At 36.3% G+C, this 57,671-nt stretch carries 51 protein-coding genes and 3 pseudogenes (1 of these 54 running past the window's edge); 13 read left to right on the top strand and 41 right to left on the bottom strand.

Annotated features, from left to right (window positions below; genetic code table 11):
• On the bottom strand, positions 1-709 hold the 5' portion of the coding sequence (rarD, locus tag ACYUCW_RS10140; RefSeq protein WP_004248658.1) for an EamA family transporter RarD. Its footprint begins 203 nt before the window's first position; 709 of the gene's 912 nt are visible here — the first part of the coding sequence; it begins with the start codon at positions 707-709; its stop codon lies beyond the left edge, outside the window.
• A 240-nt stretch (positions 710-949) separates the two neighbouring features.
• Positions 950-1,897: an aminoimidazole riboside kinase gene (locus ACYUCW_RS10135; protein WP_460408526.1), complete on the bottom strand. Its 948-nt coding sequence runs from the start codon at positions 1,895-1,897 to the stop codon at positions 950-952.
• A 229-nt stretch (positions 1,898-2,126) separates the two neighbouring features.
• Here ACYUCW_RS10135 and ACYUCW_RS10130 point away from each other — a divergent pair, with 229 nt between their 5' ends.
• Positions 2,127-3,593: a glycoside hydrolase family 32 protein gene (locus tag ACYUCW_RS10130; protein ID WP_460408525.1), complete on the top strand. Its 1,467-nt coding sequence runs from the start codon at positions 2,127-2,129 to the stop codon at positions 3,591-3,593.
• A 43-nt stretch (positions 3,594-3,636) separates the two neighbouring features.
• Here the strand turns inward: ACYUCW_RS10130 and ACYUCW_RS10125 are convergent, their stop codons facing one another.
• A complete protein-coding gene (locus tag ACYUCW_RS10125) occupies positions 3,637-4,632 on the bottom strand; it encodes a LacI family DNA-binding transcriptional regulator (protein ID WP_004244288.1) in 996 nt (331 codons plus the stop codon).
• 474 nt (positions 4,633-5,106) lie between these two features.
• On the opposite strand from ACYUCW_RS10125, the gene ACYUCW_RS10120 reads away from it, so the two are divergent.
• The 6 genes from ACYUCW_RS10120 to allS all read left to right on the top strand — a co-directional run bounded on the left by ACYUCW_RS10120 (position 5,107) and on the right by allS (position 11,333).
• Positions 5,107-5,742, top strand: a complete 636-nt coding sequence (locus ACYUCW_RS10120; RefSeq protein ID WP_004244289.1) for a response regulator transcription factor — start codon at positions 5,107-5,109, stop codon at positions 5,740-5,742.
• A 950-nt stretch (positions 5,743-6,692) separates the two neighbouring features.
• Entirely contained in the window at positions 6,693-7,361 is a 669-nt protein-coding gene (locus tag ACYUCW_RS10115; RefSeq protein ID WP_460408523.1) for a CDP-alcohol phosphatidyltransferase family protein, read from the top strand.
• The gene (locus tag ACYUCW_RS10110; RefSeq protein WP_004250285.1) at positions 7,358-8,038 is read left to right on the top strand and encodes a lysophospholipid acyltransferase family protein; all 681 of its coding nucleotides are present in this window, start codon (positions 7,358-7,360) and stop codon (positions 8,036-8,038) included. The genes ACYUCW_RS10115 and ACYUCW_RS10110 overlap by 4 nt, the downstream gene beginning before the upstream one ends.
• Entirely contained in the window at positions 8,031-8,966 is a 936-nt protein-coding gene (locus ACYUCW_RS10105) for a phosphatidate cytidylyltransferase (RefSeq protein ID WP_004244293.1), read from the top strand. The genes ACYUCW_RS10110 and ACYUCW_RS10105 overlap by 8 nt, the downstream gene beginning before the upstream one ends.
• A gap of 272 nt (positions 8,967-9,238) precedes the next feature.
• Positions 9,239-10,060: a CPBP family intramembrane glutamic endopeptidase gene (locus tag ACYUCW_RS10100; protein ID WP_049198921.1), complete on the top strand. Its 822-nt coding sequence runs from the start codon at positions 9,239-9,241 to the stop codon at positions 10,058-10,060.
• 358 nt (positions 10,061-10,418) lie between these two features.
• On the top strand, positions 10,419-11,333 hold the full coding sequence (allS, locus tag ACYUCW_RS10095; protein WP_004244295.1) for an HTH-type transcriptional activator AllS: 915 nt from the start codon (positions 10,419-10,421) through the stop codon (positions 11,331-11,333).
• A gap of 49 nt (positions 11,334-11,382) precedes the next feature.
• On the opposite strand, the gene ACYUCW_RS10090 is transcribed toward allS, so the two are convergent.
• The 6 genes from ACYUCW_RS10090 to ACYUCW_RS10065 all read right to left on the bottom strand — a co-directional run bounded on the left by ACYUCW_RS10090 (position 11,383) and on the right by ACYUCW_RS10065 (position 18,686).
• Complete coding sequence (locus ACYUCW_RS10090; protein WP_004250283.1) at positions 11,383-12,627, bottom strand: MFS transporter; 1,245 nt, start codon at positions 12,625-12,627, stop codon at positions 11,383-11,385.
• Positions 12,628-12,651: 24 nt separating this feature from the next.
• Positions 12,652-13,557: a carbamate kinase gene (locus tag ACYUCW_RS10085; protein ID WP_049207776.1), complete on the bottom strand. Its 906-nt coding sequence runs from the start codon at positions 13,555-13,557 to the stop codon at positions 12,652-12,654.
• Between the two features lie 46 nt (positions 13,558-13,603).
• A complete protein-coding gene (locus ACYUCW_RS10080; RefSeq protein ID WP_460408520.1) occupies positions 13,604-14,428 on the bottom strand; it encodes an oxamate carbamoyltransferase subunit AllH family protein in 825 nt (274 codons plus the stop codon).
• Positions 14,429-14,464: 36 nt separating this feature from the next.
• Positions 14,465-15,730: a YlbE family protein gene (locus tag ACYUCW_RS10075; RefSeq protein ID WP_004244300.1), complete on the bottom strand. Its 1,266-nt coding sequence runs from the start codon at positions 15,728-15,730 to the stop codon at positions 14,465-14,467.
• A gap of 12 nt (positions 15,731-15,742) precedes the next feature.
• Positions 15,743-17,410 carry an acyl-CoA synthetase FdrA gene (locus ACYUCW_RS10070; RefSeq protein ID WP_460408519.1) on the bottom strand — a complete coding sequence of 556 codons (1,668 nt, stop codon included), beginning with the start codon at positions 17,408-17,410 and terminating at the stop codon, positions 15,743-15,745.
• 598 nt (positions 17,411-18,008) lie between these two features.
• Complete coding sequence (locus ACYUCW_RS10065) at positions 18,009-18,686, bottom strand: hydrolase (RefSeq protein WP_004244302.1); 678 nt, start codon at positions 18,684-18,686, stop codon at positions 18,009-18,011.
• Positions 18,687-18,965: 279 nt separating this feature from the next.
• Here ACYUCW_RS10065 and ACYUCW_RS10060 point away from each other — a divergent pair, with 279 nt between their 5' ends.
• A complete protein-coding gene (locus ACYUCW_RS10060; protein ID WP_460408517.1) occupies positions 18,966-19,841 on the top strand; it encodes a pirin family protein in 876 nt (291 codons plus the stop codon).
• Positions 19,842-19,914: 73 nt separating this feature from the next.
• On the opposite strand, the gene ACYUCW_RS10055 is transcribed toward ACYUCW_RS10060, so the two are convergent.
• Positions 19,915-20,820, bottom strand: a complete 906-nt coding sequence (locus ACYUCW_RS10055; protein WP_049200693.1) for a LysR substrate-binding domain-containing protein — start codon at positions 20,818-20,820, stop codon at positions 19,915-19,917.
• Between the two features lie 526 nt (positions 20,821-21,346).
• Here ACYUCW_RS10055 and ACYUCW_RS10050 point away from each other — a divergent pair.
• Positions 21,347-22,819, top strand: a complete 1,473-nt coding sequence (locus ACYUCW_RS10050; protein ID WP_004244306.1) for an anion permease — start codon at positions 21,347-21,349, stop codon at positions 22,817-22,819.
• Positions 22,820-22,872: 53 nt separating this feature from the next.
• Here ACYUCW_RS10050 and ACYUCW_RS10045 read toward each other — a convergent pair whose 3' ends face one another.
• From ACYUCW_RS10045 to ACYUCW_RS10010, 8 genes and pseudogenes are all read right to left on the bottom strand, one after another.
• Complete coding sequence (locus tag ACYUCW_RS10045; protein WP_004244307.1) at positions 22,873-23,226, bottom strand: helix-turn-helix domain-containing protein; 354 nt, start codon at positions 23,224-23,226, stop codon at positions 22,873-22,875.
• A pseudogene (locus tag ACYUCW_RS10040) lies at positions 23,219-24,201 on the bottom strand (fimbrial protein). Before ACYUCW_RS10040 ends, ACYUCW_RS10045 begins: the two are co-directional and overlap by 8 nt.
• Positions 24,182-24,475 (bottom strand): helix-turn-helix domain-containing protein, encoded by a 294-nt coding sequence (locus ACYUCW_RS10035; RefSeq protein ID WP_004248670.1) that lies wholly within the window; start codon positions 24,473-24,475, stop codon positions 24,182-24,184. The pseudogene ACYUCW_RS10040 and the gene ACYUCW_RS10035 overlap by 20 nt, the downstream one beginning before the upstream one ends.
• A 22-nt stretch (positions 24,476-24,497) precedes the next feature.
• Positions 24,498-24,995, bottom strand: coding sequence for a fimbrial protein (locus tag ACYUCW_RS10030; protein ID WP_004244312.1), 498 nt, complete (start codon positions 24,993-24,995; stop codon positions 24,498-24,500).
• 12 nt (positions 24,996-25,007) lie between these two features.
• Positions 25,008-25,529: a fimbrial protein gene (locus ACYUCW_RS10025; protein ID WP_460408515.1), complete on the bottom strand. Its 522-nt coding sequence runs from the start codon at positions 25,527-25,529 to the stop codon at positions 25,008-25,010.
• 66 nt (positions 25,530-25,595) lie between these two features.
• Positions 25,596-28,103, bottom strand: coding sequence for a fimbria/pilus outer membrane usher protein (locus ACYUCW_RS10020; protein WP_004244315.1), 2,508 nt, complete (start codon positions 28,101-28,103; stop codon positions 25,596-25,598).
• A 16-nt stretch (positions 28,104-28,119) separates the two neighbouring features.
• Positions 28,120-28,784: pseudogene (locus ACYUCW_RS10015) on the bottom strand (fimbrial biogenesis chaperone).
• Positions 28,785-28,854: 70 nt separating this feature from the next.
• The gene (locus ACYUCW_RS10010) at positions 28,855-29,379 is read right to left on the bottom strand and encodes a fimbrial protein (RefSeq protein ID WP_163748871.1); all 525 of its coding nucleotides are present in this window, start codon (positions 29,377-29,379) and stop codon (positions 28,855-28,857) included.
• Between the two features lie 694 nt (positions 29,380-30,073).
• Here ACYUCW_RS10010 and ACYUCW_RS10005 point away from each other — a divergent pair.
• Complete coding sequence (locus ACYUCW_RS10005) at positions 30,074-31,003, top strand: Dyp-type peroxidase (protein ID WP_163748858.1); 930 nt, start codon at positions 30,074-30,076, stop codon at positions 31,001-31,003.
• Positions 31,004-31,134: 131 nt separating this feature from the next.
• Here the strand turns inward: ACYUCW_RS10005 and ACYUCW_RS10000 are convergent, their stop codons facing one another.
• The 12 genes and pseudogenes from ACYUCW_RS10000 to licT all read right to left on the bottom strand — a co-directional run bounded on the left by ACYUCW_RS10000 (position 31,135) and on the right by licT (position 43,390).
• Complete coding sequence (locus tag ACYUCW_RS10000; protein ID WP_004244321.1) at positions 31,135-32,154, bottom strand: hypothetical protein; 1,020 nt, start codon at positions 32,152-32,154, stop codon at positions 31,135-31,137.
• Between the two features lie 71 nt (positions 32,155-32,225).
• Entirely contained in the window at positions 32,226-32,771 is a 546-nt protein-coding gene (locus ACYUCW_RS09995) for a fimbrial protein (protein ID WP_004244322.1), read from the bottom strand.
• The gene (locus ACYUCW_RS09990) at positions 32,764-33,330 is read right to left on the bottom strand and encodes a fimbrial protein (RefSeq protein ID WP_004244323.1); all 567 of its coding nucleotides are present in this window, start codon (positions 33,328-33,330) and stop codon (positions 32,764-32,766) included. The genes ACYUCW_RS09995 and ACYUCW_RS09990 overlap by 8 nt, the downstream gene beginning before the upstream one ends.
• 15 nt (positions 33,331-33,345) lie before the next feature.
• Complete coding sequence (locus ACYUCW_RS09985) at positions 33,346-33,849, bottom strand: hypothetical protein (protein ID WP_004248673.1); 504 nt, start codon at positions 33,847-33,849, stop codon at positions 33,346-33,348.
• A gap of 23 nt (positions 33,850-33,872) precedes the next feature.
• Positions 33,873-34,584 (bottom strand): annotated as a pseudogene (locus ACYUCW_RS09980) (fimbrial biogenesis chaperone).
• Between the two features lie 34 nt (positions 34,585-34,618).
• The gene (locus ACYUCW_RS09975; protein WP_004248675.1) at positions 34,619-37,117 is read right to left on the bottom strand and encodes a PapC/FimD family outer membrane usher protein; all 2,499 of its coding nucleotides are present in this window, start codon (positions 37,115-37,117) and stop codon (positions 34,619-34,621) included.
• A 77-nt stretch (positions 37,118-37,194) separates the two neighbouring features.
• Positions 37,195-37,761 carry a fimbrial protein gene (locus ACYUCW_RS09970; protein ID WP_004248677.1) on the bottom strand — a complete coding sequence of 189 codons (567 nt, stop codon included), beginning with the start codon at positions 37,759-37,761 and terminating at the stop codon, positions 37,195-37,197.
• A 59-nt stretch (positions 37,762-37,820) separates the two neighbouring features.
• Entirely contained in the window at positions 37,821-38,372 is a 552-nt protein-coding gene (locus ACYUCW_RS09965; RefSeq protein ID WP_004244332.1) for a fimbrial protein, read from the bottom strand.
• Positions 38,373-38,557: 185 nt separating this feature from the next.
• Positions 38,558-38,866: a helix-turn-helix domain-containing protein gene (locus tag ACYUCW_RS09960; protein WP_004244333.1), complete on the bottom strand. Its 309-nt coding sequence runs from the start codon at positions 38,864-38,866 to the stop codon at positions 38,558-38,560.
• A 758-nt stretch (positions 38,867-39,624) separates the two neighbouring features.
• Positions 39,625-40,449 carry a PHP domain-containing protein gene (locus ACYUCW_RS09955; protein ID WP_004244334.1) on the bottom strand — a complete coding sequence of 275 codons (825 nt, stop codon included), beginning with the start codon at positions 40,447-40,449 and terminating at the stop codon, positions 39,625-39,627.
• An 83-nt stretch (positions 40,450-40,532) separates the two neighbouring features.
• Positions 40,533-42,422, bottom strand: coding sequence for a beta-glucoside-specific PTS transporter subunit IIABC (locus ACYUCW_RS09950; RefSeq protein WP_049213556.1), 1,890 nt, complete (start codon positions 42,420-42,422; stop codon positions 40,533-40,535).
• A 107-nt stretch (positions 42,423-42,529) separates the two neighbouring features.
• Positions 42,530-43,390: a BglG family transcription antiterminator LicT gene (gene licT / locus ACYUCW_RS09945; protein WP_004244338.1), complete on the bottom strand. Its 861-nt coding sequence runs from the start codon at positions 43,388-43,390 to the stop codon at positions 42,530-42,532.
• A 416-nt stretch (positions 43,391-43,806) separates the two neighbouring features.
• Here licT and ACYUCW_RS09940 point away from each other — a divergent pair, with 416 nt between their 5' ends.
• A complete protein-coding gene (locus ACYUCW_RS09940; RefSeq protein WP_163748599.1) occupies positions 43,807-44,256 on the top strand; it encodes an acetyltransferase in 450 nt (149 codons plus the stop codon).
• Positions 44,257-44,462: 206 nt separating this feature from the next.
• Here the strand turns inward: ACYUCW_RS09940 and ACYUCW_RS09935 are convergent, their stop codons facing one another.
• Positions 44,463-44,627 carry a hypothetical protein gene (locus tag ACYUCW_RS09935; RefSeq protein WP_004250271.1) on the bottom strand — a complete coding sequence of 55 codons (165 nt, stop codon included), beginning with the start codon at positions 44,625-44,627 and terminating at the stop codon, positions 44,463-44,465.
• 477 nt (positions 44,628-45,104) lie between these two features.
• Between ACYUCW_RS09935 and ACYUCW_RS09930 the strand changes: the two genes are divergently transcribed.
• Together ACYUCW_RS09930 and mutS are read left to right on the top strand one after the other, a co-directional pair.
• On the top strand, positions 45,105-45,887 hold the full coding sequence (locus tag ACYUCW_RS09930) for an OB-fold protein (protein ID WP_460408511.1): 783 nt from the start codon (positions 45,105-45,107) through the stop codon (positions 45,885-45,887).
• 332 nt (positions 45,888-46,219) lie between these two features.
• Entirely contained in the window at positions 46,220-48,784 is a 2,565-nt protein-coding gene (mutS, locus tag ACYUCW_RS09925; protein ID WP_017627877.1) for a DNA mismatch repair protein MutS, read from the top strand.
• Between the two features lie 65 nt (positions 48,785-48,849).
• Here mutS and rpoS read toward each other — a convergent pair whose 3' ends face one another.
• The 10 genes from rpoS to ACYUCW_RS09875 form a co-directional block, all read right to left on the bottom strand.
• A complete protein-coding gene (rpoS, locus tag ACYUCW_RS09920) occupies positions 48,850-49,839 on the bottom strand; it encodes an RNA polymerase sigma factor RpoS (RefSeq protein WP_004244343.1) in 990 nt (329 codons plus the stop codon).
• A gap of 674 nt (positions 49,840-50,513) precedes the next feature.
• A complete protein-coding gene (gene nlpD, locus ACYUCW_RS09915) occupies positions 50,514-51,638 on the bottom strand; it encodes a murein hydrolase activator NlpD (RefSeq protein ID WP_004244344.1) in 1,125 nt (374 codons plus the stop codon).
• 153 nt (positions 51,639-51,791) lie between these two features.
• A complete protein-coding gene (locus ACYUCW_RS09910; RefSeq protein WP_004244345.1) occupies positions 51,792-52,418 on the bottom strand; it encodes a protein-L-isoaspartate(D-aspartate) O-methyltransferase in 627 nt (208 codons plus the stop codon).
• The gene (gene surE / locus ACYUCW_RS09905) at positions 52,412-53,176 is read right to left on the bottom strand and encodes a 5'/3'-nucleotidase SurE (protein ID WP_004244347.1); all 765 of its coding nucleotides are present in this window, start codon (positions 53,174-53,176) and stop codon (positions 52,412-52,414) included. The genes ACYUCW_RS09910 and surE overlap by 7 nt, the downstream gene beginning before the upstream one ends.
• Positions 53,154-54,206 carry a tRNA pseudouridine(13) synthase TruD gene (gene truD, locus ACYUCW_RS09900; RefSeq protein ID WP_004250266.1) on the bottom strand — a complete coding sequence of 351 codons (1,053 nt, stop codon included), beginning with the start codon at positions 54,204-54,206 and terminating at the stop codon, positions 53,154-53,156. The genes surE and truD overlap by 23 nt, the downstream gene beginning before the upstream one ends.
• Positions 54,206-54,688 carry a 2-C-methyl-D-erythritol 2,4-cyclodiphosphate synthase gene (gene ispF, locus ACYUCW_RS09895; protein ID WP_004248690.1) on the bottom strand — a complete coding sequence of 161 codons (483 nt, stop codon included), beginning with the start codon at positions 54,686-54,688 and terminating at the stop codon, positions 54,206-54,208. Before ispF ends, truD begins: the two co-directional genes overlap by 1 nt.
• Position 54,689: 1 nt before the next feature.
• Positions 54,690-55,436 carry a 2-C-methyl-D-erythritol 4-phosphate cytidylyltransferase gene (gene ispD / locus ACYUCW_RS09890; RefSeq protein WP_004244352.1) on the bottom strand — a complete coding sequence of 249 codons (747 nt, stop codon included), beginning with the start codon at positions 55,434-55,436 and terminating at the stop codon, positions 54,690-54,692.
• 39 nt (positions 55,437-55,475) lie between these two features.
• Entirely contained in the window at positions 55,476-55,766 is a 291-nt protein-coding gene (gene ftsB / locus ACYUCW_RS09885) for a cell division protein FtsB (protein WP_026090399.1), read from the bottom strand.
• 291 nt (positions 55,767-56,057) lie between these two features.
• Positions 56,058-56,672 carry an adenylyl-sulfate kinase gene (cysC, locus tag ACYUCW_RS09880; RefSeq protein ID WP_004244354.1) on the bottom strand — a complete coding sequence of 205 codons (615 nt, stop codon included), beginning with the start codon at positions 56,670-56,672 and terminating at the stop codon, positions 56,058-56,060.
• The coding region (locus ACYUCW_RS09875; protein ID WP_460408508.1) for an elongation factor 1-alpha C-terminal domain-related protein at positions 56,672-57,671 on the bottom strand (1,000 nt) is incomplete at its 5' end. The genes cysC and ACYUCW_RS09875, both read right to left, overlap by 1 nt.

Raw genomic sequence — 57,671 nt, 5'->3', positions numbered from 1 at the left:
TTAAGGTGGTTCTTTTGATTGCTGCGGTAAAAAACAGTAAAGGGAGAATAGTCACTGGGGCGGTTAAAATATAATAGAAACGAGTTAAATTGTCTGCAGAAGAAAACGCACTTTCATCTCGCATAATCAGCCAAATCATCGCCCCTATAGCGACCGGAATTAGCCACAAAGTTTCAATAAATAATGAAGTTATGACATCAAAACGAATAAATTTACGAATGAGTCCATAAATCGCAAATGCTCCTCCCATCACGAGTGCCAGTATGGGTAATTGACCATACATCCATAATTGATATCCCACTCCTGCACAAATTAATATTACCGCCCATTTTTCAGCAGGATTTAATTTCTCTTTAAGAAAGATAACGCCCAATACAATAGAAAAAAGTGGATTAATAAAATACCCCAGACTGGCGGCTAAGACTTGTTGATGCGTAAGTGCATAAGTAAAGGTGCACCAAGAGACTGCCATTGCTAATGAACTAAATAAACACATAAAAATAGAGCGTCTATCTTGGAGAACAGCACGCCAGCGAGTTCTATTTTTAATAAATAATCGAACCAGTAATAACAGGGGAATAGACCAAATAAGACGTTGTGCAAGTAACTCTAATGGTTGAGCACCGGGTAATAGCCGATAAAAAAGAGGGGTTATTCCCCATAAAATATAGGAGCAAATGGCTAATAACACACCTGACTGAGCCCACATATGACTTTCCACCAATAGCGTTAAAGAGACCTTACTATCATACGCCGAAAACGAATCAAACAATATGATCATATCCGCTACTTATCAGCGTCAAAGTAAGCGATTATCAAAATAAACCACTGAGTAAAACATAAAAAAAATCTCTATAAATAAAGTTGTATAAACCTTATTTATAGAGATCACAAAAAGACCAGAGCAAAGGGGAAAATAGGACTTACAAGCAAATAAACAAATAATCCATTAAAAAATATCTCGTACATGTAACGGCGGTTGTTTACTGACAAATTCACGCAATACTTTTCGGCTCGGTGCTGCAGCAATAGTGCCCTTTTTAGTGGTTGCTAATGCGCCACAGGCCGCGGCTTGCGTAATAATTTTTAATAAATATTGTTCATCATCAGCAAAACCATATTCTGCAACTGCGGCTAATAATCCTGACATAAAGGCATCACCTGCCCCTGTGGTATCAACACAATTGACGGTAAAGGCACTCAAGGCAACTTGTGTTGTAGGCGTCAACACTAAACATCCTTTAGAGCCTTGGGTGATCACTTTTAAACGAGCAGGATAATCAGCTAATTTTTTTAATGCATTTTCTAAGGTAATTTCCTGAGTCATCCAAGTCAGTTCATCTTCAGATAATTTCAAAATATCTGCTTTATGAGCATATTCATCGATGATCGCACGCATTTCTTCATGATCACGCCACATTTGGGGGCGTAAATTAATATCGAAACTCAGTAAAGAGTCGCTATTTTTTACTTTACTAATAGCACTATCTAGCGTCGAGCGACAAATTGGGTTAACTAAAGCAAGTGAACAAAAATGTAAAATGTCTTTTTCAAATACAGGCAGTGATTTATTGGTAAGAAATTGATCAGCAGAGTCCGCAACTAAAAAAGTAAAATCTCGTTCGCCATTTTCTTGCAACGAAACTAAGACTGTACTGGTACGATGTAACTCATCAAATTCCATTGTGCTGGTATCTACACCGAGATCAAATAACGTTTTTTGCATAAAGTGACCAAATGCATCTTCACCGACCCGACCAATAAAGCCACTTTGCTGTCCTAATTTTGCAACACCTGCAGCGACATTCACTGGTGCTCCACCAGCACATGCTTCATATTGCATATTTTGCAGTGGAATTAGGTCAACAACCGCATCACCTAAAGACCAGACTTTCATAATCTCTCCTGAAGATAAGCCACTATTTTTATTCACTATATTGTATTTTTATCAGTATTAATAACTAAAAAAATAAAGATATTGCTCGAAAAAACATCCTGATAACGTTAACATAATGGTGTACAATAATAAAGATAAATTCAAACAACACGCTTTTTAACCCTAAATGTTATCGCTAATAAGGGTGACATATAGCTTACAGAATAACTGATAAAATCAGGATAATGAGATGAAGCAACGTTTAGAACAATCGACAACTGCCCTAAATGCCTTACAAAAAAAACGTGGAGAGCAATTTTATCCTCAATTCCATTTAGCCGCTCCTGCGGGATGGCTTAATGATCCTAATGGCCTTGTTTATCATAACGGCTTATATCATGCATTTTATCAACATCATCCTTTTTCTGAACTTTGGGGGCCGATGCATTGGGGACATGCTACCAGCAAAGATATGATCCACTGGCAACATCAGCCAATCGCCCTTGCTCCGGGCAATGAGTATGATAAAAGTGGTTGTTTTTCCGGATCAGCGGTAAGTCATGAAGGTAAATTATACCTCTTTTATACCGGCCATAACTGGTTAGCAGAAGAAGGCGATGACAGCCAAATTTACCAAGCACAATGTGTGGCAGTCAGTGAAGATGGGATCCATTTTGAAAAGAAAGGCATTATCTTACCGCCACCACAAGGATATATGCACTTTCGTGATCCAAAGGTTTGGTTTCAAGAAGGGAAATGGTGGATGGTAGTCGGTGCCCGCGATGAAAAAGACCAAGGCCAAGTGTTACTTTTCTCCAATGACACCCTATTTGAAGAAGGGAAACAATGGCGTTCGGAGTACAAGGTATTAGGCAAAACCGATGATAAAAACGTCTACATGTGGGAATGCCCTGACTTTTTTCCTATCAGTGATGATAACGAATTTGCTCTTATTTTTTCACCACAAGGAAAACGCGCTGAAGGTTATCAATACCGTAATCTGTTTCAAACCGGTGCACTGATCGGTCAGTGGTCACCAAAACAACCTTTTATCATACATGGTCATTTTACTGAGCTTGATAATGGTCATGACTATTATGCTCCACAATCTTTTGTTACTGCTGATGGTCGCCGTGTTTCTATGGGATGGATGGATATGTGGAACTCCCCTATGCCTTCGCAACAGGAGTTTTGGGCTGGTTGTTTCACGCTTCCTCGTGAAATTAACTTTGATAAAAGGGCAAACCGTTTACGTATGACCCCGATAAAAGAAGTTGAAAGTCTCAGACAAACAAGAAATACGATAGAGATGACCACACTCAATAACCAAGCGCTTAAATTACTCGATAAGACACCGGCTATTGAGTTAAATTTAACCTGGTCATTAGATAGCCAAGCGGAAAAATTTGGATTATGGCTAGGAAAAGGTTTAGAGGTATTTGTCGATAATCAATCAAATCGCTTTGTGATCCGTCGCCATTATCCACAATATAATATCAGTGGATCACGTAGCACACCGTTGCCAGTAGGAAGCGAAATTAACTTACGTATATTTATTGATCGCTCATCAATAGAGGTTTTTATCAATCACGGAGAGCTGACCTTTAGTAGCCGTTATTATGCAGATGAAAATGATCGCGATTTATCGCTATTTGCCACAGATGGCAGTGCCACATTAATCGCCGGTGAATATTGGACACTATCAACGATAAGTTGAGCGTTGTAATGTTTCTATACTCTCTAACGGAAAGAGAGTCTCGTTACAGAGACTCTCGTTCAATTAACTGACAGGGGACTTGTACTGTTTTATTATGATTACGCTCTTGAATAATATGTAATGTTGCTTCTTTACCTAAGTCATAATGTGGCAACTGTACTGTGGTGAGTGGCGGATAGAATAACTCCCCCGTTCCTATCATATTGTCATAGCCTAATACAGCCACTTGCTCAGGAATACGTAATCCCATCGACAGTAAAACTTGATAAGCCAAAAATGCGATACGATCATTACCACAGATTAAAATATCAAAATCTGCTTTTTGCTGACGACAGTGTTGTTGTAACAATCCAATCACATCACGGTAATGTTCATCGCCAAATAACATTGTGTATTGACGCAATGATGACAAAGGTAAGCCGGCATCTTGCCAAGCATCTTCGACCGCTTTACGGCGAATAGGGCCTGCAACGGTATCTTCGGGTAGATAAAAACATAACGGATGCCGATAACCTTTTTCAATCACGTGTTTTATCGCAAAATATTGTCCGTGATAATCATCAGGAATATAGGTTGGAAAAGTTTGATCTTTAGCTAGGCAGTTGGCAAGTACCACATTTTTATCACGTAGCTTTTCATGTACCGTGATTTCTCGCAATCCCATTGTGGTATAGATGATACCATCTGGACGTTGAGCTAACAGTTGCCAAATGGCTTGATCATACCCCTCTTGTTCAGTGAGGTTTACAACAAATGAACTCCAGCCAAACTGACGAGCGGTACGCTCGATGGATAAAATCATTTCCACGGAAAAAGGAGTCGTTGCGGTATCAATACCAAGCACACCGATCGATGAGACCTTAGTCCCTTGACCTCGAATTTTTCGCGCTGAAAAATCGGGCACATAATTCAGTTCTTCGATTGCACGTTGGACTTGTTTCAACGTATCTGGTTTTAATAACTCAGGGTTATTAATCGCTCTTGAGACTGTCATCAAAGAAACAGATGCAAGTCGAGCAACATCTTTCAGTGACGCCATAATATTGGCTCGATTGGGTTGTTAAGTAAGGTAATTATAAATAATGCTCTATTTTACAATAAGTAAAGAGAGAAATCCACATTCTCAAGACCATACAAATATAAGTATGACAAATTATTTTAGTTAATAAACTAATCAAAAAACAATTATCAATATTAATTATACTCACACTAGATGTTTAATATAGTTAAAAACACTTACGATAAAAAACTTAGTTACAATTAATAACAGTTATATGAACTTCGTTTATAGAAGAAAAATATCTTTAACGATAAAATAGAAATATTGAAACAAAACAAAGTTCTGATATTTTATCTATAATATAATGAAAAAGTATTAATACTTTTTTATTTAATATATCCTTATTATGGCTCCGTTACGTGAATACTACTCTACATAGAAAATTTATAAATTAGTCAAATTTCGTTACTCATTTACTCTTGATTAAGAGAGGAATAAAATTGGGAGCAACATATGGAATCGATAATCCATCTGATCACTTTCGAAGATGACAGCACAAAAGTTCAACTTAAAGCAGTGCTTTCTTCTTTAGCGGCAAATGTGAAAACCTATTCAAATGAACAGGCATTTTTAAAGTACTATTTTTCATCAACTAAAGGGGCTCATAAAGAGTGCATCATAATTAACACTAAAAGTAGTGCATCGCCATCAATTGCGTTGGTAAAAGAGTTAAACAAATTAAAGAATATCATTCCTGTTATAATTATTTCGGGAGATGCATCGATAGAAAGTTGCCGTAACGCATTTAAAGCGGGGGCTTTCGAATATTTAACTCGCCCTTTAAACGTCAATGAGCTTCTTAATATTGTGTCAGAATCTTTTTTACACTATGAAAGTGAGGTTGAGCAATTCAGAACCTATATTTCTTTAAAAGATAAGTTTAGTAAACTATCAAATAGAGAAAAAGAGGTAATGGAGATGATCCTTGACGGTAACACCAGTAAAGAAGCAGCCGAAAAGCTCTCTTTATCACCAAGAACAGTGGAAGTTCATCGTTCGAATATGTATACAAAACTAAAAATAAGATCACTACCACAACTAGTACAAGAATATGATTTCTTTAAAAAATATGACTTAAGAGCCAATTAAATTTAGCCCGTATATCTTCTTTATCATTAGATGATATCCAGCGCTTGTATAACAGCTTAATCGACTTTCGTTTCATTATTATTTATTAATGAGAGTAAACTGTATTGTAAAAATATTCTATTTTTGATGAATAAGTATTGAATATGGAAATAATAAATATACTAAGCTCCATTCTGCAACAGAAGGGAAGGCTATCCTATTTTGACGCCTCCCTTTCATAAGTCATACAAATACTCCAACCTCTAACCTGAACAATTAGTATATTTTATTTTTATAATCGCCATTATTAATAACGCCCTCCCTATTCATTGTTAATAATGGCGAAACGATAAAATAAATACTATTTAATTTGACATAAATCATTTTTCACCTCTTACAGACATAACTACTATTGACAATCAATTTCTGATTTACTGTCTTATTTTTTAACTAAAAATATTACTGATTAAAAAAGAACAAAAAAGGAATCGCTGTCTCTTTTTTATGTCTAGATAAAGTACAGTAATTGTCTAGTGACTTTAAATTAATCTATATTTACCTTATAGAAAAAATAATTAAAATAACAAAAAAATCATAAACAACCTCATAAAATAGCTGATGGATGTCATAACTCTGGTTCTTTTTAGTCTATTATTTAGAAATTAATTCTCTTTATTGTTGAGCTATTTTAATATATAACAAATTTTTTCTACTCACCCACATCATAATAGGAATATCATTTTAGGAAAAAATGATTACGTAAAAACAACTAAACAAAAATAAGTATTAACACCTAAAGAATAAGTATTTTTTGTCGATTGAATATTTATCCTAGCTTAATCAATGAGCCTACTTTTTTATTCACTTATAAAATTTATTAGATAATCTTATAATTTGATCTTCATTTTCTTTTTACTTAAACGTATTATGCTAATACCTTGTGTACTCACTAATATTTTTTTGTAAAAAAAATGAATAATGAAGAAAAAAATCGTCGTCCTATAAAAGCAAGACAAACCAACTGGGCAACTCGCTGTAGTCGCTGGCTGCAAAGCAAAGGCGCTACCCCCAATGGGATCTCTTTATTTAGTATCCTATTCGCTGCTATCTCCGGTTTGTTTCTCTACTTTGCTCTCGCTCACTCCCAAGGCCTACTTCAATCAATCCTTCTTATTTTAGGTGCATTAGCTATCCAGGGTAGACTTATCTGTAACCTACTCGATGGTATGGTCGCAGTTGAAGGCGGATTAAAAAGTCCTGCTGGTGCCGTTTATAACGAACTACCAGACCGAATAGCTGATACATTGATTATTATTGGTGTAGGTTATGGTTTATCCATCACTTTTCCTATCGCTATTACCTTAGGCTGGGTAGCTACTTTCTTTGCGGTAATGACAGCTTATATCCGTGTATTAGGTGGTAGTTGTGGGTTAGAGCAGCGTTTTACGGGGCCAATGGCCAAGCAACATAGAATGGCATTATTAACCGGTATTGCCATTATCTCTGCATTTATTCCCGCTGAATGGGGAGCATGGCTCTGTTTAGTCTCCCTGTGGATCATTATCTTCGGCTCTGTACTTACTACCATTTTGAGAACTCGCCAAATTTTACGCGATTTAACACAAGGAGTTGATGAATGAAAAATGGCAAACTCTCTTTCGATGCAAAAATCATATCATCAGTCTTAGTCTCTATCTGCCGTTTTTTAACCGGGATCAGAGCCAAACAAATATCTCCGATTGAGAAAGATAAACCTTGTATTTATTATGCAAATCACTCAAGTCATCTAGATGGTTTAGTTATTTGGTCTTCACTTGCCCCCCATATTCGCCCATTTGTGCACCCTGTTGCTGCAGAAGATTATTGGAATAAAAACCGTTTACGTCGTTATCTTTCTCGTCGTATCTTTCGTGCAGTTTTGATCCCACGCCACGCGAATAAAACAAATGTTACTGAAGGAAATGGTGAAACAACAACTGCACCTCAGAAAGTAAATGCTCTTACACTGATGCAGGCTGTTTTAGATAAAGGTGAATCGCTAATTATTTTTCCTGAAGGGACTAGAGGTAACGGTGAGTCTATTCAGGATTTTAAAGCCGGTCTTTGGCATTTGTCCCGTAACAATCCACAGGCTCAATTAGTCCCTATCTATCTTGAAAACTTAAACCGCGTACTTCCTAAAGGCTCTCGGCTTGTTGTTCCTATCATTTGTAGTGCCACATTTGGCCCGCCTATTGAACCGACACATGAAAATGAAGATAAGACTGAATTTCTATTAAGAGCCAAAAGTGCGTTAGAGGAGTTACATCATGGATAGTATCAACAATGAAATTCTCTGGATCTTTATCGGGCTATTCTCCTTTTTAATTATTGCCAGTATTATTGGTGCGATCCTTGCGGCACTCAAAGGTCCTACCTCAACCATTACCAATCTTAATTCTCGAATTAAAGCTTGGTGGATCATGTGTATCATTTCTGCCGTCGCTATTAGTATTGGAACAATAGGCTCAGTTATCCTCTTCGCCTTAATTTCATGGCTTGCATTACGTGAATTGGTTACATTAACCCCGACTCATCGAGGTGATCACGAAGCACTTTTTTGGTGTTTCTTTGTCGTGCTGCCTATCCAATATATTCTCGTCGGTGTGCAATGGTATAATTTGCTAGCCATCTTTATTCCGGTTTATGCCTTCTTATTAATTCCAACACGTATGGCGCTTTCCGGAGATACTCATCACTTTCTCGAGCGCATGGCAAAAGTGCAATGGAGTGTCATGATAGCTATCTATTGCCTTAGCTACGCTCCAGCATTATTAATGTTACCGATAGAAGGCTTTGAAGGACGTAATATTAACTTATTACTGTTTTTGATGATCGTGGTACAGACTTCTGATGTTTTACAATATGTGTTTGGTAAACTATTTGGCAAACATCCTATCGTACCGAAATTAAGTCCTAATAAAACCATCGAAGGTTTCTTTGGCGGCATTATTTCAGCAAGCCTTATAGGGATGATGTTATGGTGGGCAACACCTTTCACATGGTGGGCTGCTTTTTTACTCTCTTTAGTCATCACACTCGCAGGCTTTGCTGGCGGTTTATGTATGTCAGCCATAAAAAGAGACAGTGGCGTAAAAGATTTCGGTACTATGATTGAAGGCCACGGCGGTATGATGGATAGAATGGATTCCCTGTGCTTTGCCGCCCCTATTTTCTTCCACGTTATTCGCTATTTCTACGTGTAATTCCCTTTTGAATAAATGCTGGTAATCTGCAAAATTATTACCAGCATTTCTATAAATAAATCATCGAGTTATTATCGTCAATGTAATTAATCGCTTGTTTTAACTCAATTAAAAATACCTATATTTAAGCTTTATTTTTATAAATCAACATATTAAATAAGAATAATCCCATACTCGAAATCCGACCACTTCTTTTTTTAACTTATTGTCATAGATCACATTATTACTATCTTTTAATCTAGCGTTTCCTTTTTATTTTTTTGTAGATAATTATGATCACTTGGTTACTTCTTGCTTTATCTTTATTGTTATTAGGGTTCCATCGCAAACTTGCACTTACTACTTTAGCTATAACCACCATTAGCGCATTTATAACAGGTGTTATCACTTGGTATGTACTTCCGGTTATATTGAGCTTAATTTTACTCTCTTATGCATATCGCCATTACAAAACCAATCGTCTTATTGCCACTATTGTTATTCTTGCATTTATCGCCATTATTGTTGGGTTAACTTTTCATTTTATTCCTGGTTTTAATAACTTACGCTACATTAAACATGTTCCATTAGGGCAATATAGCCCCCCTTTCTCTTTTTATTTCAATGCCGATAAAGCATTAATCCCTTTTATTTTAATGATTTTTATTCCTACATTATTTAAAACGGAACCAGTAAAAAAAGCCAATAAATATCAATGGGTTTTACTGGCTATGGCGATCCCCGCACTGTTATTATTCGCAATGGCATTGGGTGGACTCACTATTGAATTACATTTGCCACAATGGCTACCCGCCTTTATGTTAGCAAATATTTTCTTTGTCTCTCTTGCTGAAGAAGCACTATTTAGAGGAGCCATACAGCAAAGTCTATCTCGCTATTTATCTCCCTATCTTGCGCTATTTATTACCGCTATTTTATTTGGGTTAGTCCATTTTGCCGGAGGAATATTACTCATTATCTTCGCCTCATTGGCAGGTATTATTTATGGCTTAGCGTGGATGTGGAGCGGTAGGCTTTGGGTTGCTACACTCTTTCATTTTGCACTGAATCTCACTCACCTGCTCTTTTTCACTTACCCTTTTAAAATCGCGTAAGTGCTATATTATTCTGCTGTATTTTAAGTTTTAGTCTTTCCGTCTCTTTACTCGTTTAATACTAATACGAGTAAAGAGGATGGGTGAAACGTGAAAGCAGTCACACTATTAACTTATCGATCATCTTAATTTTCCCATCATTAGCTGAAATTTTTTGTTAGTATGCCCTTTATCGCTTATCTATAAATAACAAAAATTTTATACAACATATAATAACAAATAAGCCAAAATAACAGCGATTGACAGCATAAAAAATACCCACTATTGCATTGTGATAGGTATCCATCACACAAAAATAGATTATTTTTACCATGCACATTATGTGACTTTTACCTCTTTCACCATCAGGAAAAAGAATATGTTAGATCAAGAGATGATCCGTACTTTTATTCAAGTAGCAGATTGCCAAAGCTTTACTAAAGCGGCGGAGATGTTACACAAAACATCTGCGGCCATCAGCTATCGGATCAAAACCCTAGAAGAGAATATTGGTACACAGTTGTTTAATCGTACGACAAGAACCGTCACATTAACGCCGGCAGGAGAATATTTATTAGAGAAATGTCGCCAGTGGATTGTTTGGCTTGAATCAATGCCTATCGAGCTACAGCAGATGAATGCGGGAGTTGAGCACCAAGTTAATATTGTTATTAATAACTTACTCTATGATCGTACCGCCGTGGCCAGTATGTTAGCCTGCCTGCACCAGCGTTTTCCTTCTACCCAATTTCATATTACTCGACAAGTTTATATGGGAGTATGGGACGCGTTAATTAATGAAGATTACCATTTTGCCATTGGTGTCACAGGTAATGAATCACTGAAAAATAATATTAATATTTGTGCTATGGGGGAAATTCAATGGCAATTTGTCGTGGCACCAAATCATCCATTAGCCAATGTTAGTGGGGTATTAAGTGATGATCAAATGCGGATATACTCTGCCGTCAATGTTGAAGATACTTCACGCCACCTTTCCAAACGCACCGCTTGGCGTCTATCTGGACAACATGAAATTAAAGTGCCTGATTTACATACTAAACTAGCATGTCATTTAAAAGGTGTCGGGATCGGTTTTTTACCATTAAGTCTATGTAAGCCACTGATTGATAGTGGACAACTTATTGCAAAGGAAGTGAAAAATCGTCGCCATAATTCTCCCCTATCACTAGCTTGGTGCGAAGATAAAAAAGGTGCCGTTGTCAGCTATCTGGTTGATTTATTCCGACAAGGGCATCCCAGTGTGCAATCTTTTTACGATCCCCTTAACTAAAAAAGGCAAACCGAAGTTTGCCCTTGTTGATAACATTAAACTTAATGCGTTAGTTGGTCGCTGTGGCGTCAGGATTTTCTTTAATAAATAAGCTTGCCACAATACCTATGCAAATCAGGATAGCAGCAAAATAGAAGCCGGAATCCATACTTCCTGTTTTATCTGATAAAAAACCCGTTAATGTAGGGGCAAATACTGAACCTAGCATACCAATACAGTTATACACACCAAAAGATGTCCCTAATGCATGGCGTGGTGAATTATCTGCCACTACCGCCACTAATACTGGATTAGTACTAATTTTCCCTACGATCCCGTATAAGATCAGTGCACCAATCAGTACCGGCATAGAATCTGACATAGGTACAGCAAGAATAGCCACTAAAGATAACGGTAACATAATTAATAGCACAGGCTTACGACGGCCTAATTTATCAGAGAACCAGCTAAATAAGAGTGAGCCAGGAATAGCAAACCAAGGCATGAGTGATGCAATGGTAGAGATCTGTGTTCCTGTAATACCACGCTCGGTTTCAAGATAATAGGGTAACCAAGTGACTAAAACAAAGAACCCATAGATTGAACAGAAGATAGTAATATAAGCAAGGTTAATATTACGGTTACCAAATAAATCTTTAAACGTCAGTTTTGTTTTCTGTTTTGGTGCATCAGGAGCCGTATCCGTAGCTTTCGTTTTAGGTTTATCTTTTATTATCCATAACATCATCAAACCAATGATAATAATAGGCACCCCAATAATATAGAATGGTGCACGCCAGCTCATCCCCATCTCACCGACAGAAATACTAGAGATGTAGTAACCGATGGATAAACCAAACGCCATACCACTATTGATAATGGCACTACCTAGCGTAATACGATGTTTTGGAATAGCTTCTGAAGATAAACCATATTGTGGACCATAATAGAATCCTTGGAATACCCCGACCATCACCCATGCAAACATAAAGGTGACATAAGTTGGCATCATCCCTGCGATAATGGTAAATCCACCAAAGAGCACAACCCCCGTGACTAAGACTTTTTTCTTACCTAAATAGTCACCAATTATGCCTGATGGAATGTTCAGTGCTGTATAACCAATAAAGAAAATACTCATAATTGAGCCAAGTTGCGCTTTGGTAAGATCAAACTCAGCACCAATATTCACCATTAAAGGACCGACAATGGCACGGCTACCATACAGTGCAATCCAACCAAAAAAGAAAATAATCGTCAGCTTGACCCAATAAGGGACTTTGCCTTTACTCTCATTCACTTGTGCATCGTTCATAATGACGCTCCTGACAGAATGTTATTAAGACTTATAAATTAAAGTGCCAGACTGACCTTCAATAACCTGTTGAATGTTTTGTAATGCGCCAATATGAGCTTGTTGTCCTGTGGCATTTACAAAATCACTGACAGCCATGATTTTTGGTCCCATTGCGCCATCAGCGACTGCCATTGGTGCAAGTTCTTCTGGTGTTGCTTCACGAATAGCAGCTTGTTCTGGTGTTCCCCAATTTTTATAAATGGCATCAGCCTCTGTTAAAATAACAAAGTGCTCTGCATTTAACTCACGAGAAATTAAAGCTGCTGTTAAATCTTTATCTATAACGGCTTCACTACCAATAAATTCATTATTTATATTATTAACTGGAATACCTCCTCCACCGCCACAAATAACAATATGACCTTTATCTAATAAAAGCTTTACTGCCTCTATATCAATTATTTTTTGAGGTGCTGGTGAAGGAACGACACGGCGATAATATTGCCCATCTTTTTTAAATGTCCATTGATATTTATTTATTAATTCTTCTTTTTCTGCTTCCTCATAAATAGGACCAATAAATTTACTCGGCTCTCTAAAAGCCTCATCATTAATATCAACAGAAACACGAGTCATTACTGTAGTAATTGCTTGCGTAGGATTATTTTGATTGATTTTCTGCATCATCATATAACCAATCATCCCCTGGCTTTCCGCGACCAAGATATCCAACGGATAGGCTGTAACCGCTTGATAAGCAAGATTTTGTAATGCTAACAACCCAACCTGAGGCCCATTACCATGTACTAAAACAACACGGTACTCTTGCGCTAATTTATTAATTGTCTCTGACATTAATTCAATATTTTTATATTGATTTTCAGCAGATAAAATTTCGCCACGCTGTAATAATGCATTTCCGCCTAAAGCAATAACAATTGTTTTCATAATTATCCGTTTCCGAACGTTTATAATTTCTTTTTAATAAAAAAGATTAATCTATACGCTGTTGTTGTTTAATTTGATAACCAATCCATAATCCCAGTAAAGTATCTGCACCGGAATGATGACCGATAGAGAGTATTTCCAACATATCTTTAAAAATAATCTCTTTATTTTTTATTTTTTTACCTAGTTGAATAAGATAGGTAGAAAATATTCCCCGTGTGGCGTATTCCAAATAATGTTGACTCACTATCGTAGTTAATGACGATAATGGTGGTGTTTCATTAAAAAAATGTTCAATCGATTTTTCTGGCTGTGCTAAATAATGCGCAAATAACATTCCCACCAGCATATCATCTGAACTCGGTGTTAACCCTGGACCTTTACCAATAAACATCGCCCAATTAACCGCTTTTCCAGACAATTGATGATAAAATAACTTTGTTAATAACTTAATTTCATCAAGTCGGGCGATTTGACGATAGTTTTTTAATGACCCATAGAGTCCTGTCGCTATCACCGGAGATAATAGAGAAAAAAAACTCTCTAACCATCGTAAATCTAATGTCGCTTTATCTTGTAAACGCAAATTTTCACTATCACCGGCAATCAATGTCATATTATCTGCGATTGCGATTTGATTGTTTTTCATCCGCATTTTCAAAGCGGGATGACACTGCTTAGCCAAAGAATCAAAATCGGCTTGTTTCAGTAGCCACCCCATCGGGCTTAATCCTCTTCCTTGCCGATGAAAAGTGATTAAGCGTTGCTGAGGGCAAATAAAATTCAAAGCATGTTCATAAATGCCGACACATTTAAACTCACCTTCAAAAGCAAAGATATGCTGACTGGTTTGAAGTGCTTGAATTTGCATATTGCCCCCTGACGACCGTGTTATTACAAAACGTGATTAAGCTTCAATGCCTAATTCTTCTGCCAGTGCCACTATCGCTTTTTCAAAACAGCCTAAAGGTGCACGTACCGTTCCTGCGCCAATTTGCCCAACCCCCGGCTCTTTATGAGCAATACCCGTATTAATTAGCGGTGTAATACCCGTTTCAACAACTCGACGAGCATCTAAACCTAAACACGCACCTTGGAAATCCCAAGTCGGTATTTGTAGCATCATATTACGAGCAAGGTAGATTTCAGCCATCTCTTCTGTCACTTCACGTGCTGCATCCATACCACCCGATGCCCCGACAAAGCGGGTTACTCCCGGAGCTGCAACCATTGCTGCACCACCAATACCGAAAGTTTCAGTAATAGCACTATCACCAATATCAGGGTTGGCATCTGCTTGGCTAAACCCAGAGAAGAATAATCCCTGTGGCGTATTAACAGGTGCTGTAAACCATTGATCACCCATACCACTTATTTTGATGCCAAAATTACTACCATTACGCGTCATTACCGTCACAATCGTACCTTGCTTAATTTGTGCTCCTGCGTCCATCGCCGCTTTACAATAAGCCATGGCTAAATTAAGGAAGAATTGGTCAGTAATACTGAGGAATTTGGTCACTTTAGTTATCTCAGCCGCATCTAAATCCAATGTGCTAAGAATTGGCGCCAGCTCTCGTAACAATAGTGCAGAAGCTGCAATATTACGTTGGTGGAATTCATCCCCCATCGTAATGGCTTGACCCATAATTGCCGTAAGGTCTATCCCATTCTCAATGGTGGCTAAAGCTGCTTTTAATACCGGAGCTAAGCTATTACGCATCCAATGCAAACGTTCTTGTACATCAGGACCATAAGCACCAAAACGCATCACTTTACCAATACCTTCGTTCATATTGCAGTAAGCATAGTTACCGTGAACATGGTTTTTAATCACTAGCATTGGCATATGAGCAGAAGTAATACCGCCCATCGGCCCTACTGCATTGACATTATGGCAAGGAATAAACTCAATCTCCCCCGCCTCTAACATAGCCAAGGCTTGCGCTTCATTTTCAGCCCAACCTTCAAATAAGCTAGCACCAATACAGGCGCCACGGACAGGGCCACTCATTTCTTGCCAAGTTACAGGAGGTCCCGCATGCAGTAATTTTTTTCCTGTTGCTAACGTTGGCACTACTTCTTTTGCTAAACTCACATCACACCAGTGAGGACGGGCTTCACGGATACGTTCGATAACTGCTTCATTCGCTTGTTCGATAGTTGAGTACATATCTGCAATTCCTTATTTCAATTTCTTTAATATTTCAGCCAGTTTTTTATTACCACCTGCGACAGGTGCCCATTGATAATGAACAACAGGCGTACCACTGGATTGCAGATCGTCAGCAAAACTGCGTAATCCGGCGTTGATCACGGAGATCCCATTTAAAAGTGGTGAAATTTCAGCAGCGGCTTCTACTGGATGTGGCTGGATTAATTCTTTGGCTAACAGTACGACTTCTGGCAAGGTATCCATCACAATAATACCTGCATCTTGTAGCTGTTTTTGTTGCTCACTACGGTTTTGAGGATCTTCCTGCGTACCGGTAATAGTGGCGATAGTGATCAGTGGATTAGCTTCACCACGTTTTTCATTTAGTTTTTTAATTTCTTGAATTAATGCGCCTGCTGGATCTGACGTTGCACCATAACCAATCACAAAGTCGACCAGTAATACGCCAATATCATGCTTATTACTTAATTCACTAATAAATTTATTGCGAGTAGAAGGATCTATCATTGGATGGGGTTTGCCTTGGGTATAAAAATCATCGCCCATATCAATAATTTTATGCCCTTGTGCATCGAGCATCGTACCTTGCTTATGTTCGTTATCTACCGCCACATTGAGTTGCTCAGATAACAACATCGCGCATTCTGCCGCTAATGTTCCACCCGCATATAATCCAATAATCTTTTTACCTGTCACTTTAGGTAACTGAGCAGCACTATCTTCAACACGTGCTAACGTAGCCGCAATACGCGCCGTTTCGTCTAAGGTGCGAGTAAAATAGATATTATCGTCTTGATATTTCTCTGGTGTTGTTCCTAAGAATTGCGCCACTATCGGTTTATTATGACGCTTCATTTCTGCAATGATTTTTTCACGTACTGCAGGCGCGGGAGGTTTAGAAACAAAAGCAATCACACGGGTTTGAGGATCTGCCGCCAGCATATTAATAGCCGTGATAGCACTAATGCCACCAATTTGCTCGCTGAGATCTCGTCCCCCCAGACCTATTGCATGAGAAACCCCTTGGCGTTGTAATACAATTTGTGAGGTGATCTCTTGAATTCCTGTCCCTGATGCACCAACGATACCAATAGAGCCTTTCGGTGCAATGTTAGCAAAGGCTAAAGGTGCGCCAGCAATATTTGCCGTACCACAGTCAGGCCCCATGACTATCAATCCGTTAGCGGCGGCTTTTTCTTTTAATGCTTTTTCATCAGCAATAGAGACGTTATCGGAAAATAGCATCACATTACAGCCATCTTCTAATCCCGTATCAGCTAATTCTGCCGCATACTCACCGGCAATAGAAATAAGCAACATATTAGCGTTAGGACTTTTTTGTTTAGCCGTACGCCAGCTACGTACAGTGGTTAATTTATTACCACTTTTTTGACCGTTAGCAATATCAGCTAAGGCTTCTTCTAACGCACTGGAGATAGTCTCGATAATAGCGGGATCGTCTGATTCAGCTTTAATCGAAACACAGATATCATTAGGTGTCACTTCGTTAAAAATGTCATGCCAAAAACCGGTGACATCAAGGAGAGATTTATTCGCTGGTGTTCCCATCATGACGGAAATTTCTTCCACCTCAGGGGCTTCACTTAATTTTCGGGAAATTATCATCAGGCTGACGGAATCCTGAAAGCTCCCTTTTTTAATAAAAGCATGGATCATTATAATATCCTTAACGCATTTAATATATGTAACTGCACATATCTAGTTGCATTTCGTTTTTTTGATAATAAGAAGCCTATTTACTTAATAGCTTAAGTAATATAAATAAAATTCGAGATAGACATGTTTGAAACTCTGTATACAAACATACTGAATAAATATCAAAAAGTAGAGTGATTAAAGTCACAGTTATTTATTGTAAAAAATTTTTATTTAATCAGTCGTTATTTATTAAATAAATTATAATGAGTGGAATGAGTAAAAATAAAAAACAACAGATTGAGTAAATTAATTTATATAAAATAAATTAATCATATAGTTAGCCATACCAAATGGTATGACAAATCAAGGGATTTATAATAAATTTAACAAACAAGTAACATAACGCAGTTAGCCGATATTATCAACAAATAAAAAGCACTTTATTAATAAACAAAGTGCCTTAAATAATTTTCATATAAATAAACATAAGTCTACACTTTACTTTTACACCCTTGTTAAAAACAATATTATTGAAAAAAAGCAAAAATAATGCCTATAAAAATAATATTTATAGGCATTTTTAAATTAATAAGTTTTAAATAAATTCAAGAACAAATTAACGTTGTGAATCTAAAGTTTCATTATTCTTTATAACATCTTGAGCTTTACTATAACTTTCAATTAATAACTGATAAGCAGGGAATATTTGGGTATAAGCTTGAGCCCATTCAGCGGCATCTGCACGGTTCCAAGTTTTTTGCATTTCAGAAGCCACTGCTGCCGTATCCATAGGCACAACACCGGCTTGAACAATACGTGCTAAGGTAATTTCTTCTGCCATTTTGCTATACGTTCCTGATGCATCAATCACAGCAAAAACTTGATAACCTTCAGCAACAGCACTAATTGCTGGGAACGCCATGCAAACACTCGTAATAGTACCAGCAATAATTAATTGCTTTTTACCCGTTGCTTTCACAGCTTCAACAAACTCAGGGTTATCCCATGCGTTAATTTCACCTTTACGGGCAACATATTTAGCATGTGGTGCATTTTGATGAATTTCTGGAATTAATGGGCCATTAGGACCTTGAGGGACAGAAGCCGTTGTAATAACTGGCATCTTCGCTAATGTTGCCATTTTTGCTAATACCGCAGCACGAGCACGTAATTCCGTCATTGGCATATCGCCAACGGTTTGGAATAAACCACTTTGGTGATCGATCAATAACATAACAGCATCATCTGGATTAATAACTGGACGTTGACCATTGAAATTTGCAGGAGTACTCATTTATTTATTCCTTCTAATTAACAAAAACGATTATTAACAATATGAAGAAGATATAAGGAAATAGCGTTAATTATCTCCTCGCTCTCGATATAATTAACAATAGTCAATTAATTAAAAAGTCGGTAGTAGCAATAATGATAAACACTATTCTAAAAATAGAACACTGAAACACTTTTGTCATTGTTCTATTTTTAGAATAATGAAACCTACTTTCCCCTCTACTCAAATCAATATAGCTCATTAGAATACCACCTATAGAAATTTTATAGGAATATCATTATGAAAAAAATTATTGGTGTTTATAAAGCGCCTCGTCAACATTGGGTCGGTGATGGCTTCCATGTACGCTCACTATTTAGTTATGGTGATCATGGTAAATATTTAAATCCATTTTTATTATTAGACAGAGCCGGCCCGACTGATTTCCCTGCCTCTCAAGGCCATAACCGTGGTGTAGGCGAACACCCTCACCGTGGGTTTGAGACAGTGACTATTGTCTATAAAGGGGAAGTGGCACATCACGATTCTACAGGTGAAGGAGGAGTGATTGGCCCTGGAGATGTACAATGGATGACCGCAGCATCAGGTATATTACATCAAGAGTATCACTCTGATGCCTTTAACCAAGCGGGAGGCATACTTGATATGGTGCAGTTATGGGTAAACCTCCCATCTCATGCTAAATCAGCGCCTGCTGGCTATCAGTTACTCAAAGAGAGTGCTATTCCAGTGCTTCCATTAGCGAATGATGCCGGACAACTGCGCGTGATTGCGGGGGAATATCATCAAACTCAAGGGGCGGCAAAAACCTTTTCACCTGTTGACGTTTGGGATATTCAATTGAAAAGTGGTAAATCTACGACCTTACCAAGCAAAAAAGATCGCTATGTGGGATTAGTGATACTCCATGGTAGCGCCTATCTTGATAGCCAAACTCAATTAAATACGGGTGATTTGGTTATTTTAGATAATCAAGGTGGCTCAATTAATCTTGAAGCCATTGAAGATGCAGTTGTGTTATATCTTAGCGGAGAGCCAATTAATGAGCCTGTAGTTGGTTATGGTCCATTTGTGATGAACAGCAAAGATGAAATTAGGCAAGCTATTGATGACTTTAACCAAGGTAATTTTGGTCGTATCCCAAACGAAATATGATTAATACTCTCTTTGCTCTATAACTTTTATAACAAACGGCTGCTCACTTAGAGCAGTCGTTTGTATCTATTTTTTACTCTTTATATGGAGCCATATTCTGCGCTAAATAATCTAATAACACTTGAATAGCAGGTAATAAACCTTTTCGTGACGGATACACGGCATGAATAACATCTTTAGGAAAACGCCACTGTGGTAAGACTTCCACCAAAGAGCCATCTGTTAACTCTTTCTCTACGACACTCAATGGTAAACGCGTGATCCCAAGTCCCTTTAATGTTGCTTTATATAAGGTCATCACATCCGTTGTCGCTAATTTAGGTGTAACATGTTGCGTTGAAACGGTACCATCATTATGGGTAAGCGTTAGCGTATACTGCTGCGAATGTTCGCTATTAGCTAAAATAGGATAATCAGCAAGTTGCTCTGGAGAATCAGGCGCACTGTTGGTTGCAAATAATAGCGGATTAGCAACTAAAACACGGCGAGAATAGCCTAATATTTTCATCGTTAAGCCAGAATCATCCAAAGGTAATGCTCTAACTCGTAAAGCTAAGTCAAGACCTTCACTGATCACATCCACAGGGCGGTTAATCGCTAAAATTTGTATATTGATATCAGGATATTTTGCCATAAAATCCACCAAAATATCTTGAATATAAATTTGCAGTAATGCAACTGGGCAAGAGAGTTTGATCGTGCCGTGAGGGTGCCCTTGTGCTGAACAAATAACCTCTTGAGCAATCTCCGCTTGTTCAACGACATTTTTACACTGTTGGTAAAAAGTTTGCCCTATCTTAGTGACATGAAATTGACGAGTTGAACGATAGATCAGCGAGACCTTTAGTCTCTCTTCTAAATCAGCAATACGACGACTAAGTTTTGATTTAGGAATACCTAACGTTTCGGCCGCTTGTGAAAAACCGCCAAACTCCACCACTTTAACAAAATAATAGAGGTCATTTAGATCATACTTCATCGCCTATTACCTATTTAATTGTCATTATATAAAAACTGAATTGTTTCAGCTTCGGAAATTATGATACATATATTATGATCTATTTTCACGCTAATAATATATTATAGGCTGATATTTTAGTAAAATAAAAATAACCATTAATTATAGCAATATAATATAAATAAAAATGGAGATTATTTTAATTCTGTGATGCTTATTTTTAATTACATAACACAATAAAAAATAAAAAAACAGGGATAGTTAAAAAGATTATTACTATTTAAATTAATTTAACACAAAACAACTAGCCTGAGTAAACAATAAATTACCTAAACAATAAATTACCTAAACAATAATGACTATAAAACAAATAGTTACTTAAAAACTTAATTACAAACCAAGATGTTAAGATTTAATTTTATTTTTATGATATTAATCAATGTATATTTAAAAATATGTTAATAAGATTATAATTAATAAAAATACTTATTTACATAATCTGTCACTTACAATTATTTCTTACACCTGTTTTTAATGGAATAACCTGATGAATAAATTAACTCCATTACGACCTATACCTACCTTAATTGCTGTTGCTATTACCCTTATCATTTGGTTTGTTATCCCTGTTCCCCAAGGGGTAGATCCCAATGCTTGGCACTTGTTAGCGCTGTTTGTTGGTACTATTGCGGCTATTATCGGCAAAGCCTTACCTATAGGGGCAGTATCTATTATTGCTATTGCGCTTGTTGCCGCAACAGGCGTCACTAACCCAGACTCAACTAAAGGCGCGATTAATGATGCATTAAGTGGCTTTTCCAACAATCTTATCTGGTTAATCGGTATTTCTATTATGGTTTCAATGAGTCTTAATAAAACCGGATTAGGTGCTAGAATTGGTTACTATTTTATTTCGTTATTTGGTAAAAAAACCATTGGTATCGCTTATTCTCTAGCTATTGCAGAAACGATCCTCGCCCCTGTTACGCCAAGTAATACAGCTCGAGGTGGCGGGATTATTCACCCAATAATGCGATCTATTGCCGATAGCTTTAATTCAAAACCCGAAGAGGGTACTAGTGGTAAGATTGGTCGTTATTTATCGCTAGTCAATTATAATATCAATCCTATCACCTCAGCGATGTTTATTACTGCAACCGCGCCTAATCCTCTTATTGTAAGCTTAATTATCGGTGAAACAGGGCCTGAAAATGAGTTAACTTGGTCAATGTGGGCAATAGCGGCTTTTGTTCCCGCCATTGTTTCATTATTTTTAATGCCGATTGTGATCTACTTTTTATATAAACCAGAGATAACCCATACGCCGAATGCTCCCCACTTTGCCAAAGAGCGTTTAGCTCAATTAGGCCCTATTTCATTGCCAGAAAAAATCACTTTGGGAGTATTTGCACTGTTATTAATTATGTGGGCAGGAATACCCGCACTATTATTTGGTGATGCTTTTAGTATTAATGCGACTACTGCGGCTTTTATTGGTTTATCAATCTTATTATGTACTGGCGTATTAAATTGGGATGATATTTTAAAAAACAAAGGTGCATGGGATACCGTGGTTTGGTTTTCCGCATTAGTAATGATGGCCTCTTTTTTAGGAAAATTAGGTCTAATTAAATGGCTCTCATTAAGTGTGGGTGCCGGTATTGATAGTATGGGGATAAGCTGGGTAAGTGGTATGATATTACTCGTGCTGATTTATGTCTATTCTCACTATTTCTTTGCTAGCACCACGGCTCATATTACCGCCATGTTTGCTGCATTCTATGCCGCAGGTTTAGCTCTTGGCGCGCCACCAATGTTATTAGGACTTATTTTAGCTTTCTCTTCTTCATTAATGATGTCTTTAACTCATTACGGTACAGGTACTGCACCGATTATTTTCGGCTCAGGCTACGCGACCTTAGGTGAGTGGTGGAAAGCAGGTTTTGTTATGAGCATTGTTAACCTCATTATCTGGATAACCCTTGGTAGTTTATGGTGGAAGGTGCTGGGGTATTGGTAAAATAATAAAAACCAAAATATGATGCCTAATCAGTCTGTTAGGCATCATATTAACTAGCGCCAAAGTTCACACTTTTCGACAATCGTCTCAGAATGATAATAACTTTCTTTATAGGCTATTCCTTCTTGATCAAAACAATCATTTATATCCTGAAAAAAATAATTTAATTTAACTTTAAAAATATAAGATAATAAGTAAATTACATCCACATGAATATTGCACTCCCCATTTTCAAAGCGTGATTGATGTTGCTGGCTTACTCCTAATAAAGCACCAAGCTCACTACCCGTCATACCATGTTGTTGTCTTAACATTTTTATTCTTGCGCCAACTATCTTTGATATTTTTTTATTCATAATCGCCTCGAATGACAAAACCATATCGAAAAATATATTATTATCACTCATATAAGATATTTACTGTTGCTGTTGAGTTAGCACTACCAGGCGTTATTTTATTACCTGTTTTTATATATCTTGCTTTCCAACCAAATATATAATCACCGGAGGAGACCCCATTTTGTAGACTATTTTTTGTATTTAGTTTTATCGGGTTATTGTTTTATCTAATAACTGAATGGCAACACCAGTGGCTCGATTAGTGCCCGATAGGTTTAATTTCCCTGTATTTGCATCTATATATCCAGCACTACTTGTCACTGTCGCTTTAATGTTAGTGCCAGCCGCACAGTTTAATGTAATAGGAACATCTACACTTTTACTGACATCACCAATATTTTTAAATTGAGTATCATACCAAGTCCCCATATTAATATTATAATTTGATGATTTTGCAGTACATTTTAATGAATTTATCTTTATTGCATTAAGAGGCAAATAAAGTGAAGTTAAGTTCCAAGTTGTGTTTTTAGGTTGTGTATTATTTTGTACTGCTTGAGCAATCTTGCCCCATTGAAGGCTTCCTGATTGCGTTACTCTGCCTGTTTTTATAATTTTGACTGTCCAATAAGGGGTAAGAAGTCGATAAGAATTGCCACTTGGGTCCTTTGGGGTCAAATACGTTGTATTTAATGCACCTATTCCAGCAAATTTAACCTGTATCCCAATACCCGCAATATTGGTCTGTGCTATTTTATTCGCATTAGGCAACCAGCCATTAGTATAATTGGCAGTGATTGATGCGTTCCCACACCGCCCATCGTTACCTGAAAAAGTTGTTATAGGCCCATTGGCATAATTAATCTGAAACTCATCTAATACTCTTGTCCCTATATCATCATATTGAATTGAATAGGTTTTATTGGGGATCCGAGCCTGAATATTTTTTAAATTAGGATTCTGAATACAAGCTGCAAAGACGTCAGCAGAAAAAAAGAAGATTGTACCTAATAAAAAAAGTCTTTTACCCATCAAATGGTTCATTTTTATTACCTACCATATTTGATATTTTATTTTCTATTTCTACTTTCTCTTCATCATCTAATTGAAAAAGATCACTTAAACTAATACCGAAAAAGCAAGCATATTGATAAAGCCTATCTAGACTCACTCGATTAATTCCCCGTTCATATCTTGATTGCTGCTGTTGACTTATACCTATTTTCTTAGCCAATTCACTTAATGTGAGGCCATTTACTCTACGGTAATAAGCGATTTTTTTTCCTACCATCTTTGATGCTGGATAAGAGCGATTCACTTGAAACCCCTTTATGACACATTTAATTATAAATAAGAGTAAATTCAAGATGGCTCTTAAATGATCCCACCGTTATATTATTTCCATAGCCAACCATTCTTGCCGATAAAGCAAATTCAGCATTATGGTTATATTTATTAACAGCCGTCATTAATTTATCATTATTTTTTACAATACCTTTATTATTTTGCATTGCTAAATTTAGTGCTATATCTTTAGCCGTCCCACTATTAATAAAATATTCCGAATAATTAGGAACACTTTGGCCTCTTAAAATCATAGTGACTTTCTCTGTATTAACTGGGCAATTTTTTAATTTTATAGAAAAATCTATCCAGTCTGATGCTTGACCATTTTTAATATTTCTAATATTGATTTTTTTTAAATCAATTAAGTGGTTTTTCGTTTCTAACTCACAAGGTGAGGCTACTACTGATCCATATACATTAATATTAACAGTATTGCTTAATGCGATAGGAGAATATGAAAATAATAAAAATAACGTTAGTGATTTCCACATAACACCCTCTTTTTATTGATAAATAAGCGTTGCTGTTATTTTGGCGGACACCATCCCCGGTGTTGCATTACCTAATTTACTAAATGCTCGTGTTCTTAGTGGAACAGTAACCGATGGTTTACCATTAACCGCGATATATAAATTTTTTCCATTACCTAATGGAATTTCGCCATTACTGTTTTTATTTTGTAATTGAACGGCAATATTTTTTGCCGTCCCCTCATTTTTATATAAATTATTCACATCTGCATTATCAGGCGTTCCAGAAAAAGTCAGCTTTACTTGATTTACCCCCGGAGAGCAATCTATTAACTTAATATTAAAATCATTCCAAACAGAACTAGAGTTTACTTTATTAAATAAACTTTCTGGCATTTGTTTCAAATCAATATTAATATTTTTACTACCAGAAACATTACAAGTCGCGGCTTTTATATTTCCAGAAAATTGAAGTGTCACAGTACTTCCTGCAGATGAAAAAAAACTTATTCCAATAGTAGTTATAAGAAGGGAGAGCCTCATTACTTTTATCATTTTACTTTCCTACAGGTAGCAAACATCAATAGCTATAAAAATAACCATGTTTGATATTTAAATTAATTAATAGCAAGTTACAGTAGTTTTATAGAGCCCTAAATAATCTGGAATATCAGATAGATCATAATTTACCTGACAGCTTTCATTGTTGTATTTAATAGTAAAGTTTCCTTTCTGTTTTAGCCCTGATAAATAAACTTCCCCATCATTACCTACAATACTATTTAACTGACTATTGTCTTTAAAAATAGCTTGAGCGCCAAATGGTACTGGCTTTTTGTTTTCCAAATTTATCGTCATTAATACACGATAGCCTACATTGGCTGAAAAATTCGCTTTTACTAAAGCCCCTCGACTCGGTAAAACCGTCTGACTGGTAAGTTCCATTTCAGCATTCTCTGGCAATCTTAATGTATCGATCTCGACAGTATTTTTACGATATGGTGTGACATAAGGAACTAATGCATACCCTGAGTTATTAGTCCTAACTCCCGCTTGATTTAATATCGTAATATCACCCGCATTAGGAATATCTACGATTGCCGCGGTTTCTCCCAGTTGCTGTCCAAAAACAACTCCCTGAGAATGAGCAACGACGCTACCGCTCACACCATAGTAAAGATTATGATTATCTTTGCTATAACTGTACCCCCCCGTAATATCACCTAGTTGGCCTTTGTAGGATGCATTGATATTTCCAGAAGATCCTTGATCTTGATTGGTAAATGCTTGTTGCACACTCCAATTTAGTCGATTATTTAACTGAGATGCCGATATACCTACACTTCCTGTACTTGAACTATTATTGTTACTATTCGCATTAAAATTATAATAAAAAGTATTATCAAATACGCTAAAGGGCACATTCACCGAAAAAGCCAACAAATGTTCATCATCATTTTGTCTTTTCTGATCAGAAATATAAGAATGATTAACTGTATTTTTATTGTAGGTATAATTTATTCCATAGCTGATACCTTGCCAGCTATTATTATAACCAAGTGTTGCTGATTGTTTTTTGCTTTTGCTGTTCCAATAATCCTCTTGTATATATCCGATAGCTAAAGAGCCATATTTATCACCTAAATTTTGATTAAGTGTTATCTCCGCACGATGACGGCGTTGCTCAATTTCAGGGCTATAATGAGTACGACGAAAACTATCAAACACTTCAGATAAACTATAAAAGCCACTCGTTGAATAGCGATAACCTGCTAAAGCAATATTGGTTCCTATATTGTTCAAATTCTTATTATATCTAAACCGATAAGACTGACCTTGTTGCTTCCTTCCATCATTAAAAGTTGACTTAGCCTGTGTAACATCAACAGAAACAGCACCAAATGAGCCTAAATTTTTCCCAACACCTAGGGAGTAAGATTGATAATTTTGACTCAACTGACTTCCCCCATAAGCAGTAGTGCCATAAGGTAAACCATAAACTAATGTAAACTGACCAAACTTCGTTTTATCTACATTATTATCATAAGCACGATATTCACCGCCCGTTACGCTATAAGTGAAATGACCTTCACGCTGTAATACAGGTAAAGAGGCGAAAGGTACGATTTGATGTTGCTCACTACCATTAGCACCCTTAATCGTAACGTATAAATCCCCACTACTACCTGATGGATATAAATCATTAATTTCAAAAGGGCCAGCTGCCACTTCAGTTTGATAAATAGTATATCCATTTTGTTTGATAGTTATTTGCGAGTTACTTTTTGCAATCCCTCTAATGATAGGCGCATAGCCTCTTAAACTTTCTGGATACATCTCATCATCTGTTGATAATTGCATGCCTCGAAACGGAACACTATCAAAAACATCAGATGAAGATATCCCATCCCCTAGTATTAACTGACTTTTTATTTTATTTATATTTCTAGATAAATAGGTATAAAGGGTGTTCCACTTCCCTGATTGATTACTTGTACTCGACCATGTTGTGTAGTTTCTTAAACGCCATGGTCCTAAATTTAAACCTGGTCTTAAATTTATATAATTTGAAGTTGTATTTGAACTGCCATTCTTACGATCATAGTTTTTAGAACCACTATAACTATAGTTTAGTAATAAGGCATTTATACCATTATCAATATTATCTAACTCTATATATCCTCTTGGGTTTTTAGATAATGCAATTTGCGGAATACTTAAATATAACCTTTGTGAATCAAAATCTAATTCACTTTTAGCTTCTGGTATCGCAGACAAATTGACACAGCTAGTATATTCAGAATAAAGCCCAGGATAATCTGTTGTTTTAACCCCAAAGTCATTTAGATCATTTACTGATAAACAAGGTTTAAGCTGATTATTTTTATCTTTATCAAATCTAATATTTTTAGTTAAAATTAAATTAGTGTTAACATAAATATCAACATAATAGTCACCTGCTAGCTGTTGGTTATTCTCAAAAGAAGATAAATCAATAATATCTTTATTTGGCAGCTCTAAAAAATCTGGATCAAAATAGATATCATCTAAATTATTATTTTCTGCATATAATAAAGCTGCATAGCCTAAGTATAAAATGAGGCTAATACATACCTTACTTATTTTCATATTAGAAACCTAATTATTATATTCTAACTTCGGATAAATCCACATTAGCCCCATAATCATTAATAAGCTCCCAGCTTATAAGACCATGTTCATTATTATCATTTATATCAAATGATTTAGTTGAAAAAGGTTTAGCATAAGAAACATCATCAACCAATTTTCCATTGAATTTGATTGTTTGAAAATTCATAAAATAAGGTGTGGGATTATAAACTATGACTTTCCCTCTTTCTTTTGACCAAGATAATTTCTTTTGTTCTTCTTCAAAATTAACGTCTTTTAGACTTTTAGGTCTATAGATCAATTTCATTTGCGTTTTAAATGCAATTTGTAATGAATTTTCTGTTTTTTCTGTAGCAGGGATCGTTTTTATATTTAACCAAAAAAGAGATTCTTGATCACTTGGTAGCCCTTCTTCTGTTAAAAAGATCCTCAATGTATTCTCTTTATCTGGATTCAATCTAAATAAAGGTGGCGTGATCGTAAATTTTGACTGTTTTTTTCCTCAAAATCATCTATCCATGACTGGATCAAATAAGGCATTTTATCTGGGTTTTTCACGTTAATGCTGACATTCTTATTGCCTTCATTATAAATTACCCTTGTGCCACTAATAATAACACCTGCATAAGATGTATTAATAATAAATAAAGAAATAAAAAATAGAATAATAGACTTCATATTATCACCATAAAATGATTGTATAATAAGGTTTAAATCCCTTTAAACCTTATGACTTACCTAGTTATTTTTAATTATAATTAATAGTAAATGTTGCATTCGCATTTGCTAAACCCGCAGTGACAGAATCTGTTTTAGCAATATAACGAGCTCTAAAGTCTAAATTATTTTCAACACCTTCTTTTAATGGATAAGTTTTAGATGCGGTAAATAAAGGGACAACGGTATTTGCATCATCCGTAATTTGAATACCGACACCTGTTGCCACTCCCGACTCTTGTTTTAGCGCAATAACAGTATCGTCTCCAGAATAAGTCTCTGCATCAAATTTAACAGATGCAGTACTTACTGTTGCAGGGCAATTAATTAATTTAATCGTAAATTTAGTTGCCGCAGCAGTAACTCCGGCACTAGGTAATGCTGTTTTAGATACCTTACCTAAATTAACTTTTAGAGCATCAGATCCAGCTGCTAATTCACATGCGTTATCGATAATTTCTCCTGTAAAATCGATTGTCCCATCTGCAGCTAATGCATTATTCGCGACAAAAATAGACGTTGTAGCAATCAACATTGCAATAAAGCTTTTTCTCATTTATTTCTCCAAATAATTATTTTAAACACATTGAGATAATAGAAATAAGATTAATTAACTCAATACGCGAGTATTATCTATTTATTATTTGAAATAAACAAGTTTCGGTTATTACAGTATAATGTTGATAACATTTTAATATTAAATAGTGTTATTAACTAATAAAACACAGTATAAGTTAAACAATATTTTTTACTTTTAATAAATCTTATTTTTAATAATTTGAAACAAAAATAAAAACAAAAATAAAAATAAAATTTTTCTTTTTTAAATAAAATATTTTTTTGTTTTTTTTTATAACTCATATAGTGTTAATCGTATATTAATGTTCAATAAAAATGAGTTTTCTGATTAAAATAAAATAAATTCTAGCTGTATATAAGCTCTAAATGCTTATTTAATCAACACTATGGCTAAAAAACATCAATACTATATTCTAAATACCTGTATAAGTTAGTGATTTACTCTAAAGAAAAGCTAAGAATTTTTTCAAATTTATATAAAAAGCATTATTTATCACAAAAATCACAGTTCGATTGTTTTCCAACCAAAAAAATATTTACTATTCATTTTTAATGATAAAAATCAAAAACCATGCTTTGTAAAAGGAAATACTTTGGTGTAAAACTAAATTTAGTTTTTACTTATATCGCATTAAGCAAAATTTTACGCCACGTATCTATTAGGAAGCACTATGAAATATCAAGATGTAACAAAAACCCCCTGTGAGAACGCTTATTTTCTAGTCTTTAATCTTATTAACTCATCAGAAACTCGCCCTACTCTTATCGACTTTTGTAATAATCTATCAGGTCTTCTTCGTAGTATGAGAACCCGTTTCCCTGAATTAGACGTAAGTTGTGTGATGGGATTTGGTGCTGATGCATGGTCTAAACTATTCCCTAATCAAGCTAAACCGCGAGAATTAAATACCTTTAAGCAAATCAACGGCGATGTGTATACCGCAGTATCGACACCTGGCGATCTGTTTTTTCACATACGGGCATTAAAGGTATCTGCTTGTTATGAATTAGCTGCAATTATTAGCCAAAAATTAAACTCTATTGCCACCTCAGAAGATGAAGTACATGGTTTCCGCTATTTTGATGGTCGCTCAATTATTGGCTTTGTGGATGGAACAGAAAATCCTGAGTTTGAAGATGAGCGTGTCGCTTATGCGGTTATTGGTGATGAAGATCCACTGTTTACCGGTGGAAGTTATGCATTTGTACAAAAATACATTCATGATATGACAGCTTGGGAAAACCAATCTCTCATCGAGCAAGAAAAAGTGATCGGTAGGCATAAATTCAATGATGTTGAACTAACTGATGAAGAAAAAGATCCAGGCTCACACAATGTCGTCACTAATATTCAAGATGAAAACGGTGATGATTTAAAAATCGTACGAGCAAATATGCCGTTTTCAAATCCCTCCAAAAATGAATATGGTACCTATTTTATTGGTTATGCTCGCTATTTCTCAACAACAAACCGTATGTTAGAAAATATGTTTGCAGGAACACCTGAAGGACATACCGATAAACTACTAAAATTTAGTACCCCCGTCACGGGCACATTATTCTTTGTCCCATCTCCGGCGTTTTTAGATGATATAGAATAAAAGTTGATTATCAGTACAAACAAAAAGCTAATAGCAATAGCTCATACACTGCTCTATATTCGGTAAGAACAAGAAAGAGCTATTGCTATTCAATATGATGACGGCATTTACTTACAATATTAAGCGCCTGATCAGTCAACCAATACCCGCAAAATAGCACTTCCTTGAAAACTACCTTCAACAGGGTTTCTTATATCATTAGGATGAAAGGTTGATGTGATAGAAAATGTTTTTGCAGCACCTGCGTTAAGTTTAAATTTACCTTTATATTCGGTATCGTTATATTTCAACTCACAAGAGCCACCATTACCACATTTTGTATAGTTTTCCGTTTTTCCAGAAACAGGTGCACTTCCTATTAATGAAACGGATACTGATGCATCATAATCACACGTTAGTTGATAGTTATAAGGTGGCGTCACATTGTTAATAGATTCTTCTGGGGTCATATTTCCATGAGATAAGTTAATAACTTGGTTTTTAATATTACATTTACTTGTGATACTCACAGGAATATTAATATAACTATTCATATAAGGCTTCATTGCATTACCAAATTGAAGATAACCCGTACTGTTACCACCAGACCCTTTATTTTCTTCATAAGCCCATGCAAAAGGAATATTTAAATTATATGATCCCGGATAAGCCGTCGCTCTGGACACTGCCACAGTTAATGACATAGAACGATCTAACGGAAGCACTGCAGAACCTAATCCCCAAACGGTTCCAACACTATGGCAACCACTCGGTGACTGCTTAGCATAATAATTTGGCCCTACATAAACCTGATTATTGTTATTATTGGTACCTGCTAGTGTCCAAGAGAGATTGGACAAATAATAGCTCAATCCTGATGAATGTTTTTGCCAAGTATTTGTTTGTGGCAATCTAATCCAATAGCGGTAATTTCCTTCTTCTGCCATTGAGCCTGAACCACTACAGTAAGAAGCGATAACCCGCCACCCTTTAACCTGAGGTATGGTCACCTTAATTACACCACTGGCGTTAGCATCTGTCACATTAAGCGCAGGGGCTGTTGCTGATGCAGTACTACCATTTGACGGTACATGCAAAAAATTTTGTTGCCAGCCTACCGCATATGGTGTGGCTAAAGAAAATAAAGCTATTCCTATTAATGTCTTATTCATTTAAACCGTCCTACTTTTTAGGATTACATAAACCTCAGTCTCTGATACTCATCATTGACTCTGTTTTAGGTTTAGTTATAAACAATGCTTAATGATGCGGAGGCCGTAAAATTTCCAGGAGATAAATCAGCAGTACCTGTTTTAAAAGGAACAGCAGTAATAGTAAATTGGCTCCTGTCTTGCCCTGTATTAGAAAAACCTTTTGTAATGGCATAACCTCGAGGGGCTGAACCATTCAAACGCAAAGGATTATTCTCATCAACACTCTCTCCTTGATATAAGGCAAGGCCAAATCGATTTGAATTCACGCTATCTGCGGAAACTTTAAGCACATTATCAGGCGCTCCAGCTAACTGAATGCCAGATACTTTGACGTAAGGTGAGCCCTTAAAATAAGTACATGTAATAGGAATATTTTTTGTGATAGCGCTTGTTTGACCATCGACTTTATAAGTCATTATTTGATTAAAAGAAAACTGTATAGGGATATTATTATTAACAACACAAGGTGGAACATAAATAGCGCCTGTAATAGCTATATTTATATCAACTGCCCGTGCAGTTCCTGATAGTAAATATAAAAAAATAGGCAGTATAAAATATTTACTTTTATTCATAAGAAACCTCAAATTCTACCGTGGCATTATAAACTCCAGGTACAACACTTTTTTCCTGTATTGCTTTTGGTGTCGCTTCAACAAATGCATTAAAGGTCAGCAACATCGTGCCATCGTTAAGTTGAGTTCCATTTCCACCGTTATGGTTTTCACCTAAAGTAATACGTTGGTTTCCATCTATATCAATTAATCCAATGGCTAACTTACTTTTATTAACGCCAGATGAAAGTGTAAGGTACTTTTGTTGTTCAGCCCCCATCTCTGGCTCTGGCTGCCCATTAAATTTAATTTTCACTGATTTCCATAACGATTTTGCATCACACTGGATCAGTTTAATGGTAAATTTTTCTGCAGGTCTAACCGCAGGATATTTCCAATAATCCCTTGGTGTGCTATTTAAAAAAACCACATTTTGATTTAAACTTGGCTGATCAATTCTACATGGCGTATCAATCAAAGTACCATCAAAATTCATTGTTGTAGCCGCATTTGCAACAGGTAAAAAAATAAGCATAAAAAATAATATTTTTACCCATTCTCTATAAAAATAAATAACCATATGATCTACCTTAAATTAATTATACTGCAATTTAAGAGTTAATATATTTAACTTCCGGTCAAGAATATTTCTCTTTATTTCATCTGAAAAGAGGTAATTCAAAATAACATTATCTTTATAATGCTTTAATCTATTCATTCTTATATCAATATTTTCTACGTTATCGTTGATTTTATTTGTGAAACTTAACACACTAGTAAACGCAGGTTTACTATTTGAGCTGTTTTTAAAATCACTATAAATATTACAACCACCAATAACGACATCAATATCTTTTATGTATAGCTCTTTTAAACTAATTTCATTCGAAATAAGCTCACAAGGAGCATTTAAAAATGAGCCTTTTATATATATAAAACCATGTTGATTTTTTTCATTTTGATTATAAAAATCAATTTTTGCTCTATTAATATTAAAAAATGATTTATCTCGAGCAACAGGTTCTGCAAAGCCAATTTGAGAAATAAAAAGGCCATTAATGTAAAGCATCAACATAAAAATAAATTTTCTATTCTTCACCTTTCTATCTCCAAAATCAGTTTTTATTTTTTCTCTGCTACACAACGATTAGCTTGACATTGAAATTTAATTGTCGGTCTTCCACCATAATCATTTATATAAGATAAGTATGGCGTTGAGTACACTTTACTATTAACCCTTTGTGACGATTTAGGGGCAATCATGACTGCATTAAACTCAGAATCAACCGCTTCTTTCTTTGAACCACCAATACCGAATACAGTGACGTAATAAGGTGTTGGATTCTCTATTTCATAACCGTCAGATAGCTTATTTAAAACTAATTGATCTTGCCAAATAGCATTTGGCTCTCTCAATATTTGTTTCGGTCTATAAAACAATTTTATTTTTGTATGTAAGGCAATTTGTAATACATTATTGTCTTCAGCTTTAGGTGGAACTTCTCTAACATTAAAATAAAATAATGTTTCTCTATCGTTAGGTAACTTTTTCAATATCTGGTGTCGCAGATACTTTAATTAACGCTTTATCACCAGGCTCTAATCGCTGAACTAATGGTGTGGCAATTAATGGCCCTAGCTCAATTTTTTCATTCTTATCATTTTCAATCCATGTTTGGGCTAAATAAGGTAATTGTTTATTATCATTAGTAATATTAATAACTAATGCATTTGACCCACCTTCGTATATAGCTCTTGTTCTATCTAAAGAAATTGCTGCATAGGAGTTTGATGTAACCATTAATCCTAATAATAAAAATGATATTTTTTTCATTTCAAGACCTTTGTCGTTTATTAATTACCGATATTTATTTTTCACACAATAATAATATCTTATTACTCGGTTCTATTTTATTTGGAAGTTTAGCGACACATTGTTGTTCAGCTCCCCAAGATACTCTAATTTCTTCATTTGGGTTAATACCTGTTAGCCAAGCAAAACCATCATCACTAATTATTCCTAGCTCTCGTCCTTTAGCATTACTAATTATTGAACCAAATGGTGGATAAGAGTTATCAGCTAACCTAATTATTGCAAAGGCCTTCTCACCTTTTAACACTTCAAATTTTCTATAACCAATAGCACCTTCAGTTAATGAAGATTCTACAATCGCCTGTGTCGCTTCTATATTATTAGGTAATTTAGTTAAATCGATCGTTGTTTCATTGCGATAATAACTATTAATATCGGTAACAACACCATAACCCCAATTATTGGTTGTTACACGGCCACCATCAACTGGTACTCCTGCAACACCTTCAGTATCAACTAATAAGCGAGTACCACCATTAAATCCATCTGGGTGAAGTGCTGCTCCTTTAGCGGTAATCGTTAAGCCCCCATTAGCAGAAAAACCAAATGATGAGGTATTTTTATTTGAGATAGTGGCATTCGCATTAATATTAGCGATTGAAGTATAGCGTCCATAATAGCCAGAGAAGCTTGAACTACTATCCATATCATCGCCATATGTCGTTGAAACATTTAAATTATAATTAGCTAAGTTATCTTCCGTGGTATTAAAGTACCCTATATTATGCGTATAGTTCCCCGAATTTCTTGAGCCATCATAATTTATAAATCCTCTATTATTCTCTAATGGAATACTGACTCTCGCAAAGAAGACATCATTATCTTTGCCATAGTATTTAGATCTCGATGCAGATAAATTTAATGAAATATTTTTAACTGCAAAAACATCCATATATTTATTTAAGTTAATAGAATAATAATCGGAATTACTTTGATCCCAATATGTCTGATGATTATATTGCACCCCAATTGATGTGTTATATTCAGAAAGACCTTTATTAAAGGTTACTGTATAGAGTTCTTTCTCTTTTCCAGTAAAATCATCACGATAACGTGCATCTAAATAATTTTGCATCGTCATATAATTACGTTCATTAAATCGGTATCCAGCGAAGGTTACATCCGCATCCAAATTATCAAAACGTTTAGAGTAACTGACTCGCCATGACTTACCTTGCATAGTGCCACGATCAGGTAATCGAGCATAAGATTGTGTAATATCGGCAGATACCGCACCGAAAGCGAACATATCGCGCCCAACCCCAAGTGCTACACTATTATAATCACCGGCGAAAATGGTACCACCATACATAGTCCAAGCATTACTTAAACCAAAAGCAGCTTCAGTCGTACCAAATATAGGTCCTTCTGTATTATGTAATTTATCTCTAGAGCGTCCAGCAACAACCTTATAACGAACTTGTCCCGGTCTTGTTAAATAAGGAACATAAGCTGTATCAATTTGAAATTTATTCGTCTTTCCATTTTGCTCAATAATCTCAACATCCAATTTACCACGTACCGAACTGTCTAAATCTTGAATGGCAAATGGACCTGCGGGTACTGTTGAATCGTAAAGAATACGTCCTTGATGCTTAACAACTACCCTTGCGTTAGTTTCAGCGATCCCTGTAACTTGTGGTGCATATCCCCTTAGTTGAGGAGAGAGCATCCGATCATCACTTTCTAAACTAATCCCCGTATAACGCCAAGAATTAAATATATTGGAGTTTATAAAGTTTTCACCGATGGTTAGGTTAGACTTTAAACTGCGGATCGCGCGATATCCATAAACTCGAGTAAAATTTAATAAATCTTTATTGTTTTCCGCATCACCAGAGGTTCGATTATAATTCCCTTGATAATCAGAACGAATACGCCAGCTACCGAAGTTATAACCAACAGTACCATTGTAATAAATACTTTGCGTATTGCTTCCTTCATGAGGGATATTAACATTGGTGTTAATATTATAATCAAGGATCAAACCTGAGATCCCATCATCCCAGCGAGATGGTGGTAACCAAGTAGCACTTGTATACTCAAGCCATATTTGAGGTATTTTAATTGATAATATACCTTCATTTAATTTTGTTGTAACTTCAACACCATCTAGGCTTAATAAGTCAATACATTTTCCATCATTCCATGTTGGTAGATTATTTTCTATTTTTTCCTTTAATCCTAAAGATGAAATAATATCACCTGTTAAACAGGCTTGAGATAACAGTTTTTTATTTTCATCTTGAGATTTATTTTCTCTTTCTAATACGTTAACAGTATATGTTGATGAACCGATCCCTTGTCCATTAAGTACTAAGTTAAGCTGATATTTACCCGGTAAAATATAACCGGCTTCACTAAACCTAGCAAAGTTAATATTATCTTTAGATTTAGAGTCAACAACATCTAAGTTAAACTCTACAGAATATACATTTTGAGAATAAATTATAAATAATATAGTTGCCAAAATGCTTGTAGATCTTCCACTCATATTCTCTCTGTTCATATTGGCTAATAACCTTGATTATTTAAGTCTTAAAGTTTTAATGAGAAGTTGAAAGCAGCTAATCATTCATAATTTATTTTGAATAAAACGCTTGCATAATAATCACCAGGAGTAATTACATCCAACTTTTTTACAACGTCTATTTTGTAATATAGATATGTATTATCCCCATCAACATATATTAATGGTAATGACTCTCCAGAATTAGCGCTATATCCATATTCATCTATTATTTTAAAATAGACTTCATCACTGTTATTAAATGAAAATAAATCAGCTTTAGATCCACTAACATCTGAATAAAATGTTAAAGTAACGCCTTTCACTTTATCGATATTTTTAGTCTTATTAATAAATTGGCAATCAGATAATTTTATTTTTATTTTTTTACTCGCTAATAAGTCATCATTATTGTTCATTTTATTAACAGGTATAGTACCTAGATCAACTAATTGATATTTACTATCCATATCTAATGTGCAAGCAGGCGAAATTACTTTTCCTAAAAACTTTGCTGTTCCTTGCCACCAAACTTTATCTGATGGGATATATTTATCCAATACAGCTCCGCTTGCATATGTTGAAAAGATTTTAGTGAAAAATAATAATATTATGATTTTTTTAAACATAGATTTTGGCCTTAAATAATCGAGAGCAGATTAACTGCTCTCGTTAAATTTAATATTTTTTATTCATAGGCTAATGTGAAGTTTGTTGTAGCGTTAAACTCACCTTCAGCAATTGTTCCGTTTGTTGCTTTCTTAGCCCAAGCTGTATACATCAGCGTATTATCATTATTACCCAGTGCTTGTAATTCACCTGCTTCATTGAATTTAACCATTGAACCAGTTGTTGTTCCTGAAATAACAATAGCAGTCCCTGTATTACCAGTTGTTGCTAACTCTTCTGTTGCACCAGTAATAGTATTTCCATTAAAGGTTACTTTTACGCCTTTATAAGAACCTGCAGCACCAGTATCAGAACCGGCTTTAGTTAAATCACAATTAACCAATTTAATTGGGATTTGTTTAACTTGAGAAATACCATCTTTCTCTAATAGGCTTTTGCTGATTTGACCAAAATCGATAGCTTGGTTAGCACTTTCGGTAGCAATACCACAAGGTGCATCAATAACTTTACCAGTGAAAGTAATAGTACCATCACCTGAAGCCGCTTGAGCAACAGTCGCAGAAAAAGCCATTGATGCAATAGCGAACATCGCTAATTTATTCAATTTCATATTTTTACCTTTATATTTAACGTAGGAATTAAAGCGTTAAAAAATTAACTATGATATATAGTTACACACATTATCCTCATCCCATCCAGAGATGATATTGTTACTTCCATTACTTTTAAAAACTTATGACTATTTAAATTTTTATATAAAATTTAAACTGTATTTATACAGATGATATAAATCATCTAAACACGCAAATAGAATGGAAACGAATCACTATTTTTTAATTTATGTTTTATAATATCTACGACAAGAACTTTTCGATAAAACTCAGACCAGTCAGCATCCAATAATTTTAATATCATATCTAATGTTTCAATATTGATACTTGTTATTCCATTTTCATATCTTGATATTTGTTGCTGACTCACATCAAGTAATTCGCCTAATTGGGCTCCTGTTAGAGATTTACGTATACGAGATTCTCTAATAAAATTTCCAATATTCTTCCTTAATAATAAAGAATCAGATCCTCTATTCTTATCGATATTCATGAAAAGCCACCTTCGTATATGTAAATTACCACTTACTTTATTCTCATTAATAAATTTAAATAGAAAAATTTAAAATACGATTTACATCTGATTTGCAGAGACAATAGTTTGCTTATCAATTTATGTAAACATGTTTAAAACGATAGATAATCAAAATACGATAGTTTACAACTATTGTTTGTTAAATCTTTATCTATTTTTTGTTTCATGTATGTAGAAAAAAATGAATAAATTCAATAGTAAAATTACTTAGTCTAAATTCGTTAATAAATGCAATTTTACACGCACTGCGTGTTAATTATTTTCACTTAAGTTAAATTAATTTAGTTTGCTTTAATTTTTGCGATATATTTACAATCAAAAAAAGAGCATCTCAATAAGATAAAATTAAGTAATTGATGTTTTTTTAATAATTACAACGTTCATTTTGCTTAAAATAACACGGCTATATTGATTAGATATCCCCATCAAAGTGGGTAAAAATTATGATGAGAAAAATCGGTTTTGCTCAAATTCGCAAATCAATTTTTTTAAAATCATACTAATTCAGATATAAAAATAGCTGGTGTCTATCTCAAAAATAAGATTAGTAACAGGGTTTACTGACAATGTCGATTAAAAATCAGACGACCAAGCAGAAAAAGAAGATGTAAAATGGGTTGGATAATATGAGAAAAGACAATATGGGGGCTTAAAGATAACGCCCAATAAACCATCTGGGCGTTTAATCGTTTCATTATATCAAGTCAGATCATTACTTATTTATTTGCGTCCTTTTTTAAGGTCTCAAATTGTGTTTGATTTAGGCCAAAATCGCCAAATTTAAGTAACGCAGGATCATGGAAGTCACTACCGCCACTTTTTAGCAAACCAAATTTATTAGCATAGTTTTGGGTCAGTTCATAGTCGATAGGTTTCATTCTAGAATGACTTATTTCTAATCCTTTCAATCCAAACTGGACATATTTTTCTATTTCATCATAGTTGTCATAGACACATGGGTGAGCAAGTATAGGAATACCACCGTCTTGTAAGATAGCAGCAATTCCTTCATCAACAGGGATATACCCCATTTTTAAGTCTGTTTCTATTTTTGTTTTAGAGCCAAAAAGTTGTTTATAACGCTCTTTGGTCATTTCCTCTGGATATTTTTCTCTCAATGCTTGGAATATATTCATTTTAAAAACGATATTATATTTTGAGAACTTTTTCGCATCTTCATAACAAATATCGTAGCCTTGTTGATTGAGAGATAATATTAATTCTCGGTGAAACTGATCACGACAGTTAAGAGTGTTATCACACAGCTTGTCAACGTTGGGCGTTTTTTCGTTAAGCCAAAGTCCCACTACATGGACTTTTTTATAAACGTCAAAGTCATAACAACTCATTTCAACACCTTTGACGATATTTAATCCAAGACGCTCCCCTTCTCGGTAAATTTCGTCATAATGATTGGTAGTATCGTGATCGGTGATCGCAATAGTCTTAATGCCGTTTCTAAATGCATTTTCAAGGACATCTTTTATTTCACAAACACCATCACTATGGTTTGTGTGAACATGTAAATCAGCATAGATCATGAAGAAGTACCTCTGTTAATTCTTCCATTAAAAATAGTCGCGCAATAATCGTTAGTTACCATAAGCTTGTTATTCATATTGTTTTAACCCACGGTTAGTAAAACTGTATTTTGGTCGACATGTTTTTTATCGGTCTGAACAACGTCTAGTTTATGATCATCATTAGTAATGATGATCATCGTTGTTGGATCATAGCCTGCGGCTATTATCGCATCTAAATCAAATTCAATTAGCGTATCACCTTTTGTCACCTTCTGACCTTTAACGACACAGCATGTGAAGTGCTGTCCCGCTAAGTTAACGGTATCAATCCCCACATGGATCAGCATTTCAATATTGTTAACCAGTGTTAAGCCAATCGCATGACCAGAAGAAAAGGTAATATCAACAACGCCATCTGCAGGTGCAATCACTTTTCCTGTTGTGGGGATAATTGCCATGCCAGGTCCCATAATGCCAGAGGCAAATGTTTCATCATTAACCTCTGAAAGTGCAACCGTTTTACCTTGCAGAGGTGAAATTAACCCAACAGGTAATTTACTATTCGCTATTTGTGGTTTTTTGTTGGTTGATGCAGCTTGTTTATTATTTTCTTCTTCGTCACGGATTGGGTCATCAGTAGGATCATCAAAACCAATAATAAGAGTTGCAATAAAAGTGGCTACACTGGCAATCAATAAGGTGATTATTGCATTTACTACTTGGTTATCTGTATCAGATATCCACATTGGTAAACTTAATAACCCCGGAGTGACATAGACAAACGCTTTTAACTTAACAATACCAGCAAATAATCCTGCAATAGCACCACCAATCATACAAGCGTACATTGGTTTTTTCAGTTTGAGGTTAACCCCATACATAGCGGGTTCAGTTATACCACCAAAAAAGGCGGTAATACTGGCAGAAAAAGCTAATTGTTTTAAGGTTTTGTTTTTAGTACGCACAGAAACAGCTAAAGAAGCAGCAGCCTGAGACATGTTGGAGCATAGCGCCATAACACGAATAATCGGGTCAAAACCTTTTTGCTCCACTAACATAATACTGACAGGACTAAGTGCTTTATGCATACCAATAGATACTAACCATGGATAAATAGCCACTAATAATGGAATAGCAATAAAACCGGTGTGCTCTTGGATTAAGATCACCCCATCAGCAATTAATTGAGCGAACCATGAAGTGACAGGACCGACCGCAATCAACGCAATGGGTGTCGAAACTAAAATCACCAATAAAGGCACCATAAATACTTTAACCATTTCTGGCACAATACGAACAATAAAGCGTTCTATATAAGACATCATCCAAACAGTAATTAAAGCAGGGATCAGTTGAGATGAATATTTAACCAAAGCGACAGGAATATGCATAAACTCGACAGGCTCACCGGCTTTAACTAAGCTTGTCCATTCAGGACTGACCATCGCCAAACAGACCATTGCAGCTAAATATTGGTTACAATTAAATATTTTCGCCGCCGAGAAACCAATAAATACCGGCATAAAATAGAAGGCCGTATTAAAGATAAAGTTAAGGATATAATAAGTTTGGTCACTTTTATCCAACCAACCTAGCATCGTTAATACAATAAGTAACACTTTCCCCATACCGGCACCCGCTAACAGAGGGATAACCGGAGCGATAGAGCCAGTAATTGCTGATAATACTTTATTTACGATAGACTGTTTCTTCTGGTCTTTATTATTATCATGAGGAGTATTATTTGTTTTTATCATTTTTGTTAGTTCATTAAATACTTTATCAACATCATTACCGATAACCAGTTGATATTGTCCTCCCTTCATCACATCAGATAATATTTTACTATTTGCTTTGGCTTTTGAAGGATCAATTTTATCTTCATTATGTAATGTAAAACGTAATCGAGTGGAGCAGTGTACTAATGACTTTATATTATCCTCGCCACCAACAATAGCGAGAATTTGTTTTGCAAATTCTTTATAATTCATAGCATTGCCTTTTATTTATTCTGTAAAAATAAATTAAAGATATATGGATAGAGTTGGTTATCGCCTAACCAACTAAATTTAAATGATTTATTATTACGGCATATTTTTTATTTATTCATCTTTTTATTATCCTCTGCAATTTTTGCAATATGGATTATTAGATATAAAATTTCATTGTCATCTAAGGTGCAATTATATTTATCTTTAATAAATTTACTTATTTTCAAACAGCACATATAAGGTTGATGGTACTTGTCTTTTATTATATCGAGTAACTCATTTTCTAAAGGTTCGTGATCATTTTCAGGTTGTGAAAATAATCGGATGGAGAAATAGCGAAGGTGTGTCACAAAACGACGATAATTTAACGATCCTATGTCGTACTCTATGTTTAAATAATATTTGACTATATTAGTAATGCTTTGGATAAAGTGGGTCACTTTGTAGGTTTGCTGAATATTATCGTTTGTTCTAATACTGGCGATATGTAATGCAATAAATCCTGCTTCATCTTCTGGCATTGAAATGTTAAATCTATCATTAATTAATTTTAAGCCATAAAGACCAATATCAAACTCTTCACTATAAAAATTTTTTATCTCCCACAATATTTTATTTCTTATAAAAGTCCCTTCTTTATACCGTTCAATGCTGGCTTGAATATGGTCGATCAATGCAATATAGATACTATCTTGTGTATCTAAGGTCATTTTTTCTTTTGCATACTGAATAATATTGTCCGCAATTTCTACGTAATCCAACGTAATATTCGATAAAAGATCGAGCACTCTCTGCGGACAATTTTTAGGGCTTAAGATAAATTTTTTGGTTATTTGTTCAGATGTTATCTCATCACCTACTTTTTTGGCGTAGGCAATCCCTTTTCCCATGACGATAATTTCTTTTTCTGCTTCATCCAGAGAGATCACAACACTGTTATTTAATATTTTTTTAATTTTCATGTTCATCTGGCATGCTCAAAAATTTTCTTTTATTAAGGCTTAAAAACGCAAAAACCCATTTGTAGACAAAAAATACTTTTCATCTACAAATGGGTTTTGTGTAGTAAGCCAGGTACTATTACAATCCCTACGTTTACTAGGACGTTAACATGGGATATTTATATCGTCAAACTTAGCACAGTAAAGTTAGTAATAGATCACATATTTATCCGACTTATTAAAAAAAGATTGTTTAAGGTAAGAACGATACCGGCTGATGGCTTTATATTTTAATTTATAACCATATGATAATATTTTATAAAAAATAAATATCCTCTAGATTAGCTCCAACACTTAAAAATAACTTTTTTATCAGAAAAAATGACATTAATATCATTAGTATAAGTTTATTTTAATATAATAGGTCTATCTAAAGGTAAAAAATGTTAAAAATTAGAATATCACGCTCCTCAGAAGCACCAGAAATCATACAAATCTGGAAAAATTCAGTCGATGCTACACATGACTTTCTGACAGCTGACGATCGCCAAGAGATTGAAAAAGAAGTTATCGGTTTTTTTTCCGAAACACCGGTATGGGTTGCTACTAATCAAGAAGATCGCCCACTCGGCTTTATGTTTTTACATGACGGTCATCTAGAGGCGCTTTTTATCGATGCATCAGCACGCGGGTTAGGGATAGGAAAACAGTTAATATCACACGCATTAACTCTTCATCCTAATTTAAGCGTTGATGTCAATGAACAAAATCAGCAAGCCGTTGGTTTTTATCAGCATATGGGCTTTCAAATATCTGGACGTTCGGAGTTGGATAATCAAGGAAGAGCGTACCCATTATTGCATCTAAGTAGAGCTAAGGCGATCACCCTTTAGTTTTACAAGCTTGTACGTATATAGATTGCTATAACTCTAGAATAGAGAAATACCTTTATGCTTATTACTTACGCACGATGAATATTAGTAAAAGCGGCTTTATGTTTACCTCTGCAGGGGAATAGCGAAGTAACTTGCTCAATACTCAATAAAAGAAAGCGTATCTAGCGAAATAGATATCCTGCACAAATATGAGTCTAAGATAACTAAGTAGCAAGTTTCAAATGCCCAAACTTCTCACGCTTTGCTTTCATTTCTTCTTCAAGGCGACGGGACTCCTGCCCTGTTTCAATCGCCGTAGAGGTTGTTACCGAACGAATAAGTTGAGTACGAGTTGGTTTTGTTACTTGAACTAATTCATTCTTTTTCATACTAGTCTCACTTCAAACGGGCGATAGTGCATTTTATTATCGTTGTTTTATATTCAATGTAGATTATTTTTCTAGTTAAAAATTAGCCAGTTGTTTTTCTAAATTAGGGCAACAGGATAACTGCAAATCTGAAAAGTCGCTTAACTTAGTGTGTCAATCAGAACCTTGGCTAATATTTAATCTTAAAGACCAAGCTTATTCTTTTAAAACTTCATACGGTGTTTTACCAGCATGAGCTGAATGGAATCGATGACAATTAAATATCACCGTAAAATAAGACATAACAACAAACGTTCCTATAAAATCAATTAATCCATCTATCAGCGGAACTGACATGACTATAAAACGAGCATATATGAATAACCGGCGTGCTATAAATCCCAATTAAACTAATATTTTGTGTTTTTTCTTGCGATCCCCTTTTATGATGGTTAAATAGAATTGTAAAGTTTTGTTTAACCATCAAAGGGTATTGAAATGAAGAAAGTTTTAAAATGGGTGTTGATTGTTCTTGTTGTGCTAATCATTATTGGCATATTTGTCGGCAAAGATAAAGATGGTTCTGATAAAAAACCAGAAGCAGTAAAATCTTCTGAACAAAAAATAGCAATGACAGACAAAGAATACAAGATGGCTGAGTTAATCATTAACAATGATGTGATGAATTCACTGAATGGTAATGATTCACAAATAACTACAGATTATATTCGTGTTACAGCTAGAGAGATGCAACAGACTTATGCTAGCAATGAGGCAAGAGGAGATAAAACCTATAAAGGTAAGAACATTATTATTACAGGCATTATTAAATCTATAGACTCAAGTATTGGCGATATACCTGTTATTAGCTTAAACACAGGAGAGATGTTCTCTACTGTAAGACTTCATCTAGCAAAACCATACAGAGATATGGCTGCTGATTTAGATAAGAATCAAAAAATAACACTTGCCTGTGTTGGTGACAGCGTAATTATAGGCTCTCCAGGGCTAAAAGATTGCAAACCGGTACCTGCTGTCGCATCAAAAATAACAAACGAGCAAATGAAGTTTGTTAATAAATTTATTAAGGGAAACAATGAAGTACCTAATGAAATAAAGCAAATAGTATTACTTGCTAAAGTATTAGGTAAAGAAACAGGTGATTTCTCTCAATGCCAAGATATTAACTCTCAATGCATGAATGACTCAGTAAAAGTATTAAAGAGTATTAGCAAAGAAAAACTACAAGAAGAAGCTAAGTTACTTGGCGTTGAAATGTAGCTTTTAGGTACAACTATCCTGATTAAATTTTAAAACAAGGGCATCCGTGCCCTTTATTGTTTTCTGCAAGCACCAATCCAAACTTATTCTGAATATAGCCAAACGGTGGATTTGTATAGTCTAAATACACATAACGCTACACTTTCACAGAACATCATAAAAATAAGCCATCAATCATACTTTTATTGGCAAAGATATTTAGATGATTAAAGCAACACACTGAAACCTTATGGTATGATGCCGTATGATGTTTGTGAAATAAAACCAGATAGAGTTTAACAACCAACACTCACAAACGAGATAAACTTCAATACGTTAAGAAAGACGACACCATGACTGACAGCCAAAATTTCGAATCCCACACCCCCATGATGCAGCAGTATCTTAAGCTTAAGGCAGAGCACCCAGAAATCTTACTGTTTTATCGTATGGGTGACTTTTATGAACTGTTTTTTGATGATGCTAAAAAAGCCTCACGCTTATTAGATATTTCATTAACAAAACGAGGTCAGTCGGCAGGTCAACCTATTCCTATGGCTGGCGTTCCTCATCATGCGGTTGAAAATTATCTGGCTAAATTAGTGCAATTGGGGGAATCCGTTGCCATCTGTGAACAAATTGGTGATCCGGCCACCAGCAAAGGCCCTGTTGAGCGTAAAGTGATCCGTATTGTCACACCGGGCACCGTTACGGACGAAGCGCTACTTGAAGAGCGCCAAGACAATCTATTAGCCGCTATCTGGCAAGATAAAAATGGCGCTTTTGGTTATGCCACTTTAGATATTACTTCTGGACGTTTTCGGGTCACTGAAATGCCGGATAGCGAAAGTATGGCTGCTGAACTGCAACGCACTCACCCAGCAGAACTACTCTATCCTGAAACCTTTGAGTCAATGGCATTAATTGAGCGTCAGCAAGGTTTACGCCGGCGTCCAATTTGGGAGTTTGAGTGTGAGACCGCCAAACAGCAACTTAATTTACAGTTTGGAACCCGTGATTTAACTGGATTTGGTGTTGAAAATGCCCGACTTGCACTTTGTGCCGCAGGTTGCTTATTACAATATGTTAAAGATACGCAACGCACTGCGTTGCCTCATATTCGTAGCATTACCATGGAGCGTCCGCAAGATACCATTATCTTAGATGCAGCCACTCGCCGTAATTTAGAATTAACCCAAAATCTTGCTGGCGGTTGTGATAACACCTTGGCATCTGTACTTGATCTGTGCGTGACCCCAATGGGAAGCCGTATGCTCAAACGTTGGATACACACCCCTTTACGCCAGCGTGAACAATTAATTAAACGCCAAGATGCGATTAGTGCCTTACAACCCCTCTATTTTGAATTACAGCCTTTTTTACGTCAGGTGGGTGATTTAGAGCGGGTACTTGCTCGTTTAGCATTGCGATCCGCTCGTCCTCGTGACTTATCACGTATGCGCCATGCCTTTCAACAATATCAAGATATCCACCAAGTGCTTGATCAGGCGGATATGCCCTATATTAAAGAATTACAGCAGCGTATCAGCCAGTTTGATGAGTTGCGTGAATTACTGGAAAATGCCATTGTTGAAACACCACCCGTATTAGTACGCGATGGGGGGGTGATAGCCCCTGGTTATAATGCAGAATTAGATGAATGGCGAGCACTGGCTGACGGTGCGAGTGACTATCTTGAAAAGCTTGAAGTTCGTGAACGTGAAAAATGGGGTATTGATACCTTAAAGGTTGGCTTTAATGGGGTTCATGGTTACTACATACAAGTCAGTCGCGGCCAAAGCAATTTAGTTCCAATGCACTATGTGCGTCGTCAAACACTGAAAAATGCTGAACGCTATATTATTCCTGAACTAAAAGAGTATGAAGACAAGGTATTAACCTCTAAAGGTAAAGCATTAGCAATTGAAAAAATGCTCTACGAAGAGCTTTTCGAAAAACTATTACCTCATCTAACCGCCTTACAAACCAGTGCTGAAGCGTTAGCTGAAACCGATGTTCTGGCTAATCTCGCTGAGCGTGCAGAATCACTCAATTATACACGCCCTGAATTAACAGAAAAAACAGGTATTCAAATCACTGGTGGACGTCACCCTGTTGTAGAACAAGTACTGAGTGAGCCATTTATCTCAAATCCTCTACAACTCGCGCCTCAACGTCGTCTACTCATTATTACCGGCCCTAATATGGGCGGTAAAAGTACCTATATGCGTCAAGCGGCATTAATTACGCTACTGGCTTATATTGGTAGTTTTGTGCCCGCAGAAAAAGCGGTAATAGGCCCAATTGATCGTATTTTTACCCGCGTGGGTGCCTCTGACGATCTGGCTTCGGGTCGTTCAACATTTATGGTGGAAATGACAGAAACCGCAAATATCCTTCATAATGCCACTGAAAACAGTTTAGTGTTAATGGATGAAATTGGCCGAGGCACTTCTACTTATGATGGGCTTTCTCTCGCTTGGGCTTGTGCCGAAAATTTAGCGAATCGCATTAAAGCGATGACACTCTTTGCCACACACTATTTTGAATTAACGACACTGCCAGAAAAACTAGAAGGCACTGCCAATATTCACTTAGATGCGGTAGAGCATGGTGAGACTATTGCCTTTATGCACAGTGTTCAAGAAGGTGCTGCCAGTAAAAGTTATGGTTTAGCGGTTGCGGCATTAGCCGGTGTGCCAAAAGAGGTGATCCGCCGTGCAAAGCAGAAATTAAAAGAGCTGGAAACCCTATCTGGTCATTCAGGGGCAAGCCATGTAGAAACGTCACAACTAATGTTATTAGCAGATATTGAGCCTTCTGAAGTTGAATTAGCATTAAATAAAATTGATCCGGATTCATTAACACCAAAACAAGCGTTGGAATTGCTCTATCACTTAAAAGAGCTAAATAAATAACAAAAGAAAAGCCGATTAGTTAATTTAACTAATCGGCTTGATAACGCATTGGGCACCTAAAGCAACTAGTTCATCTTAAAAAGTGCCTCTATGCATAATCCTTGCCCTTGCAGAATATCTTTTAAACGACGCAATCCCTCAACTTGGATTTGACGAACCCGCTCTCTTGTCAAACCAATTTCTCGACCAACATCTTCTAATGTTTCAGCCTCGTAACCCAGTAATCCAAAGCGACGCGCTAATACTTCGCGCTGTTTTGGATTTAATTCAAATAACCATTTTACGATATTTTCCTTGAGGTTATTATTTTGAATGGTTGCTTCTGGCCCTTCTTCATTTTCGTCTGAAATAATATCTAGTAAGGCTTTATCTGAATCCCCACCAATCGGTGTATCAACAGAAGAAATACGTTCATTTAAACGTAGCATTTTGCTGACATCATCGACCGGTTTATCCAGCGTTTGCGCAATTTCTTCAACACTTGGCTCATGATCGAGCTTATGTGCTAATTCTCTTGCGGTTCTTAAATAGACATTGAGTTCTTTAACGATATGAATGGGGAGGCGAATAGTGCGGGTTTGGTTCATAATGGCACGTTCAATAGTTTGACGTATCCACCATGTGGCATAGGTTGAAAAACGAAATCCTTTTTCAGGATCAAACTTTTCAACAGCACGAATAAGGCCTAAATTGCCTTCTTCAATTAAGTCAAGAAGAGCTAACCCTCGGTTCGTATAACGGCGAGATATTTTAACAACTAAACGTAGATTACTCTCTATCATCCGTTGTCTTGATGGGATATCACCTCGTAACGCTCTACGAGCAAAGAATACTTCTTCTTCAGCACTCAACAATGGAGAATAGCCAATTTCTCCTAAATAGAGCTGAGTTGCATCTAACGCACGCTGATTGACTCCTTCAATGAGTTCAATTTCATCTTGAGCGTCAGATTCATTTTCAGCCTCTTTTGTTGCGGCTGCTTCATCGAACTCTTCCATGTTCTCATCAATATCATCAGTATATAACTCGTCTACTCTTAGCGTACTTTGGCTCATCAGCTGCTCCTACCCTTGATAATTTAGGTAAACGACGCTCTTAATGAGATCGATTTACCAGTTTATCGCTGTGTCACGACACAACGGGTTTACTGATTTTCCCTTGTAACGAATTACAAAATAAAAAAATAACATAATCTGTTTTACTGTTAATTTACTTTATAGTTTATTCAATATATTTATTAACTATAAGTATTAGTTATTAACAGCAATTATTATTATTTTACGTATATTTATCTATACGTATATTCACTGTTTAACAAGCAATATGTGACAATGTACATCAAAAAAAAGATAAACAAAAATCCGCAATAATAAAATAATATTCAATAATATATATTATTCTAAAGATAAGACAAAAAACAAACCTATAATAAAAACAATAAGTTAATTCAATACACTATCTTTGAATACATTAGATTTTTATTCATACTTTTAACTAACGTTTTTTAGCATACTCATTCATTGTTCGATAATCAACAGTCTAATTTAATCTTATCTATAATTTGACAGAAATATCTCATTTTGCTTACGTTCCAACTAAGCAATCTTACTTAGTGAAAGAAATTTATTTTCAAGGTTTTAATTAATTTAATAACTAAAAAAGCCCTTTTGTTAATATTAACAAAAGGGCTTAATTTTCAGATTATTCACTAACAACGTTAAGCGTTTATTTATCTTTTAGGTAAATAGCTCATTGGGTTAAGTGATTTTTCTTTATAACGGATCTCAAAGTGTAATCGAACAGAACTAGTACCAGTACTTCCCATGGTCGCAATTTGCTGTCCTGCATTTACATTTTGCTGTTCACGTACCAAGATTGTATCGTTATGAGCATAAGCACTGAGATATTCATCATTATGTTTAATGATAACTAAATTACCATAACCTCGTAATGCGCTCCCTGCATAAACCACTTTACCTGCGGCTGTTGCCACAATGGGTGAACCTCGTGTACCACTAATATCAATACCTTTATTACCACCAGGTGCATTTGAGTAGCTCTCAATAATTTTACCTTGTGCTGGCCATACCCATTTACCTGTTGCGGCTGCAGGTTTAGAGGTTGCCGTTGTGTTATTACTGGTTGTTGCCGAAGTTGTTGGTGTCGAAGTCGTTGTCTTTGGCGGTGTCGTTGTTGTTGGTTTCGTGATCAACGGCCCCATTGAGCTATTATTATTTGACGGCTTAGTTTGTGCTGTCTGAACACCTTCACTACTTGGTTTATTAATTACCGAAGTATTTACATTGGTATTGGTACCGGTATTAACTTGACGGTTACCAATCTTAAGTACTTGTCCAACATTTAAGCTATATGGCTCTGGAATATTGTTCATTGAGGCCAAATCTTTTACATCACTATCCGTGATCCACGCAATATAAAACATTGTATCGCCACGTTTAACCGTATAAGTGTTACCGCTGTAATTCCCTTTAGGGATATTGTCATAATTACGGTTATACACAATGCGTCCGCTACCATCCGTATTGACATTTTGAGGGGTAACATTTTGCGTACGAGGCTGGCTTTGAGGCTGCGCGGTTGTGTTATTCACTCTAATAGAAGGAGGAGGCGTTGTTTGTAACGGAGTTGAACCTCTTTCAATAGGTGTTGCCACTCCTGCATTACTGTTAGTTGTAACAGGTGATGTAGAAACGGTACGATTTGACGAACTATCATTGACAGAGGTTATCGGTGCAGGACGATAAGGCGTGTCGGCACAGCCTGTTAATGCAAATCCGATTACCGAACACATGATTGCCCAGCGGACATGCTTAATTGGGCTTTCTGAATTCATACTTCCTTCTCCCTTTTAAAAGGCATTAGCGTCTAGCAATTTGTTGAGTAACACAAAGAGACTGCAATTTTTTGAAAATATTTCATTTATTAGTGCAGATTACGACAAGCTACAAAAAAGCAGTAATAAAAAATGGTCAGATTTATCTGGAAGTTATGCTAACTCACCCGCAATTAGGGGGACAAAGCGTACAGCCTCGATAGATTGATAGTGAAAATCATTACCTAAACGACGAATAAACTTAAGCATCTGCTGCTGTTCACCGACAGGAATGATCATCCTGCCACCATCAGCTAATTGCATCAAGAGTCGTTGCGGTACTTCTGTTGCACAGGCAGTAACAATAATAGCATTAAAGGGGCCTTTTGATACCCAACCTTCCCAACCATCGCCATGACGAGTCGATATATTATGTAAATCAAGGTGTTTAAAGCGTCGTTTTGCCTGCCACTGCAATATTTTTATCCGTTCAACTGAACTGACATGATGCACTAAGTTTGCTAATACTGCAGTTTGATAACCAGAGCCTGTGCCAATCTCTAACACAGAATCTGTTGCTTGTAATTCAAGCAGTGATGTCATTTTAGCAACAATATAAGGCTGTGAAATAGTTTGACCATTACCAATAGGTAAAGCCGTATTTTCATAAGCCTTATGGGAGAGCGCTTCATCAATAAATAGCTCTCGGGGTACTTTGCTCATAGCTTCCAACAGACGCTCATCATTGATGCCGTGTTGTTTTAACATTGTCAGTAAGTCTTTCATTGACCGACTTAACATGTTTTTTCGACCTCTGCTTTATTTAACCAATCTTTTAATAACTCAAGCGCTTTATACGCTGTTGAATCAACATGTAATGGTGTGATGGAGACATAACCTGCATCAACCGCTGCAAAATCTGTATCCGGCCCCACATCATTTTTTTCGCCAGGAGGCCCGATCCAATAAAGGGTATTTCCTTTTGGATCTGTTTGTGTATAAACATGTTGTGAAGCATGACGACTTCCACAACGTGTTATACGAAAACCTTTGATCTCCGCTAACGGAATATCAGGCACATTAATATTTAAAATATTCCCAGCTCTTAAAGGTACTCGTTGTAGCATAGCTAAAACATCACAAGTCACTTGGGCTGCTGTGTCAAAATGCGTTTCGCCATCAAGTGATACCGCAATCGCGGGTAAACCTAAGAACCGGCCCTCAGTAGCAGCAGCAACCGTACCTGAGTAAAGCACATCATCCCCTAAATTAGGGCCATGATTAATGCCAGACACCACAATATCTGGACGCGGTCTGACGAGATGATTAACACCGAGATAGACACAATCCGTGGGTGTACCTTCAACTATCGCAATATCACCATTTTCATGTCGCTGTTTACGCAACGGTCTATCAATAGTTAATGAGTTGGATGCAGCACTACGATTGCGATCCGGTGCGACAATTTGTACATCATAACGCTGGCGTAAGGCTTTTGCGAGTGTCTGTATCCCTTTTGCCATAACACCATCGTCATTACTCACTAATATTTTCAGCATCAATATTCCCTAATAATATCAATTCACGGACAACGCTAGTGGCAAAACTTCCTGCTGGCAAAAAGAACGATAAAGAAACCGTAGTATCATCTAGCCAATGCCATGACATATTTTCTGGTAGCAAATTAATCGCACGGCGAGTGGTATCAACTCGCTCTTGTTGTGCTAATGACCATAATGCTTCGTAGTCAGCTAAGTTGTCGGTTTCAAATATCAGTGCTTGTGCTTGTGTACCTAAGTCACCTTTACCCGGCAGTGGAGCGGTAATATGTATATCATGCTCTTCATAGCGTGTTTGTGTTTGGGCAAGTTCCGCTTCTTCTGCCACAAACCAACTTCTTTTACCGTGCAATTGCATCGCATCACCACAAAGCACTTGAGTATAAATATGACGCTCAAGTCGTTGGCTCACCAGATGATTAAACATCGCACTACGTGCAGCTGAGAGATAAAAGCTACGTTTGCTACGCTCTTTTACCCGAATTTCATTGGTTGCCCAACGCCATGCTTGGCGTAAATTGTCGCCATTACGACCAAAGCGTTGCACACCAAAATAGTTAGGAACCCCTTGTTTTTGTATCTCTACTAGACGAGTTTCCACCGATGTCACATCGGAGATATCACGTAATACTAAGGTGAAATGGTTCCCTTTTAATGTCCCAATACGTAGCTTACGTTGCTGGCGGGTAGTTGCTAATATTTCGCAACCTTCTAACGTAAATTGACTAAAGTCGGGCATCTCTTTACCCGGCATACGCAAACAAAACCATTGTTCCGTAACCGCATTTCTGTCTTTGAGCCCAGCATAACTAGCATCTCGAGGATGAATACCGGCAAATTTAGCTAACTTTTCAGCCACAAAAGCCGTATTACAACCTGTTTTTCTGACTCTAACCATCACGTGTTCGCCTTCACCATCTAAGGTAAAGCCGAGATCTTCGCTGACCTTAAAATCTTCTGGTGTCGATTTTAATCGCCCTGTCGCTGTCGGTTTGCCATGTAGCCAATGAAGTTCTGGTAAATCACTCATTAAGATAAAGACTCTTTGATTAATAACACCACCGCTTCACAAGCGATACCTTCTTTGCGTCCTACAAAACCTAATTTCTCGGTAGTGGTCGCTTTAACATTGATATCATCGACATGACAATGGAGATCTTCAGCAATATTGACACGCATTTGTGGAGTATGAGGTAGCATTTTAGGTGCCTGAGCAATAATAGTGACATCAAGATTACCAATACGGTAACCTTTAGCCATCACTCTTGAAAAGGCTTCGCGCAATAATACTCGGCTATCCGCACCTTTATAAGCCGGATCTGTATCAGGAAATAATGTACCAATATCGCCCATCGCAACAGCACCTAAAATGGCATCTGTCACCGCATGTAGTACAACATCGCCATCTGAATGGGCTAGTAGACCTTGTTCATAAGGAATTCTCACACCACCAATAATAATTGGGCCTTCTCCGCCAAATTTATGTACATCATAACCGTGTCCAATTCTCATATTATGTGTTCCTTATGCTGGTAATTTGTCGAGAGAGGAAAAATTCTGCAAGAGCCAAGTCTTCTGGTTGTGTGACTTTTATATTATCCGCACGGCCTTTAACTAATAAGGGTTCATATCCACCAAATTCCATCGCAGATGCTTCATCAGTAATGGGTACGTTTTGTGCCAATGCGTTTTCAAGATTTTGTTTTAACAAGGCCGCTGGGAAAAATTGTGGCGTTAAAGCATGCCATAGCGTGTCTCTTGCCACTGTTTTTTCAATATGGTTATCTTGTTGATGACTACGTTTCATCGTATCACGCACAGGAGAGGCTAAGATCCCGCCACAAAATTGAGGATCAAGATGGTTATCATCAATGAGTTGAATAAGATTATCCAAATCACTAAAGGACAGGCAGGGTCTTGCTGCATCATGAACTAGCGCCCATGTATTTTGCGCAAGATGTTCTGTAATATAGCGAAGCCCTGATAATACCGAATCAGCACGTTGTCCCCCTCCTTTAACGACAATAATTCGTTTATCTTTAGCAAGAGCTAGGTGATAAAAATAGTCATCTTCTGGGTTAATTGCGACAATAATTTGCGAAATGCGTGGATGTTTTAATAGCGCATTAATAGTATGTTCAAGGATAGTCAATCTGCCAATTTTAAGGTATTGCTTCGGGCAGGTTGCTTGCATTCGACTACCTATGCCGGCAGCGGGAATAACCGCCACAATAGGAAAAGTAGAGTTTGGTATATTCATTATAGTATTTATATCAAGGCACACTATTAATTCAACAAATTAACGACGTGGTTGGGATTTATCATTAACAATACGATAAAAGCTTTCATTAGGCTTTATCATGCCAAGTTCACTACGAGCACGCTCATCTAATGCTTCTTGCCCGCCATTGAGGTCATCAATCTCCGCAAATAAGCGATCATTACGCGACTTTAATTGTGCGTTTTGCGCTAATGCAGATTCAACTTCTTGACTTACTTTGTTGTAATCATGAATACCATTTTTACCTAACCACAATGAATATTGTAGAAAACCAAGTAAGATCAGAAGTAAGACTGTTAATTTCCCCATTACCACCCCCAAAATGAATGGGCTAATCATCCCACAACTCTCCCATCTGCGCCACAAAAGCGCGCAGATATATTACATGAATATTCGTATTCCCCCCACCCTTAACATAAACAATCACGCTATTTTTCAGATAAAGTATAAGTTATATGCTTAAAAGCGCGTTTTTATCTACTGGAGTGGTAAGTAAAGAAGTGGTATTTACACTGTATTTGCCGCCAAATCAGTTTATTAAAAAACCCCTTCTATCCCTACATATTTTCCCAGATAAGAGAAAATGATGTAGAGATATGATTAGCGGTAAATTTGTTGTTGCTGTAAATAAGCGAGGATTTGTTGTGTAAGCTCATTAATCGCGAGTGAGCCGTCTAAATGAATTTCTGGCGCAGTGGGTGGTTCATAAGGTGAATCAATGCCGGAAAACTGTTTGATCTCTCCTCGTCGTGCTTTTTGATAGAGGCCTTTAGGATCACGTGCTTCACAAAGGGCTAAAGGTGTATCAACAAAGATCTCAATAAATCGCCCTTGAGCAAACCTTTCTCTTACTTGTTGTCTATCTTGCTGATAAGGAGAAATAAATGCTGTTAAGACAATTAATCCGGCATCAACCATTAGTTTAGCCACTTCCCCTACACGGCGAATATTTTCATGCCTATCTTGTTCACTAAACCCAAGATCATGGCATAAACCATGGCGTAGATTATCACCATCTAATAAATAGGTGCGGATAGGCGCATGGAGTGTCGAGTACTGATATAAGGTTTGCTCTAGCGCATCAGCCAGTGTTGATTTACCTGAGCCAGATAACCCAGTAAACCAAAGTACACATCCTTTGTGTACCTGTTGTGCTTCACGCTCTTTTAACCCTATTTGATGAGGATGCCAGACAATATCTTGATGTATCGTCACTATTTTCCTCCCAGTAAGTCTCTTGCGCCCCAATGCGGAAAATGGCGGCGGATCAACTGATTGAGTTCAATTTCAAATGCATCGTATTGGGAAGTTGTGGGTTGCACGTTGTCGCGAATTTCTCGAATAAGACCAGCACCCACCGTGACATTGCTTAATCTATCAATAAAAATAAGCCCTCCTGTTTGTGCATTAAGTTGATAGTTATCCAGCACCAATGGCTCTTCAAATAACACTTCAACATGCCCAATGGCATTTAGCGCTAAACTTTCGGTCACTTGTTGAGTGAGCTTATCCACATCAACTTGATAGTGAATATTCTCTATTTTGGCACGACTTTTTTTGCCCGCTACTTTGATATCAAGGGTTTGCCCCTGTACTAACGGTTGTTCTGACATCCATACGATATCCACCAACGCATGATTGCTAACATTAGCAGTAGTATCGTTAGCATCAACAATAATGTCGCCACGACTAATATCGATTTCATCCGCTAACACCAGTGTAATCGCTTGACCCACTTGCGCCTGAGTCAGATCGCCATCAAAAGTCACAATACGTTTAATGGTTGAACGCTGTCCTGAGGGTAATACTTTGATCTGTTGTCCTTGATAAAGAGAGCCTGATGAAACTGTGCCACTGTAGCCTCTAAAATCTAAATCAGGACGATTCACATACTGTACAGGAAAACGCAATCTTTGAGATTTAGCCCCTAATTTAAATTTAACCGGCGCATCTTCAAGTAATGCCAACAGTGTTTCTCCTGTATACCAAGGCATATTTAATGAAGGAGATACTACATTATCTCCCTCCAGTGCAGAGATAGGCACAAATTCGATAGTGAGATCGCGCGGTAATTGTTGTGCAAAGTGCAGGTAATCTTGTTGGATCGACTCAAAGATCTCTTTTTGATAATCAAGTAGATCCATTTTATTAATCGCGACCACTAAGTGACGGATCCCAAGGAGTGTGCTAATAAAACTATGGCGGCGAGTTTGC

Source organism: Proteus sp. MB838 (assembly GCF_054767435.1).
Note: the sequence above shows the minus strand (reverse complement) of the source record. Positions and strands in the feature narration are given on the sequence as shown.

Bases quoted from the DNA above. Each gene is read 5' to 3' on its own strand.
- ACYUCW_RS10135 (WP_460408526.1), bottom strand. From the start codon at position 1,897: ATGAAAGTCTGGTCTTTAGGTGATGCGGTTGTTGACCTAATTCCACTG.
- ACYUCW_RS10130 (WP_460408525.1), top strand. From the start codon at position 2,127: ATGAAGCAACGTTTAGAACAATCGACAACTGCCCTAAATGCCTTACAA.
- ACYUCW_RS10125 (WP_004244288.1), bottom strand. From the start codon at position 4,632: ATGGCGTCACTGAAAGATGTTGCTCGACTTGCATCTGTTTCTTTGATG.
- ACYUCW_RS10120 (WP_004244289.1), top strand. From the start codon at position 5,107: ATGGAATCGATAATCCATCTGATCACTTTCGAAGATGACAGCACAAAA.
- ACYUCW_RS10115 (WP_460408523.1), top strand. From the start codon at position 6,693: ATGAATAATGAAGAAAAAAATCGTCGTCCTATAAAAGCAAGACAAACC.
- ACYUCW_RS10110 (WP_004250285.1), top strand. From the start codon at position 7,358: ATGAAAAATGGCAAACTCTCTTTCGATGCAAAAATCATATCATCAGTC.
- ACYUCW_RS10105 (WP_004244293.1), top strand. From the start codon at position 8,031: ATGGATAGTATCAACAATGAAATTCTCTGGATCTTTATCGGGCTATTC.
- ACYUCW_RS10100 (WP_049198921.1), top strand. From the start codon at position 9,239: ATGATCACTTGGTTACTTCTTGCTTTATCTTTATTGTTATTAGGGTTC.
- allS (WP_004244295.1), top strand. From the start codon at position 10,419: ATGTTAGATCAAGAGATGATCCGTACTTTTATTCAAGTAGCAGATTGC.
- ACYUCW_RS10090 (WP_004250283.1), bottom strand. From the start codon at position 12,627: ATGAACGATGCACAAGTGAATGAGAGTAAAGGCAAAGTCCCTTATTGG.
- ACYUCW_RS10085 (WP_049207776.1), bottom strand. From the start codon at position 13,557: ATGAAAACAATTGTTATTGCTTTAGGCGGAAATGCATTATTACAGCGT.
- ACYUCW_RS10080 (WP_460408520.1), bottom strand. From the start codon at position 14,428: ATGCAAATTCAAGCACTTCAAACCAGTCAGCATATCTTTGCTTTTGAA.
- ACYUCW_RS10075 (WP_004244300.1), bottom strand. From the start codon at position 15,730: ATGTACTCAACTATCGAACAAGCGAATGAAGCAGTTATCGAACGTATC.
- ACYUCW_RS10070 (WP_460408519.1), bottom strand. From the start codon at position 17,410: ATGATCCATGCTTTTATTAAAAAAGGGAGCTTTCAGGATTCCGTCAGC.
- ACYUCW_RS10065 (WP_004244302.1), bottom strand. From the start codon at position 18,686: ATGAGTACTCCTGCAAATTTCAATGGTCAACGTCCAGTTATTAATCCA.
- ACYUCW_RS10060 (WP_460408517.1), top strand. From the start codon at position 18,966: ATGAAAAAAATTATTGGTGTTTATAAAGCGCCTCGTCAACATTGGGTC.
- ACYUCW_RS10055 (WP_049200693.1), bottom strand. From the start codon at position 20,820: ATGAAGTATGATCTAAATGACCTCTATTATTTTGTTAAAGTGGTGGAG.
- ACYUCW_RS10050 (WP_004244306.1), top strand. From the start codon at position 21,347: ATGAATAAATTAACTCCATTACGACCTATACCTACCTTAATTGCTGTT.
- ACYUCW_RS10045 (WP_004244307.1), bottom strand. From the start codon at position 23,226: ATGAGTGATAATAATATATTTTTCGATATGGTTTTGTCATTCGAGGCG.
- ACYUCW_RS10030 (WP_004244312.1), bottom strand. From the start codon at position 24,995: ATGTGGAAATCACTAACGTTATTTTTATTATTTTCATATTCTCCTATC.
- ACYUCW_RS10025 (WP_460408515.1), bottom strand. From the start codon at position 25,529: ATGATAAAAGTAATGAGGCTCTCCCTTCTTATAACTACTATTGGAATA.
- ACYUCW_RS10020 (WP_004244315.1), bottom strand. From the start codon at position 28,103: ATGAAAATAAGTAAGGTATGTATTAGCCTCATTTTATACTTAGGCTAT.
- ACYUCW_RS10010 (WP_163748871.1), bottom strand. From the start codon at position 29,379: ATGAGAAAAAGCTTTATTGCAATGTTGATTGCTACAACGTCTATTTTT.
- ACYUCW_RS10005 (WP_163748858.1), top strand. From the start codon at position 30,074: ATGAAATATCAAGATGTAACAAAAACCCCCTGTGAGAACGCTTATTTT.
- ACYUCW_RS10000 (WP_004244321.1), bottom strand. From the start codon at position 32,154: ATGAATAAGACATTAATAGGAATAGCTTTATTTTCTTTAGCCACACCA.
- ACYUCW_RS09995 (WP_004244322.1), bottom strand. From the start codon at position 32,771: ATGAATAAAAGTAAATATTTTATACTGCCTATTTTTTTATATTTACTA.
- ACYUCW_RS09990 (WP_004244323.1), bottom strand. From the start codon at position 33,330: ATGGTTATTTATTTTTATAGAGAATGGGTAAAAATATTATTTTTTATG.
- ACYUCW_RS09975 (WP_004248675.1), bottom strand. From the start codon at position 37,117: ATGAGTGGAAGATCTACAAGCATTTTGGCAACTATATTATTTATAATT.
- ACYUCW_RS09970 (WP_004248677.1), bottom strand. From the start codon at position 37,761: ATGTTTAAAAAAATCATAATATTATTATTTTTCACTAAAATCTTTTCA.
- ACYUCW_RS09965 (WP_004244332.1), bottom strand. From the start codon at position 38,372: ATGAAATTGAATAAATTAGCGATGTTCGCTATTGCATCAATGGCTTTT.
- ACYUCW_RS09960 (WP_004244333.1), bottom strand. From the start codon at position 38,866: ATGAATATCGATAAGAATAGAGGATCTGATTCTTTATTATTAAGGAAG.
- ACYUCW_RS09955 (WP_004244334.1), bottom strand. From the start codon at position 40,449: ATGATCTATGCTGATTTACATGTTCACACAAACCATAGTGATGGTGTT.
- ACYUCW_RS09950 (WP_049213556.1), bottom strand. From the start codon at position 42,422: ATGAATTATAAAGAATTTGCAAAACAAATTCTCGCTATTGTTGGTGGC.
- licT (WP_004244338.1), bottom strand. From the start codon at position 43,390: ATGAACATGAAAATTAAAAAAATATTAAATAACAGTGTTGTGATCTCT.
- ACYUCW_RS09940 (WP_163748599.1), top strand. From the start codon at position 43,807: ATGTTAAAAATTAGAATATCACGCTCCTCAGAAGCACCAGAAATCATA.
- ACYUCW_RS09935 (WP_004250271.1), bottom strand. From the start codon at position 44,627: ATGAAAAAGAATGAATTAGTTCAAGTAACAAAACCAACTCGTACTCAA.
- ACYUCW_RS09930 (WP_460408511.1), top strand. From the start codon at position 45,105: ATGAAGAAAGTTTTAAAATGGGTGTTGATTGTTCTTGTTGTGCTAATC.
- mutS (WP_017627877.1), top strand. From the start codon at position 46,220: ATGACTGACAGCCAAAATTTCGAATCCCACACCCCCATGATGCAGCAG.
- rpoS (WP_004244343.1), bottom strand. From the start codon at position 49,839: ATGAGCCAAAGTACGCTAAGAGTAGACGAGTTATATACTGATGATATT.
- nlpD (WP_004244344.1), bottom strand. From the start codon at position 51,638: ATGAATTCAGAAAGCCCAATTAAGCATGTCCGCTGGGCAATCATGTGT.
- ACYUCW_RS09910 (WP_004244345.1), bottom strand. From the start codon at position 52,418: ATGTTAAGTCGGTCAATGAAAGACTTACTGACAATGTTAAAACAACAC.
- surE (WP_004244347.1), bottom strand. From the start codon at position 53,176: ATGCTGAAAATATTAGTGAGTAATGACGATGGTGTTATGGCAAAAGGG.
- truD (WP_004250266.1), bottom strand. From the start codon at position 54,206: ATGAGTGATTTACCAGAACTTCATTGGCTACATGGCAAACCGACAGCG.
- ispF (WP_004248690.1), bottom strand. From the start codon at position 54,688: ATGAGAATTGGACACGGTTATGATGTACATAAATTTGGCGGAGAAGGC.
- ispD (WP_004244352.1), bottom strand. From the start codon at position 55,436: ATGAATATACCAAACTCTACTTTTCCTATTGTGGCGGTTATTCCCGCT.
- ftsB (WP_026090399.1), bottom strand. From the start codon at position 55,766: ATGGGGAAATTAACAGTCTTACTTCTGATCTTACTTGGTTTTCTACAA.